The following is a 53838-nucleotide window of genomic DNA, read 5'->3' on the forward strand; positions in this document are numbered from 1 at the left end:
CGCTTTTGCCATGATCTCTGGTTTTAACTCCCCAGTGACAATGTTGCGATCGCCCAGTCGCACTGTTTCCTTTTCTTTAGCAACAATGCTAAAAGCCGGTAGTTTGGGGTCAATCTTGACCACTACCATGTGCAGAGAATTGGTTCCCATGTCAATGGCAGCAATAATCCGGTGTTGCTGAACTGGTTGAGTGCTGACGCTCTCCCAGCTAGATGAAACTAAATTCTGCATCTAGTCTTCTCTCTGTATTCAGGATGGATAGTAATGAATGGTGTGTCGGGGTAGTTGGCACTGATACACGTTGCAACACACTTATTTTCAGGTTGATCGTAGTCAGAACTACCTGATTTAAGTATATTCACCCTGCTACTTACAATTTTAGTGACTATTTTATTAAGTTTAGTTAAAGTTGCCACTGAAGATTGTGTTTTTACAAATATCAAATAACGCTATCCTATAGATGTGAAGATGTGTAAAGTCAAGATTGGCAGCTAAAAGCTCAATTATTTAGCTAATTCCTCACCCTTAATTACGAACTACGAATTAAATCCCCATGTTAGAAACTAAACAGGAACCAGTTTGGCTAACAATTGTCCGTCTTTTACGGTGGCATAAACCAGAAGGACGGTTAATTTTAATGATTCCTGCTCTTTGGGCTGTATTTTTAGCAGCTGCTGGTAAACCGCCTGTGCCTCTGGTGGGGGTAATTATCTTGGGTACTCTGGCTACCAGTGCGGCTGGATGTGTAGTCAATGATTTGTGGGATAGGGATATTGATCCAGAAGTGGAGAGAACCCGCGATCGCCCTTTAGCAGCTCGGACTCTTTCTATAAAAGTTGGTATTGGAGTCGGTATTGTAGCCTTATTATGTGCGGCAATTCTGGCATTTTACCTTAACCCCTTGAGTTTCTGGCTATCTGTGGCAGCCGTGCCTGTAATTTTACTGTATCCGGGTGCGAAGCGTGTGTTTCCTGTGCCGCAATTGGTGCTTTCCATCGCTTGGGGTTTTGCGGTGTTAATTAGCTGGAGTGCTGTAACACAAAACATTTCCCAACCGACTTGGTTACTGTGGGGTGCAACATTACTTTGGACATTGGGATTTGATACAGTTTATGCCATGAGCGATCGCGCAGATGATCGGCGCATTGGTGTTAATTCCAGTGCCTTATTTTTTGGTGATTACGCTTCTCTAGCTATTGGTATTTTCTTTTCAGGTACAGTTATTTGCCTAGTCTTGTTAGGTGTTTCTATCCATCTACATCTAGCATTCTGGATTACTTTAGGAATCGCCACTAGCGGTTGGATTTGGCAGGTTTTGCGCTTAAGACAACCAGAATTACCCAATCCTGTTTATGGTGAAATGTTCCGGCAAAATGTCTGGATTGGTTTTATTTTACTGACTGGGATGATATTTGGTGCTTTGTGATAAATCCCCATTTAAAATATAAACAAATCTTAAAGTTTTGTAGATTACATCACAGTTTACCCCTTAAGCGGTAACGGTTATGCTGATGGAAGCAACTAGGACGCAGCCGATACAAAGAGGTTAAGAGAAGGTGTTAAGAACACTTTTAGTGATTGCCATTGGTTTCTTACCGTCCATGTTCTCCTTGTGGGTCATCCGTAAAACCCAATCACGGACACACTCACGCCTCAGACAAGCAGCCACAAATGTTTATAGGGTGAGGTTACAACAAAATATTAGATCGGTAGAGAGCGATGCCCGACGGTCGGTCGGAGACCATCGCTATTATTTAGAAGGTGTGGGCTACTTAATTGGTGACATCAGTTGCAAATTCAACGCTCGCTCTGGCTATCTCCGTTGTGCTGTCAATCCCAGTGGCCCTTGTCAGGGTTGCCGTTATTATGAACCCACAGAACTAGTAAGTGGTGAAGCGAAGCAATAGGAGCAAGTAGCCTAGCAGGGAGCAGGGGGAGAAGAAAACTATTAGCAACTGAACGAATGACTATTGACTATTGACTATTGACCAATGACCAATCTTGGTAGAGTGAGAGTATAAGCACAATATAAACTCGCCAGATTTATACGGCAGAACATGGGTAGTATTTGGGAATTAGATTTTTACTCCCGTCCTATTTTGGACGAAAATCAGAAAAAAGTTTGGGAAGTTTTAATTTGTGAAAGTCCCTTAGATATTCGCACAAAGACAGATTCCTTGTTTCGCTATGCACAATATTGTCCTAGTACTGAAGTGAATTCAGTATGGTTAAAAACGGCGATTCAAGAGGCAATTAGCAAAGCGGGAGAAGCACCAATCAAAGTCCGCTTTTTTCGCCGCCAAATGAATAACATGATTATTAAAGCTTGCCAGGATGCAGGCATTCCTGCTTTGCCTAGCCGTCGCACTTTGATTCTCAATCAATGGCTCAAGCAGCGCATGGATGAAGTTTATCCCCAAGAACCAGGTTATCAAGGAGGGACAAATCCCTCAGTGCGTTTGGATAGTCCTCTACCCCAACGCTTACCTGATGCGTTGGAAGGACAAAAATGGGTATTTGTCTCTTTATCGGCTGCGGAATTAGCAGAAATGCCAGAGTGGGAAATTGGCTTTACTGAAGCATTTCCCTTAGATTTAGCACAGATATCGCCGGAAACCCGCATTCCTGGCGTTTTGATGTTCTCTCCCAGAGCCTTACCCATAGCAGGTTGGATGTCTGGTTTAGAGTTGGCATTTTTGAGAGTAGATACCAGTCAAGGAACAAGATTAGTTTTAGAAACTGGTGCTACGGAAAGTTGGATTTTAGCGAATATCAAAAATCCCACCACCTTAGGAGAAGCTAAAGGTTTTGAAGAAGCCAAACAAAAAGCCAATGGTGTACATTTTATCGGCGTGCAGTCTGACCCGCAAGCCGAATCTTTTGCTGGATTTTGGCTATTACAAGAGGTAGGTTTGCCTTAAATGGGGAGTGGGGACTGGGAGAAAGCAGGGGAGAAAAAACTTTCCTAATACCCAATCCCCAGTACCCAATGCTTATTAAATGCTGAGAAATACCAATGATTTGGGATAATTATCTGCGTCCGTCTGAAATATACGCGGATAATCACCAATGATTTGGGATAATGATCTGCGTCTACTGCCAGTTCAAAATCCAAAATCCACAATTCATCGAGGGTCATGGGTTCTGAAAATTTGTCACAAGATACACTAGCAGAACAGCTGCTGGAACTAGCGATTAAATCGGGAGCGGAAGCAGCCGAAGTGTATCAGTCGCGATCGCTTTCTCGTCCGATATTTTTCGAGGCTAACCGACTCAAGCAGCTAGAAACCAGCCAATCTGAAGGTACGGCACTGCGGCTATGGCGCAAGGGTCGCCCAGGACTCACGGTAGCTTATGGTTCAGTGGAACCAGGGGCAATGGTAGAACGCGCTCTGGCTTTGAGCGAACTTAACCAACCAGAATCAGTGGAATTGGTTAGTAACTTTAAGCCATCCTACCCAGACTTAGGCGAGGCTGTAGCTGTAGAAGTTTTAGTCGATTGGGGTAAAGAAGCGATCGCTCTTATCCGCGATAATTATCCAGATGTCCTCTGTAATAGTGACTGGGAATGTGATGTTGAAACTACTAGGCTTGTCAATACTCAAGGTTTAGATTGCTACTACAGTGATACGACACTCAGCTGCTATATGTCCGCCGAATGGGTTCGTGGTGATGATTTTTTAAGTGTTGCCGATGGTCAAACTCAGCGTAATTATTTAGACCCAGAAAAATTAGCTTATCAAATTTTACAAAGATTAGTTTGGGCTAAAGAAAATGTCCCACCCCCTAACGGTCGAGTTCCAGTTTTGTTTACTTCCAAAGCGGCGGATATGCTTTGGGGTACGGCACAAGCAGCATTGAACGGCAAACGTGTACTAGAAGTGGCTTCTCCTTGGGCAGAATGCCTGGATAAACAGGTAATCGCCTCCAGCCTTACTCTTTACCAAGACCCGCAAGCAGGGCCTTACAGTTGCCCTTTTGATGATGAAGGTACTCCGACTGAATCTTTGGTATTTATCGAAAAAGGGGTCTTACAAAATTATTATTGCGATCGCACCACCGGAAAACAACTAGGTAATGGCACAACTGGTAATGGTTTTCGCCCTGGTTTAGGCAGTTATCCCACCCCTGGCTTATTTAATTTCTTGATTAAACCCGGTTCTGCATCCCTAAAAAACCTAATTCAAAAAATGGATGATGGCTTGATTGTAGATCAAATGCTAGGTGGTGGTGGTGGGATCTCTGGTGACTTTTCTATCAATATCGAATTAGGGTATCGAGTGCAGAAAGGTCAAGTAATTGGTCGCGTCAAAGATACAATGGTCGCAGGCAATGTTTATACCGCCCTCAAGCAAGTTGAATTAGGCAGTGATGCTGATTGGAACGGTTCTTGTTATACTCCGTCTTTAATAGTTGAAGGACTATCGATAACTGGCAGAAATAATTAGGAGATGGAGGGCAGAGAGAAATTTGTTACCCAGTACTCCAATTAGGAATTATGTAGCTTGCTTTGCTACGCAGGTGTAAGCCTACCGCGTAGCAGTATTACGAATTACAAATTAATACTATGTACCTTCGCAGTTGGTTACAGCCTAGACGGGGTTTAGCGATCGCAGAAGCTTGTGTTATCGGAGTTTTAGCTGCCTTATCTGCGGTATTTCTCAAAGTCAGTTCAGGAGTTTTAGGGGCATGGCGAGTTCATAGTTCTCATGTTGTACCTGCATGGGTAGCCCTACCAATCATTGGTCTAAGTTTTGGGTATTTGGCTGGTTTTTTGGTGCAAAGATTAGCACCAGAGGCGGCAGGGAGTGGTATCCCCCAAGTCAAAGCCACCTTAGCAAATATACCGATGAAATTATCTTGGCGAGTAGCGGTAATTAAGCTACTGAGTGCCATTATTGCTTTAGGTTGTGGACTGACATTAGGAAGACAAGGGCCGACAGTTCAAGTAGGAGCTGGTTTAGCGGCGGGAATGAGTCGCTTGGTTCCCACCTCTCCTGACCATCGGCGACAAATGATTGCTGCGGGTGCGGGTGCAGGTTTGGCGGCGGCGTTTAATGCTCCCATTGCTGGTGTTTTGTTTATTATTGAGGAATTACTGCAAGATTTATCGGGACTAACCTTAGGAACTGCCATTATTGCCTCGTTTATTGGTGGTGTAGTCTCCCGGTTGTTGGGTGGTGGCAGTCTAAATTTAGACATACAATTACTTTCTTACTCTAGTCGTTTTTCTTTTCCAGAAATTCCCTTCTTTTTGCTTTTGGGTGTATTAGCAGGGTTGCTTGGTGCATTATTTAATCGCGGATTGATTTTCAGTATTCATCTGTACCGGAATCTGCACATTAGCTTACCTTTGCGGGTAGCCTTGGCTGGTTTAGTTTCCGGGATTATCGTCTCGTTGTTGCCAGATTCTTTTCGTGATAATGCTGGGTTAAGGGAATATGTGATTACTGGTAACTTAAAACCAACTTTTGCAGCGATCGCTTTTGTTGCTCAGTTTATCCTAACTTTGATAGCATTCGGTTCTGGCGCACCCGGAGGTTTATTTGCTCCTAGTCTAATCTTGGGTTCGGCCTTGGGGCATTTGGTAGGGGTTTTTGAGTATTCTGTAACAGGTGATGGTTCTCCTGTTACCTATGCTTTGGCGGGAATGGGAGGTTTTTTTAGTGCTGTTTCTAAAGTACCAATCACCGCAATTGTGATTGTCTTTGAAATGACCACAGATTTTAATTTGGTGCTGCCTTTAATGATAGTGGCTGTGACAGCTTACTTAGTAGCAGAAAAAGTAGTACCTGGCTCCCTGTATGAGAAGTTATTACTATTAAATGGCATTACCCTCAGCAAACAAGTGTCGGTAGAAGGGATATTAACCCAACTCACTGCTAAAGATGTCATGCAGCAAAGGGTAGAAACCCTAGACGCAGATATGACTATAGAAGAAGCCAAACAAGCTTTCGCCAGTTCCCATCATCGGGGATTTCCAATAGTAGAAGATAACAAATTAGTAGGGATTCTCACTCAATCAGATTTAACCAAAAGCATCAATGTCCATCTCGAAAATAGTCCTCTTCTCAGGGAAATCATGACCGCCAATCCCATGACGGTAACACCTATACATAGCCTGAGTAATGTATTATATTTACTAGATCGCTATCAAATCAGTCGCTTACCAGTTGTAGAAGGGCAAAAACTCATCGGGATTATCACCCGTGCAGACATTATCCGGGCAGAAGCAGACCGTCTCAACTGCGAAAATCCTACTCCGGGGCCACAACCAGAACCATCTTATGTAGTTTATCAAACGCGATCGCCCAGCATCGGCAGAGGTCGATTACTAGTACCAGTAGCCAACCCCGAAACCGCAGCTACTTTATTAAAAATGGCAGCCGCTATTGCCCGCGATCGCCATTATGAAATAGAGTGTGTGCAAGTAATGTTGGTATCCCGCCACAGTTCCCCATCGGAAACCACTGTCAGAACTGCCAAAAGTCGCCGTCTTCTCCGACAAGCAGAAGTATTAGCCAAAAAATGGCGCATCCCTCTACATACCCAAATTCGCGTCGCTCACGATTCTGCTCAAGCAATTTTAGAAACCATCAACGAACGACACATAGACTTAATTCTCATGGGTTGGAAAGGTAACACATCGACACCTGGGAGGATTTTCGGCAACGTTGTAGACACAATCATCCGCCAAGCCACCTGTGATGTAGTGCTGGTGAAGTTAGGTATTAATCAAGAGTCTATAGTCAACAGTTCTCCTCTCCCTCTGTCCCTACCCTCTACCCCCACTCCCCAATTCAATCGCTGGCTAGTCCCTATGGCTGGCGGCCCCAACGCTAGAATAGCGATTAAATTGCTACCTGCTTTAGTTACTTTGGGAGATGAGCCACAAATCCGCCTGACAAGGGTGTTTAAATCTTTAGAATTCAAACCAGATATGACAGTATTAGAACAAGCTATCCGTCAATTGATGCGTCGCCGTCAATTGTCTAGTACTGTCGTTGCTGCCCCAGTACAAGCTGATTCAGTAGTAGAAGGGGTGATTAAGCTTGTGAAAAATGAAGGGTATGATGTTGTGGTTTTAGGCGCTTCTCGTGAAGGCTTATTAGAACAAGTAATTCAAGGTAATATTCCAGAGGCTATCGCTTCTGGTGTCGATAGTACCGTGATTTTGGTAAGAGGAGCAATTGATAGTTAAATTAGTCAACAGCCAACGAAGAGGAAAAGGGGCAGGGGGTGGGGAGACAAGGGGAGGTTCTTTCCCTCTGCTCCCTGCTCCCCTTCCCAGAACCCCCTGCTCCCCTGGCTTCTACCTAATTACCCATACGCCAAATTTTCAGGGTGTTATCTTCACTACCACTGATTAAGTTTTCGCCGTCAGGAGTAAAAGCTAAGGATGTCACAGTATTTTCATGCCCTTCTAGGGTGAGAATTTCTGTACCTGTTTCTAAATTCCACAATTTGATTGTTTGGTCACGGCTAGCACTGGCGAGAGTGTTACCACCTGGGCTAAAGGCAATTGATGTTACTGTTTCGGTACTACCTCTTAATGTGCGAACTCTTGTACCTGCGGCTACATTCCAAAGTTTGATGGTGCGATCGCGGCTGGCACTAGCTAGAGTGTTACCATCTGGACTAAAGGCAATAGATGTCACCGTTTCACCATGTCCCGCTAGTGTGTGAGTCAAAGATTGATTTTCTAAATTCCAAATCTTAATTGTTTTATCAAAACTACCACTGGCAATATTGACACCATCTGGACTAATAGCGACGGAACGCACCCAAAAGGTATGCCCTGTCAGTGTACTTGTAAGCCTTCCCGTAGTTAAATTCCAGACTTTGACGGTGTTATCATCACTACCACTCACTAAAGTTTTTCCATTGGGACTAATGGCTAGGGTATGAACTGCATCCCTATGTCCTTCTATAGTGCGAATTGCTTTACCAGTTTTCAGATTCCAGACTTTGATAGTGTTATCATCGCTACCACTCACTAGGGTTTTACCATCTGGGCTAAAAGCTACAGCATTGACTTTTCGAGAATGTCCATTCAGGGTGGAGATGTCTTCACCTGTAGCTAACTGCCAAATTTTAATGGTGCGATCGCTACCACAACTAGCTATGATTTGACCATTAGGACTAACAGCGAGGGAAACAACCGAGTTTTCATGACTTGGGAGAATATGAGCTAAGGAAATAGTTCTCAATGTTGGCTTTTGCGGCTGTACTAAAACCACTTCACCAGATTTAGGTTGAATTAATCTTGAGGATAAACTGCTGTAAATCCGCCGATACTGGCTGAACCAAGATTCGCTAAAACCAAACAACAGAATAAAAGCACTAACCAAGACTATGCTTTTCAGTAGGGAATATTTTCGGGGTAACTTAGATAAATATGGTGTCTGAGTTACGGGGATTTTTCCAGAGGTTTGACCTGCGGCTGGTAAGGCGAGTTGCTGTTTAGGCGTAATATCTTTGATAACTTCGTCAGCCGATGTGTAGCGATGCTTGAGGTCTTTTTGTAACAGCTTATCCAGTACAAAATCCAATTCAGGCGTTAATGGACTACGTAAATATTGCCGCCAATTAGACACCCAGCTATAACCATGTTCCATCCATAATTGGAAGGGTGAAACGCTAGTTACCAGGTGAAAACAAGTAGCCCCCAAGGCGAACAAATCACTAGCAGCATAAGCCTTACCATCCCGAATTTGTTCTAGTGGGGAGTAACCATGTGAACCAATGGATGTGCCAAAATTCTGTACCTTGGCAGTTAATTGTTTAGATGAACCAAAATCGATGAGATTTAATCGCCCATCAGTGCGACACCGGATAATATTTTCTGGTTTAATATCCCGATGAATCACACCGCGATCGTGGATAAACTTAAGTACAGGTAGTAAATCCAGCAAAATTGCTTGAATTTCCCCTGGTCGATAATTCTTACGCTGCTGCAACTCTTTTAAGAGATTTTGCCCATTAATAAACTGTTGCACCAAATACAGGCAATTATCTTGCTCAAAGTAAGCTATCAAAGTCGGAATTTGCGGATGCTCTCCGAGTTCTTGTAAGCGCTTGGCTTCTTCAGCAAACAACTCCACTGCTTTTTTTTGCGACCAAGTACCTTGAAATTTCGGTGCTAGTTGCTTAACAACACAGGGTTCATTTAATTTATCTTTATCTTCTGATAGATAAGTCCTGCCGAATCCTCCTTCATCAGAAAGCACTCGGATAACACGAAAGCGATTTCTTAAAAGCGTTACTAAGGTAGTACCACAAGTTTGACACGACTTTTTTCCATCAGCATTTAATGGATTTGGACAATCTGGATTTAAGCAGCAGATCATGTTCTGACAGGCGCGGCTGCATGAAAATGTATATGAACTTTGTCCCGAAATTCCCTTGATGAATAGTGGCTCTCACGTACTCTTGGTAGAAAACACTGGCGTGGGAATTTAGGGAGCAGTGATATCGTCAATCCTGGTAAATGCTAAACAGTTTTGCTCAGTGCAGCAAAACCTAGAGAGCCAGATAATTAATTATTCTCCAAATTATAGAATATTCCGAAATAAACTGAGGATTGGGGAGTGCTGAGTAGAGAATGCTGAGTAAATAAGGGAACACCAAAAAATAAATTATTCCAAATTGACGGTCAGTAGGGTGCGTCAGTATGAATAATTTCTTGGTATGGCTAGGTTTTCTCGCACTGACGCACCCAACCTAATTGGATATTTTTTTATCTGGAAGTCCCTAACACTAGCCTCTAACCTCTCAATTTGATACCCCAGAGTAGTCAGGTTTTAACTGGCGTTTTGGCTGTTTTTGCTTAAGTTTGGCTTTCCATTCTCGAATAGCGATCGCAGTTCTGGCTACAGATGGGGTATATTTTTCAGAAGTTTCTACTTTTGTGGGAAATTTGTTACTTAATGGTTTGGTAGTTAAACAATCACTCAAGTTGGGCAAATCAGTTTCTACATTTAAAGCTCTAATGACATCTTGGGGTTTTTGGAAACGCTCATCTAAAGAAATCTTCACCATTTTGCTTAATATTTTGGCAAAATTGTCACTGACATTTGCGTATTTACGCCAGCATATTTCTCCAGTCTGACTGTCATTTTCTAATTCTAAAGGCGCTTTGCCAGTTAACAAATAAATACAAGTCATACCCAAGGCATAAATATCACTGGCATAAACTGGACGTAAGGAAAACTGTTCTGGTGGTGCAAATCCCATTGTCCCCACAAAATTGGTGTGAGCATTTTGATTGAGTGAATTTATCCCAACATCAGTTAATTTTTCTTTAACTGCACCAAAATCTATTAATACTATCCGGCGATCGTCTGCACAGCGTACTAAGTTTTGTGGCTTAATATCTCGATGAATTACTTGATTTTGATAAAGATATTGCAAAATCGGCAGTAATTCCCGCAAAAATTGCTTAATTTCAGCTTCCTGTTTTGTCCCATCGCGTCTGACTTCTCGCGCCAAAGTACAGCCCCGCACGTATTCTTGTACTAAATAAAGTTCCCCATCGCCTTCAAAATAGTTGAGCAGCATGGGAATTTGCGAGTGGCTACCGAGTTTAGCTAAGGTTTTGGCTTCTTTTTCAAAGCGCTGACAAGCATTTTGCCAACTTTTAGGACTAGCGACTTTAGGACAAAGCTGTTTAATCACACATAAAGGATTTCCGGGTAACACAGCATCCTGCGCTAAAAATGTGATCCCAAAGCCGCCTCTACCTAATATTCGCAATATTTCATAGCGATCGCAAAATAGCTGTTTGGAGCCACACATTTGCGCAAGCTGATTCTGCTGCAAATTGTACTGGTGTAAATTTGTAATGTTTCCCGAAAAGCGATTCATAGCCCAACGCTAGCTATTTTATAGTGTTATTAATCTAACTACAAAAATTCATCTATGCCAGTAGCATTACGGCAACTTTACAAAATAAATATTTTTTCGGAAGTTATGAGTGGTGAGTCAGAAGTAAAAAAAGTAAACATCATTAATTCCTCTTCTCCCCCACTCCCGCACACGCAAGTAAGCATGGCTACGTCTCCCGTGAGGGATACAAAAATCAAAGCGGATTACTATAGAACAGTAAAAATTAATATAATGCTCCTACTATGAGCATCTACCAACTCTCCCAAAAATCTTACAGAAAAAACCGTTGGCTCAACAATGACTGGCGGCTATTTTCGCGTTTAGTTCCTTACGCCCGGCGCAATAGCAAACTGCTGATTCTGGCAATGATACTACTATTGCCGATCGCCTTAGCTAGTGCGGTACAACCTTTATTGATAGGACAGGCTGTATCTCTAATTCGTAATGAACCTAGTGCATACGAGTTTCTCAAGAATCGTCCCTTGTCACAAGGGTTACATATAATCCAAGGATTATTACTGTTGACGATAATTGTTCGTCTGACACTGACGGGTTTTCAAGGCTACTTGTTACAGAAATTAGGGCAAAAAATCACAGCCGCTATCCGCCAAGATTTATTTCATCATGTAACATCTTTGGCAGTACGTTTTTTTGACCGTACACCAGTTGGTAAATTGATTACTCGGCTCACCAGCGATGTCGAAGTACTAGGAGACGTATTTTCCACTGGTGCTATTGGTATCGTCTCCGATGTGTTTTTGATGGTGGTAATTTCTGGTTTAATGTTTTCTGTCCAGTGGCAACTTGCTTCCTTGCTGCTGGTGATGTTGTTACCAGTTACTTTCTTAATTATTTACTTCCAGCAACAGTACCGCAAAGCTAATTACAAAGCCAGGGAAGAACTTTCTTTATTAAATTCCCAACTACAAGAAAATGTTGTGGGGATTAATGTAGTCCAGTTATTCCGAAGGGAAAATTTCAATGCTGAGTTATTCCGCAACGCAAACCAACGTTACACCCAGCAGGTAGATCAAACTATATTTTATGATTCAGCTGTTTCAGCAACTCTGGAATGGATTGGTTTACTGGCGATCGCTGGTGTATTGTGGATGGGTGGTTGGTTACTTTCAGGCAATAGACTGGATTTTGGGACTTTATCGACATTTATTTTATATGCCCAGCGTTTATTCGACCCTTTACGAGATTTCGCGGAAAAATTTACTGTTATTCAATCTGGATTTACAGCAATTGAACGAGTTAGTGATATTTTAGATGAACCAATAGAAATAGGCGATCGCGCCAATTCTCGCTTTTCTATCTTTGATGCTAAATTCGGTTACATCGATGAAATCGTCGCTGATTTAGAGTCTCAACATCTCAGTGATACACCAAACTTGGGAGAAATCCGTTTTGAACACGTTTGGTTTGCCTATAAAGATGATGATTACGTCATCAAAGATTTAGATTTTGTCATTCATCCCGGTGAAAAAGTTGCATTAGTAGGGCCTACTGGCGCAGGTAAAAGCTCCATCATCCGTCTTTTATGCCGTCTCTACGAACCTACCCAAGGACGCATATTAGTAGATGGAATAGATATCCGCGATTTACCGCAAGCAGAATTACGCCGATATATGGCAGTGATTTTACAAGAAGGTTTTTTGTTTGCTGGTAATGTCAAAAGTAATATTACATTGGGAGATTACTATACTTTTGAAGAGATTCAAGCAGCCACACAACAAACTAATATTGCTGAATTTATTGAACAGTTACCCTTAGGTTATGATACTAAATTGCGAGAACGGGGTACTAATCTTTCTAGTGGACAGAAGCAACTTTTAGCCTTTGCTCGCGCTGCTATTCGCAATCCCCAAATTTTAGTGTTAGATGAAGCCACTGCTAGTTTAGATGTGGGTACAGAAGCGTTAGTGCAGGAGGCATTAGACGAACTGTTAATAGGACGCACTGCCATCATTATTGCTCACCGCTTGTCTACTATTCGCAATGTCGATCGAATCTTTGTGTTGAAGCGTGGTGAGTTAGTAGAACAAGGTAGTCATGATGAATTGTTAAATTCAGGGGGACTTTATTCTACCTTACACAACTTGCAAATGCTGGGAACATGAGTAGACAAATAAGAGGTTAAGTTTTGAAAAAATTTATCATGACCTCAAACAGCAACAAAATTAGGAGAGAAAAAGGCGATCGCTTTTCCCTCTCCTAAAATCTATATATCACGCTGCTTTTGCGCCTGGTTGTCCGTTTTCGACAACAAAAGAAGCAAGAGTGCTAATAGAAGCATTCTGATCAATGATGCTGGAAACAACACGGAAATCGCTTTGCCAAAGTTCTCTAGTTAGTTGGCAACGAACATAACCACGGAAAGCTGCATCGAAGAATTTTGTATGGGGATTGTCGCTCAGTGCAGCTCTAACCGGAGCAATGGAACCGGTAGGAAAGTTAGAAGTAATAGAAGTACCAACAAACTCAGTACCAACTGTTGCTGAAAGTGGGTTATTGAAGTCAGCCTTTAAATCATGTACCCAACTGGAATGGATATCCCCAGTAATCACTACTGGGTTAGAGGGTTTGCGCTGTTCTAAAAAGCTCAAGAGCCGATTACGAGCAGCAACATAACCATCCCATTGATCAACATTGAATACTTCCGAACCTGGACGAGCATCAAAATCAAATTGAGCCAGTATGGTTTGTTGAGCAATCACGTTCCAGCGTGCTTGTGATTGGTCTAATCCCCTGAGTAACCAACCCTCCTGTCTTGCGCCTGTCATTGTCGCTTTGGGGTCTAACGCTGCATCACAAAGTGGTTTGAGTCCATCACCACAAGGTTGGTCTGTACGGTATTGGCGTGTATCTAGAACATTGAACTCAACTAAGTCACCGAAGGTCAACCGCCGATATAACAACATACTAGCTTTCTTCGGTAGAGAAGATAGGCGCAACGGCATATGTTCATAGTAGGCTTGGTAAGCATTAGCTCGTCGCTGCTCAAATGCCTGCCGACTCTGGTTATCTTCTGGTATTAAGTTGGCATAATTGTTATCTACTTCATGGTCATCCCAAGTAAATGTCCAAGGGAAGTTAGCATGAACAGCTTGTAAATTAACATCAGTTTTATACAAAGCATGACGATTGCGGTAGTCTGCTATGGTAATGATTTCTGGGCCAATATGCTGACGTGGCGCACCAGAACGAGGCCCATATTCATAAATGTAGTCACCTAAATGCACAACTAAGTCGAGGTCTTCTTCAGCCATGTGTTTATAGGCTGTGTAAAAGCCGTTCTGCCAATCTTGGCAAGAGGCAAAAGCGAAGTTAAATTTTTGAATGGAGCTATAAGGCGCTGCGGCTGTACGTGTACGTCCTACAGGACTGACTTCGTTACCTACTTTAAATTGATACCAGTACCAACGATCAGACTCTAGTCCACGCACATCAACGTGTACCGAGTGTGCTAATTCTGGTGTTGCTAAAACTGTTCCTTTCTGGACAACCTGTGTCATGTTTTCATCCCGGGCAATTTGCCATTGCACAGGAACATTGACTGGTGACATCCCACCACCATTTAGAGGATCTGGTGCTAGTCTTGTCCATAACACCACGCTATCTGGTAAGGGGTCTCCAGACGCAACACCCAAGCTGAATGGGTAGCCAGAAAATCTTGTTTGCGCGATCACAGGATGCAATTGACTGGTTATGGCTAACCCTGTGAACAATCCCGCACCCAGTAAGAAATTTCGTCGTTTGCAATGGGTTCTGAGGAAGTTGCTATTCATGAATTCCATATTCGTCCCTACTAAGATTTCCAGGTGTTGGTAAACTGCTGGATTTTTCCAACCAAGCAGAAAAAACTTATCAATTGATCATCAAGTAGGGTTTAAGAAGATGTTAAATTAATAGTCCATAGTCAATAGTCATTGGTTTAAACCCTTTGTTGACTGTTGACTATTAACTTTTACGCAAATAGCCATCTTCCATGTGGATAATGCGATCGGCAATATCTAAAATACGGTTATCATGAGTCACTAGCAGAATTGTACAACCTTGTTCTTTGGCTAATTGCTGCATTAAATTGACTATATCTCGTCCAGATTTACTGTCTAGCGCAGCTGTTGGTTCATCGGCTAATACTAGTTTAGGATGATGTACTAAAGCACGAGCGATGCCTGCGGCGGGCTACGCCTACGCTACTCTTTGTTTTTGTCCACCGGAGAGATCATTAGGATAATAATTCAGTCTTTCTCTTAAACCTACAGTGGTTAACATATCTGCTGCTTTGGCTGCTGCTGTGCCAAAGGGAATATGATCATTCATTTCCAAAGGCATCTGCACATTCTGCTGGGCTGTGAGAAAACCTAGAAGATTATGTGCTTGAAATATATAACCAATGTTACGCCGTACTGCCACCATCTCATTTTTGGTAGCACCATATATTTCTTTACCTAACACTTTTAAGCTACCGGATTGCACAGAGCGCAAACTACCGATGAGTGTTAGTAAAGTAGTTTTTCCTGAACCAGAAGGGCCAGTCATGATGACGATTTCTCCTGGTTGTATTTCCAGATTAATATCAAAAAGAATCTGCTTTTTCAGTGAACCTTCACCATATATGAGTTTCAAATCTAGAAACAATCTGACCAAATTCTTTACGGGAACCTTGATCAAATAAGACTGTATCCGGTTCTCTTAATTTAGTTAAATTCTCTTGTACACCAGCTAAGTTCAGTACTTTTTCTTCTGGATTAAAAGCAATCACAAAAATATTCCAAGTTTCTTGGTTATCAGGGTTTTTCCAAGGAATGGGATCGACATAGATAGGACTGACTGATTGCACGCCAGTAAAACCCATTGCTTGGTATAGTCTGCGTTGTGAAAAACGCTGCTGTGAAAATAAGGATTTGTAGCGACTACTCACCAGCACAATCTCACCTTCTAAGCTGTTATGTAGTTGTACAGCACCATCAAATAAAGCTTCACGAATACCAAGTTGTAAAAACATCAGCACATCTGCAAAGGCAATACCAGCGATCGCTACTAACATCCGTGCCTTTTCCCGCGATAATTGCAACCATGCTAAAGGAATTTTTCTTTTCATAGTTATTAGTCAATAATCAATAGTTAATAGTTAATAGTCATTGGTCATCGGTCAAAAGTTAACAGTTCCCTACTCCTCACTCAAAGCGATCGCTACTTTGACTTTTGAATTAGTTAAACCTGTGACTCGCTTACTGGATTCGGGATTGAGGCGGATTTTTACTTCTACTACTCGTGCATCAATGTCGGCGGCTGGATCGGTGTTGAGTACGTCTTTTTTGGCAATTAGTAAGCCAATTTCCTCGACGGTTCCTGTCAATTGTCCAGGTAAGTTGAGTTGGGTTATGGTTGCACTTTGTCCGATTTTGACGCGATTGATATCAACTTCATAGACTTCGGCGACTGCATACATTTGATTAGTCTGTCCGATTTCGACAATGCCTTTATCACTGACTACTTCCCCAGCTAAGGTATGAATTTTCAAGATTTGACCAGCTTGAGGTGATTTGACATAAGCCAAGTTTAAATTAGCTTGGGCTTCTTGTACTGCGGCTTTGGCGCTGACTACTTGTGCTTGTGCTGCTTGCACATCGGTAGGACGCACTTCGGCAATTTGGTTTAAGGTAGCTTTTACTTGTCTGAGTCTTTCTTTAAGGGTTTCTGATGTTTGGCTACGGTTAGCTAAGGCTTCTTGTAAACTCTCTTTGGCTGTTTCTAGAGTCAACTTTTTACTATCTCTCATAGATGCAGAAACCGCACCCGCTTCTTGTAAAGATTGATAGCGCTGATATTCAATTTCAGCATTTCTGACTTCCGCTTCTAAACGCCTCACTGTCGCCACTCTGGCTGCAACTTCTTGGCGTAATTCTGCCTCTAGCTCGGCAATTATGGCTTGTTGCGCGGCAATTTCTCCCTGTTTTGCTCCGGCTTTGACCTGTGCTAATTGCGATTGTGCAACTACGACTTGCTGTTTGGCTCTATTTACAGTCGCCCGTCGAGTATCACGATTATCCAGAATAGCAATTATTTGTCCCTGTTTGACGCGATCGCCTTGTTTCACTAATAGTTCTGCTACGCGGTTACTACCAGCCGTCTGCGAAACTGACACCTGTATGACTTCGCCTTGGGGTTCTATCCTCCCCAAAGCAGTAATGGCTTTAATGACAGGAGGGTTACCAATCTCCACTGGAGTAACTTCTTTCCCCGGATTTCCCATACCAGAGAGCCAATATAACGAACCAGCAGTACTTGCCAAGCTGAGAGCAATTACACCAATAATGAGCGATCTATTAGGATACTTGAAATTCCTGAATCGGTCTGGATGGAGGTTTTGCATGAGTCACCGCCTGAATTTTGGCGACTAAATTTACTGTATACAAAAAATTACACTAAAAAGTTTTTATTCAACTTGTTGTATACAAGTTCTAGTGTACACTTAAAGAAATATCTGTCAAGTCGTTCCTTATGGGTTTATCGCAAGCAATCCTCTCCTGTTTAATTGATGCTCCCCACAGTGGTTATGATCTTTCCAAAGTCTTCAGTGAGTCTGTAGGCTATTTTTGGCAAGCGTCCCAGCAGCAAATTTATAGAGAATTAGGCAAACTAGAATCTGCGGGTTTAATTGTGTCCGAGATTATTCCTCGTGAAGGAAGGCTAGATAAGAAAATATACTCAATCACAGAACCAGGAAAGCAGCACCTGATTGACTGGATGGACAAACCCAGTGAACCCGATGTAATCAGAGAAGATTTGTTCATCAAAATTTTTTCTGGCGGTTTAGTTCCGATGAGTATCCTGATAGAAGATATCGCACGTCATCGCAGAATCCATTTAGAGAAATTATTTACCTATCAAGAGATTGAAAAAGAGAAATGTCCTTACCAAAAAGAATTAAATAAGGAAGAAAAACTGAGAAATTTAGTTTTAAAAGCAGGTATTAAATATGAGCAATCTTGGATAGAGTGGTGTGATGAGGCACTAGAAATTTTAAAAAATCTACCACAAGATTGAGGATAATTTTAATTAATGCTTCAAATGTAAGATATAATGCCAAACATTTGATTAAAAAAAATAAAACCCCAGAAATAAAACTTTCTAGGGTTGTCCTCGTGAACCACTAATTTATTTTTAAACTAAAATTTTCAGAAAATTAAATTGAATTTAGACATAATTTTCTGAATTATGTCTGAGTATCTAGGATAAATAAAATACATTTCTTATAGCGTTTATCTTTTTATAAAAGTAGATTTCGTTGAGGTTAGAGGCTAGAGTGTACTGTGACTAATGTAATTTAAAACTCATGTAATTCCTAGATACAATTTCAGGAATTATGTCTAAAAACTTAGTGGAAGATACTTGATTTATATCAGTTATTAATCAAAAATGAAATCAGCCTCTAGAAAATAGTAGGCCATCTTGGTAATAACCTAACCTTATCCAATGTCCGTAGTCCGCGCAAGCGGACTTTATTTATATAAGTCCTTATGTCCGATTTTTCTATTGCTTTACTTGATTTATTAAATTAAATAATAAATAATAAAAACGCCATTTAACATAAGTATTGATTCATAAAATTACATTGATCAGTGTAGTATATCCGACCAAGCAAAATTTATTAGTAAGAATAAAGTTAATTGGTTTTTGAAAAATGTTTTTTAGTCACAAAGAGATGATGCTTCTTCATAAGCAATCTTATTAATTACCTCGATTCATCAGTATATTCTAGCTGTAATAACTAGGTACTATTAATACCAATTCAAAAAAGGTCATATATTGAACAAATTTAGACATAGCTTTGTTTGCCAATGTCTATATATTTAATAATAGTTTAGTCCATCTCCTGTTCCTTCAACATTCCCATCAATTTGCGTTTACGGGCGTGGATATCAATTAATTTTTCCCGATACTTTGACCAGTCTGCCTCTCTACCAGATTTTATATAAGCAGTACGTACTTTTTTCAGCCACTCGACTGCTTCACCATAGTATTCTGCCTTACCCTGATCCATAATTTTTTCAGCACGGCGACGGGCATTAGTAATTACCCAGTCTGGGTTGTTAGGGATCGCTGCTAGCATGACTTTGTGGATTAAGGCTGAATTATAGGAACTGAGTTCACTGATTGTAGAAATGGCATCTTCAATCAGTCCCTCATGTAAAAATATATCCACCTTGGCTGATTCTATTCCCCAACTTTTACAGGTGCGGACAATTTTTAACAAGTCTGTTTTGACACTTTCCCAGTTTTCCCCCGCCAATTCTGCCATTTTCTGGTAATCCACAAAGCAGGGTTTAACTTGAAAAGCCGCCTTGAGTGCGAGTAAAGAAATCTCTGGATTACCTACAGCTTCGGCTAAATCACTTGTCCAGATGCCTAATTCATACTGACAATTCCCCGGTAACTTGAAGCCCACTTGGGCTATATCTAGTGCTTCGGGTAATGAACCTTGTTCGGCTAAGGTTTTAGCGAGGGCGAAAGCATCTTCTATGGAGTTCATCTGAATTTGTGCCGCCGCCATTGCTTCCTCTACCCTGCCCAAGCGCCCCAACATGGTTAAATATTCTTGGGTTTGTCCTTCTGCTTGGGCTAAATATAAATATTCTTGGTAACGTTCCTGACGTTCGAGAATTTTGAGGCGAATTTGTGCTAAATCATCAGCATAGTTAGGGATTTCTCGCTCCCATACACCCATTTCACTGATATCACCTTGGAGAACTCTTAGCAAATGTGGGTAATCCCAGCCTTGACGCAAAGCATCTAAACTCATGCTGAAATCCGCATTCCATTCATCTTGCCAAACTTCCAAACTCACTTGGACATCAACTTTTTCTTCTGATGTCAGTTCAGCCATAAGAATGACTTCACACCAAGCCAGATTTAATTCCCAGGCAATTTCATCATTGTCAGCGCCGTATTCTGATACCTCATTCCAATTTTCCGCACAGGTAGAGGTAATGGCTTCGAGAATAGCGATCGCATTATTACTTTCGCCTTGTTGGGAAAATTCTAAAGCAGTTTGCACCAAACTAAACAAATCTTCGGTAATCGGGTCTTCCTCATACCCTTCCTCAAAATAACGGACTGCATCCCGCAGAATTTGCTTGACTTGTCCGCGAAAGGAAGCCAGATTCACACTAACTTGTCGTCCGGGTTTTGTAGATATCGGTTTGGGTACAGGATTAGTCATCCAACTAACGTGTTGATCAATCACATCAATTAGTTGGGGTTGTTCTGCGACTAATTCTTGTAAAAGCCTTTGGCTCTGGACATGATCCAGGCGATCTAATAATTGTTCTAAAGTAGGACGCTGCTCAATAATTTCTGGTTGTCTTGTGGATACCAGTATCGTAGCGACAATATGCTTACACCAACCATCCAAGTTGTAAGCACAAGTACACTTTGCCGAAGTTATACCCTGATCATCAAAATTTAGAGATATACGATAGGGTAAGCGTTCATTGCCTTCTACTTCTGCCTGTATCTGGTGACCACGTTGAGTAATTGTAGTCACAGCACCCGCTTCAAAGTAAGCCTCTCCACGTTGGAAAGATTTGGCGTTAGCATAGCGACGGACGGTAAATTCACTGATATTGGGGAAAGACATTGAGCGATCGCCTGCAAAAATCCTGTGCGTAGATAAATCTTAGGCTTTCCTCTCATTGATTGCAATTAGGAGATTGGTCATTAGTCAATAGTTCTCTTCTCCGCCTGCTTCTATTCTCCACTCCCCAAATTACATTTAGTAACTTCCACACCTCAAAAGACTTGCATGGATGGCTGGACGGGTCGAGAATAGATAGGCGAAGCACACGGGGAAACTAACGTGAGTCATGAATTTGATTACGATTTAGTCATAATAGGCGCTGGTGTAGGGGGACATGGCGCAGCCCTACACGCTGTCAGTTGTGGTCTGAAGACGGCGATTATCGAAGCAGCCGATATGGGGGGAACCTGTGTCAACCGAGGCTGTATTCCATCGAAGGCGCTGTTGGCTGCCTCTGGACGTGTGCGGGAATTACGCGATGCCCATCACCTGAAGTCTTTGGGGATTCAAATTGGTAACGTGGAATTTGATCGCCAAGCGATCGCCAATCATGCCAATAATCTCGTCTCCAAAATTCAAGGTGATTTGACCAACAGCCTCAAACGTCTAGGAGTAGACATTATTAGAGGTTGGGGCAGAATTGCGGGGACACAAAAAGTCACCGTGACAGGAGATGGTGGTGAAAAAACCATCACCGCCAAGGATATTATCCTTTCTCCTGGTTCTGTTCCCTTTGTACCTCCGGGTATTGAAGTAGACGGCAAAACCGTTTTCACCAGCGATCAAGGCGTGAAGTTAGAAACATTACCTGAATGGATTGCCATTATTGGTAGTGGTTACATTGGTTTAGAGTTCTCGGATATTTACTCAGCTTTGGGCTGTGAAATCACCTTGATTGAAGCCCTCGACCAATTAATGCCAGGATTTGACCGCGATATTGCCAAACTCGCGGAACGGGTGCTAATTACGCCCCGCGATATTGAAACCAAAGTGGGAATATACGCCAAAAAAGTTATCCCTGGTTCACCAGTGGTAATTGAATTGGCAGATTTCAAAACTAAGGAAGTTGTCGATGTCATCGAGGTAGATGCTTGCCTAGTAGCGACAGGACGCATCCCAGCTACCAAAAATCTCGGTTTAGAATCTATTGGTGTAGAACTTGACCGCCGCAACTTTATTCCTGTTGACGATCGCATGGCAGTGTTATCAGCAGGGGAAGTAGTACCCCACCTCTGGGCAATTGGTGATGCCAATGGGAAGATGATGCTGGCACACGCGGCTTCAGCACAGGGCATTGTCGCCGTCGAAAATATCATCGGACGGGAAAGAACAGTAGACTATCGCAGCATTCCCGCCGCCGCATTTACCCATCCAGAAGTTAGCTACGTCGGTCTAACGGAAACAGGCGCTAAAGAGTTAGGACAAACTGAAGGTTTTGAAATTGCCACCAGCAGAAGTTACTTCAAAGGAAATTCCAAAGCCTTAGCCGAAAACGAAGCCGATGGTATAGCTAAAGTTATCTACCGCAAAGACACCGGGGAAGTTTTAGGCGTGCATATTTTTGGTTTACACGCCTCCGACCTCATCCACGAAGCATCCGCCGCCGTCGCCAACCGTCAAACCGTCCAAACCCTAGCCCATCTAGTCCACGCCCACCCAACATTATCAGAAGTGTTGGATGAAGCGTATAAACGAGCTATTGTCTAGGGAGTAGGGAATAGGGAGTAGGAAGTAATGATTAACACGTCCTATTCCTCATTCCCCAATCCCATTGACGACTGACAACTGACAACTGACAACTGACAACCCCATGCAAATCCGTCGCCGGCAACCAAACCCTGCTATAAATGTATCGATATTGCGCTATCAAGTTGCTGTACCAGATGCCCAACCAAAACACATTTTGGAGGAAATCGTCTGGCATAAGGAAGTAGAAGTGGAGCAAATGCGTGAAAGGTTGCCTTTGCTGGAATTGCAAAAGCAAGCACGTATTGCACCCCCCACCCGCGATTTTGTCGCTGCTTTAAAACAGGGCAGAACCACACCTGCATTAATTGCCGAAGTAAAAAAAGCTTCACCAAGTAAAGGCGTATTTCGTGAAGATTTTGACCCCGTAGCGATCGCCTTATCCTACCAACAAGGTGGCGCTAGCTGTATTTCGGTATTAACGGATGCTAAGTTTTTTCAAGGTAGCTTTGAAAACTTAGCTAAAATCCGCGCTACCGTAGATTTACCATTACTTTGCAAGGATTTTGTGATCTATCCTTACCAAATGTATCTGGCACGGATTCAAGGTGCAGATGCTGTTTTATTAATTGCAGCTATATTGAGCGACCAAGATTTACAATACTTTATCAAAATTGCCAAGGCTCTGAATATGACAGCTTTGGTTGAAGTCCACAACTTAGAAGAACTTGACCGTGTCTTGGCCTTGGATGGTGTATCTTTAGTCGGTATCAACAATCGTAATTTAGAAGATTTTTCTGTAGACTTGCAAACCACTTGCCAACTTTTAGCTGCCAGAGGTAGCCAGTTACAAGAACGAGATATCCTAGTTGTGAGTGAATCAGGATTACATAACCCAGAGGATTTGAGTTTAGTATCTCAATCTGGTGCAGTTGCTGTGTTGATTGGAGAATCTTTAGTCAAACAACCAGATCCAGAATTAGCGATCGCCCACCTATTCTCTAGGTCTGTTTAAAAGTTATTCTTAATATAGGATATATTTTAAACTCGCAACGCAGTTGGGTTAAGCACGGCGCCACCCAACAAAGCAACGCAAACGTAGCCAATCATGAAACTTAAAAATATTCCCCAGAGTATTCTAAGTACTTGTTGATTTTCTGTCATATCAAAAATTATAGTTAATATCTATTTATTGTGTAAAAATTGACTAAATAACATATAGCAACTAAGCATTACAAAATCCCCAATTTAAAATCACCCATCGACTACATGGAGCAACTTCCCCTACCTTCACCAATCCATTACGAACTCATACTGCAACTATTAGAAAGACAAACTATGTCAGCAGTCAGCCAAAACCCTGAATTGCGACATCAAGTAAATCAATTAATTATTACTCTCAGAAAAGCCGCATCTCAGCAAAAGTACTTAGAAAAAGTTTGTCAAAGTTCTTCTCTGTTGGTAGAACATCGTTGGTCAATTAACCATCATGGAGAGCAAGTTGCAACTCCTGATTAATTCGTAATACCCTACCAGTATTACGAATTACGAATTACGAATTACAAATTATGTTAATGATGCCTGGCCCGACACCAGTACCAGAGACTACCTTATTAGCGTTAGCCAAACACCCAATCGGACATCGTACCCAAGAATTTAGCAACATTTTGGCAGAGGTGACAGCAAACCTGAAATGGCTGCACCAAACTGAAAATAATGTACTGATACTGAATGTCAGTGGTACAGGTGCAGTGGAAGCGGGAATAATTAATTTTCTCTCAGCAGGCGATCGCATTTTAGTTGGTGCTAATGGTAAATTTGGACAACGCTGGGTAGAAGTCAGCCAAGCCTACGGATTGAATGTAGAGACAATTACGGCTGAATGGGGTAAACCTCTAGACCCGTCTCTATTTGCTGAAAAACTCCAAGCAGATACCCAAAAGCAAATTAAAGCTGTGGTTATTACCCATAGTGAAACTTCAACTGGTGTGTTGAATGATTTGGAAACCATCAATCGCCATGTAAAAAAACACGGTACAGCTTTAATAATTGTTGATGCTATTACTAGCTTGGGTGTGGTAAACGTGCCGGTGGATGCTTGGGGGTTAGATGTCGTTGTTTCTAGTTCCCAAAAAGCTTACATGACCCCACCAGGAATAGGATTTGTCTGTGTCAGTCCAAAAGCTTGGAAAGCCTATCAAACAGCAAAGCTACCAAAATATTACTTAGATTTGGGCAAATATCGCCAAGCTGCCACGAAAGATACTACTCCTTTTAGTCCACCTGTAAACTTAATTGTGGCATTACAAACCACTTTAAGGATGCTGAAAGAAGAAGGCTTAGAATCAATATTTGCTCGACACGAAAGATTGAAGAATGCCACCCGTGCAGCAATTAAAGGGTTAAATTTACCTTTATTAGTAGAAGATAGTTTTGCTAGTCCAGCATTGACGGCTGTAGTACCACAGGGAATAGAAGCAGATAAAATTCGCTCATTCTTAAAACAGCGCTTTGATTTAGAACTAGCAGGTGGTCAAGACCATCTGAAAAACAAAATTTTTCGGATAGGTCACTTGGGATTTGTAAGCGATCGCGATATCCTTAGCTGTATAGCATCCCTAGAAGTCGTCCTTGCTGAACTTGGTTACAAAGGGGCTGTTCCAGGTGCTGGTGTAGCAGCAGCACAATTCAAAATGATGGAAACCATTTATAGTTAACATTCTGGCTTTCAATATACATAAATTAAAAAATTAAAAGCGCAATGAAAGTCTTGACTAAATTTAAAAAGCGAGTTGAATAATGAACTCGCTCTTTTCGTTTGTTTATATTTAAATGAATAGAACAGATGAGAGTCAATTCTCTCCATCTCAGTTTTGGCACAAGACAGAGTTGTTGTGACATACTTTGATTCTCCTAGATGAGAAATTTATATCTTACGCTGTTTCTAGCCAATCATAAATTTGTTCTAACTGTTCTAAACTAATTAAACCGTACTGCCAAAGAATCATCGGCAATGGCCCTGGGTCTTGCTCTCGATGGCGTAGGGCCACTGCTAAAGATGCGGCAGAAATTGATAAATCTTCCTGTAGAAAATGAATTAGCCTTGAATAAGTTGATGGTGACATCTGTAACTCACCTCCTTGTTTAGTCTGAATTGTCATTTAGTGTTTTCCTGTGTCTTTGTCGTTGGCAACTATTACTTCACCCGTGAATATACGATTACCGGATACTCACTTAAGTAAATTTTTTAAAATTCTTCAAACAAAGCTATTTTTTAGTTAAAACCGGAGGATTATTGCTAATCCTAACTGCAATCCCGTCTAGATGCTTTATTTTCCAGCTACTAGTTGTTCTGGTCACATAAGCTTTATCTTTTTTTACTTTAGTGCTTGACTTATATACACTTTTAGTAAAAAAGATTCCATAGCTAATACTGCCTTATGAACAACTAATTACACTTATGCCAAAAGGAAGATTTTTGGCATCAAAATTCTACAGGCTGAAATTTTACCTGAGAATGTGTAGATTTTGCTGTATCTGACATCATATTAAATATTAACCGCAGAATTTGCTTTTTACGTATACTTGATATTTTTTTTACGTAAACCTTATGAACTAAGAATCAATTTTTTCTTTAACTGCAAGCGATTCAGTAAGTGATAGTAGTCAATTACTGATATTTGAAAACTCAATCTTGATACTATCCCCTGGCTGCAAATTTAACTCAGATGCTCTTCCTGAGCGTAATTCAATCACTGTATCGATGGGGACGTTAGGGCCATAGGTTGGACAAGGCTCTTTAGCGCAAGGAGGTGCAGCCGCCTCAATATACTTCACTACACCGTTTTCCAAAAAAACCATATCCAAAGCAACAGGTACATTCTTCATCCAAAAGCTGACTGGTTGCGGAGAGGAAAAGGGAAACATCATTCCTCGGTTATCTGGTAAAGCTGGCCGATACATCAGTCCCATTTGTTGCTGTTCCTGTGTTCGTGCTACTTCTAATTCAATGGTTGTACCATTAGGAATAATTGCCCTAGCAGAAATTGGTAGTGTCTGTCCAGTGTTTGCCAGTACCGCAGGCTGAGAACTAGCTGTATCCGTAGGCGATTTGGCAGTGCTTTCCGAAGAGCAACCTATCAGGAAAATACTCAATAGCATGGAAATTAAAGTTAACCGACGCATCATACAATCTTTAATTTTGTGATTTAGACTTCGATTTTACAAAAATTAACCGAAAAAGCCCACAGCTTTTGGTTGTATTTTTTGCAACTTTGTAAGATTGGTTCTCAATCCATTCAAAATATCCTACGGGTAGGCTTACGCCTTTGAAGGAAAGCACGATACAAGATTCCAAAACTCTCCAGACGGAGGATCAGGATGGAGTTGTTGAATAAAACTCGTTATCAACAAATATCCCACTCGTTGGAGAGTGGGAGTGTTTAAATATACAGTAAAATTTGCATTATTGTGGTTGTGAGTTTTTACGATTCCCTGAGAACATAACCAACGCCACGCACCGTTTGAATCAGGCGCTTTTGACCTTCATCTTCAATTTTTAAGCGTAAGTAGCGAATATAGACTTCAATGACATTAGATTCACCCATAAAATCATAACCCCAGACATTTTCTAGAATTTGTTCGCGGGTTAATACTTCACGGGGATGTTCCATTAAATACTTTAAGAGTTCAAATTCTTTCATTGTTAAGTCAATATTTCGTCCACTGTAAACAGCGCGGCGATTGGCTATATCTAAAACCAAATCACCAAAGCGTAACTGTTCTGTGGTATCAACATCAGGTTTTAAATAAAGGCGAATCAGTCTTAAAAAGTCTTCTGGACGATAAGGTTTAAGAATATAATCATCGGCTCCGGCTTCTAGACAAGCAACCCGATCATCAACTGTGTCCCTAGCCATTAGAACCAGTACTGGCGATCGCATTCCGGTATTTCGCATATTTTTGCACAACGAAAGTCCTGATTCACCCGCCAGCATTCGGTCTAACACCACTAACGCAGGCTGGCGATCGCGACAGTATTGCAAACCAGTAGTCGCATCATTGGCCAAAATAGGATCATAGCCAGCTTCTTGTAAATCAAAAGACAGTTGATTTGCCAGGCTATCATCAGTTTCGATCACCAAAACACAGGGACTATGAGCAGCGATCATAAGATTTGGGAATATTGGATGTTTAATTGTATAGGCAATAAGTGATGAGTGGGGAGTAGAAGCAGGGGCAATACGGTTCGGATAAGCAGGGGGTGCAGGGGAGGCAGGGGAGGGAAGAGAGTTATTATTAAGCAATTTCTCTTCCCCTGCTTCTATTCTCCCCCTGCACAAGAACAGCTCGCCTCAACAGATAACTCTGTTAACCGAACCGTATTGGAAGCAGGGGAGCCACTGCGGTCTTCTCTACGTTCCCTGCGGGACGCTCCGCAGGGAACGTAGAGAAGGGGGTTCCCCAAGTGCAGCAAGTGGCGTAGCAGGGGAAAAAGACAACTATTGACTATTGATTAATGACTAAGGCAATTCTACCGAAGTTGGTTTGGCGATATGCGGTAGACCCCAACCGAGTTTTTCTCGTAAAATACGGAAAAATTCTGGTGGTTGTAGGCGAATGAAGCGGACATTGTAGGGCGATCGCTCTAAATACACTCGATCCTCTGGAAAAATATAACATCCGCCATTGCCATCTACTACCATCACCAATCGGGGGATGTTCACCGGATAAATATTTACTGGTTCCGTATCAGGAAACACTAAAGCCCTAGAAGCTAAAGAATGAGGACAAATGGGAACTAGCTGTAATGCTGGTACGCCAGGGGTGACGACTGGGCCACCCGCACTTAAGGAATAAGCTGTGGAACCAGTAGGTGTAGAAACAATTACTCCATCGGCGGCAATATCTACTGGTGCATGGCGACCTACAGCAATTTCAAAATGGCACATTGAAGTTAATGGTTCACGATGTAAAACCATTTCGTTCAAACATAGAGCTTCCCAAAGTACTGACTCTCCTCGCAGTACTTTGACCGTGAGCATGGCTCGTTCTTCAATTTCATACTCACCTGCGATCGCCTGTTCTATGGCTTGGGGTAATTGATTCAGGTAGATTTCCGTTAGAAACCCCATGTGTCCAGTATTCACTGCCAAAATCGGAATACCGCAAGGCGCTACCTGACGCGATGCAGCTAAAACAGTACCATCACCTCCTAGAACTATGGCGAATTTCATCTCTGGATCAAAACCAGGAGGTGTCAAACCATCAATTGGCGTGTGGCATACAGGGCTTTCAGGATTAGAATAGCCCAATATGCCACCGATACTAGATGTGATAGCTACATCCCAACCGACTGCGGTTAGCTTGTCTTTTAGCTCGATAGCAACACGACCGGCTATCGGTTTAATGTCGTTGTATATAATGCCTACTTTCGGCACACCCAAATATCCAATTTTAAGCGACGCTTTGTTTTATGTAATCGTTACACATTTTGGATCAGTAGTCATTAGTTTAGAGTCAAAAGTCTACAGTCTATAGTCTAAATCTACAACTAATGACTAATGACTATTGACTATTGACTTTCTTAAATGGAGTTTTTTTATTTTTCTGCTTTTTAGTTTTAGTTTTCTGGTAATCTAGCTCTTTGAGCTTCTTCAGAATTCTACTGAAATATTCTTGTAGATAACTTTCTAAAGTAGTAGTTTGTTCTTTTTCTAACCCAAATACTTGATATACATCATCCATTGGCGCATTTAAAGGTCTACCACTTGCCAACACTTCGGTAAATGCCAACCTGTCAGCTACATTCCATCCCCATTGAAAGAATCTGGCAATACCACGCACAGCTCGTAGTAGGTTGATTGGCATTCGTCTGACTTTAGCTTCTTTGCCAGATAAGCGCTCACATAAATTAATGATTTCCTCGGCACTCCATGCACGAGTACCTACTAAAGGGAAAGCTTGTTTTTCTGTTTCTGGTACACTCAACGCCCGCACAGCAAACTTAGCAATGTCTAAGGTATCCATGTAGGCGACTGGGGAAGAGGCACCTGTTACCCAAACAGGTTGTCCTTCTAAAATGGGGATACCATACTGACCGATTAACCCTTGCATGAAGCCAGCCAAGCGCAAAACAGTGTAATTTATGCCTGATTCAGCTAAAAATAATTCTGTACACCGTTTAATTTCCATCAGAGGTACTTCTGGATATTTATCGGCATCAATAATAGAAAAGAATATAAAACGCTCTACACCCGCAGCTTTTGCCGCCTGGATTAAGGCTAGCTGACCTTCCCAGTCTACCTGCTTAATAGTCAGTGAATCTGTAGCACGAGAGGTGGCAGCATCAATTACTGCTGTTACACCTTCTAGCGCTGCTGCAAGGGTTTGGGGTTGACACAAATCTCCTCTTACCAATTCGGCTCCCCATTCTTTTAAAAAAGCTGCTCTTTTAGCACTCCGTACAAGACAGCGCACCTTATATCCCTCATCGATCGCACGACGAGCCACTTGTCTTCCTAAGGTGCCAGTGGCACCGACTATTAATAATGTCATGAGGGTTGTAACAAATTTTAAACTTTTATGAAAAGAATCTTAACAGAATTATATCTGTAAATAAAAGTTACTGGGTTTTTACGAAACAGAATTGATACTGAAAAAACTCCTAAAATAGCGTTGTCCGGTGAGTGCAGCTACAGATGCGGCTTTGCCGGACAAGCTATTTTTCCAGTGAGATCAAGGCTTCTCATCTGTTGAAAACAGGCGATTAGAGGTCAATTATTCTTCTGCGCCCTGAATTTTCAGTAATAAAGCACCCAACGCCCAACCTACGAAAATTAACCCGAAGGACAACAAAGCTGCATTCAAAAGTTCGCCGCTCATTGATGTGATTCTCCTTTACCAACAGATTTTTGCTTTTTGGTCTAATCCAGGTATATGAGTAATTGTTGCTGAGTAAGATTTTTTCCTCTGCGCTCTTGCCCTTTTTCTTGGGATTAGACCTGTGTAAATAATTTTAAACTAGTTTGATAGTCAATCCCTACTATTGGGAGATGAAATCAACCAATAAACTCTTCTCCAAATTAATTATATGTACCAATTCAATCAAGACCAGACAGTAAATATACTTCAAAAACATCGCCCGCGTTTAGCGTTGACAATAGGAGATCCAGCAGGAATCGGACTAGAGGTAATTTTGAAAGCTTTAGCTGATTCAGAAGTTAGTCGAAACTATGACCTAACTGTACTAGGTAATAGAAATTTATTGCTAGAGACTCATAAACAACTAAGTTCGACTGAAAATTTAGCGTCCTTGGCTAATCCTGCCTTATTAAAACTTATTGATGTACCTGTTAACAGAGAAATTACCGACCAAATTATTTTAGGAACTGGTAACGCGGCTAGTGGTGCGGCGAGTTTTGCTTATATGGAATATGCGATCGCTCAAACTCTCGCGGGTGCATTTGATGGAATTGTTACTGCTCCCATAGCTAAATCTGCGTGGAAATCCGCAGGGTATAATTACCCAGGGCAAACGGAATTATTGGCTGAAAAGTCTGGTGTTGAACGCTTTGGGATGTTATTTGTGGGGCGATCGCCTTACACTGGTTGGACACTCAGGACTTTATTAGCTACTACCCATATACCTTTACGTCAAGTAGCAGATACGCTAACACCAGAGTTGTTGGCAAGAAAATTAGATTTGTTAGTGGAGTGTTTAGACAAAGATTTTGGCATCACAAGTGGGAGAATAGCGATCGCTGGTTTAAATCCCCACAGTGGCGAACAAGGACAACTGGGAACTGAAGAACTGGATTGGTTAATTCCCTGGTTAGAAGCAGAACGACAAAAACGCCCCAATTTTCAACTAGATGGGCCTATTCCCCCCGATACAATGTGGGTCAAACCTAGTCAGGCTTGGTATGGCAATGCTGTTGTGAAAAACCCTGCTGATGCTTACTTGGCACTTTACCACGACCAAGGCTTAATTCCCGTCAAACTGATGGCTTTTGACCGTGCTGTTAATACTTCCATTGGTTTACCGTTTGTTCGGACTTCCCCCGACCACGGAACAGCCTTTGATATTGCAGGTAAGGGTATTGCTGATGCAACCAGTATGAAGGAGGCGATCGTTTTAGCGGCTGAGTTGGTTAATCAAAGGTTGGGTGTTAAACAATAAGACCTAGAAGTAAAAGCTATCATGAAACACTCATTGCAGACCTCAAAGATCAATTAGAAGCAGCATTATATATTTGACAAAAGATCATTATTTACTGCAAGTATCAACAAATAAGATGTAAATCGGTAGTCTATTTATAAATAGCCACACCCTGATAGTAGTGTGTGAGTTAACTTTTGGATAATCTAAATAGTTGTCGGTTCGGGTATTTCAAACTTGTAACCGTAACCACGAACAGTCTTAATAAACTCAGGTACACTCGTATCAGCTTCTAACTTTTTACGTAGCTGACCGATATGTACGTCCACTACTCGTCCATCTCCCACATAGTCACAACCCCAGATTTTTTGGATTAACTGAGGACGGCTCCAAGCTTGACCCGGATGACTTGCTAAAAAATGTAAAATATTAAACTCTAGGGCTGTGAGATTAAGAGGTTTATCGTTAAGTGTCACCTCTCGTCCTTCTGGGTTAATTGCTAACTGCTTGAATATCAAGCGTTGTGAAGGAGAAGGTTTCACAGAGCGTATCCGTCTCAAAAGAGCTTGGACTCGAACTTCAATTTCAGCCAGACTAAATGGCTTAGTAATAAAGTCATCAGCACCAGCCGCCAGGATTCTAATTTTGTCAGCTTCCTCGGTTCTTCCAGTCAAAATCATTACTAAGACATTATTGCGACTCTGCATTTCTTGGCAAAGATTGTAACCACTAGTATCTGGGAGATTCCAATCAAGAATTACTAAAGCTGGGTTAAATTGTTCAAACAATGACAAAGCTGTTTTACCATCTGGGGCAGACTCTATTTGATATTTGCGGCTTAAAAAGCGATATATGAGGTTACGGACTCCAAAATCGTCGTCTACAACAAGAATTTTGGGGTTTGTAGCGGAAAGCATCACCATATTGTTTTAGCGATTGTTATAGCCTATTGTTTATCTAGCGTTTTGTTGTTGAGAATGCGCCTACACAAGATATAGCCGTTAAGGTAACTGTGCTATGGGCGCTGTTAGTAGGGAGCGTTCGTTTGTGTCTACCTCCGATGAGTACGTAGACTGATATTAGCTGACAGCTATACATTATCGTTGTATTACTTAGCTACATTTAATTTTCCATTAAATTTATGAAAAGTTCAGCTATGATTATGCAAACAAAATGTATGACTTTTGTATAACCTTGGTATGTTTTTCGGTTGATGTGCTAAAATCATAAATCTTCAAAGTTGAGAGAAGTTGATATTTGTAAGTGTGTTTCCCAGTCTGTACAACTTCTCTAAATAAATCTGGCTGGCTTTACAAAAAAGCCACAAAGCAATTCCAGTCAATACAAACGTAATATACCGTACTCTGATCTAACCTATGGAAAAACTACCTACAGGAAGATACGAGTATGTTTCTGGAGTGTGTCTACGTGCAGCTACCAAAAGATTAGTAATTAAGAACACATTATAGCTGAGAGTATGACCAGTCAAGGACTGAGAGCCTCACCTGAAGGTATTAGAGCTGCAAAAACAGCCTTAACCGACAAAACATTGACTCAACAAAAACTAGCAGCAGCGTTGGGGATAACACGTCAACCAGTATCTAAGTTTTTCGCGGGTGAGCCAGTATCTCGCAGTTGTTTTGTGCAAATTTGCCAACAACTAGGACTATCTTGGCAAAAAGTTGTCGGGTTATCGGAAGATATAGCGTGGGGGGATAAATTACAACCCAACGGAGTAGATATTGATCTGTTGGTGCGGGAAATGCGCCAAAAGCGTCAAGATAAAATTCAAGACCAGTGCAGTACTTTGCAAATGTTAGATGTTGCACAGGCTATTCAATTAGTGGAAATTTATACTCCTGTCAGTGTTTTGGAAGAGATAAAAAGTCAACAATGGCGAGAAATTTCTGATCTAATGAAAGACTGTTGCTTTGAGTCTAGCTTTCAGGGGTTTGGACAAGGACAACATCAAAGAGCATTACCAGGGTTAGAAGCCATATCACGCTATTCAAAGTTGATGTTGTTGGGTAAACCTGGATCTGGTAAGACAACATTTTTACAGTACCTAGCAATTGAATGTAATTCTGGTAAATTGCTACCGAATCAAGTACCTATTTTTATCAAGTTGAAAGAATTTGCTGAAGATACTCAAAATGAAAGTAAATTAAATCTCTTAAAATACATCATTAAAGACTGTTGTTGTGCAGGAATTGAAGAAGAATCAATTTTAGCAATACTGACTGGAGGTAAGGCTTTTATTCTATTTGATGGTTTAGATGAAGTGCCATTAAATAATGTCGATCAAGTTATCAGGGAAATTCGCCAACTTATACAAACATTTTACAAAAATCAAGTTGTTATTACGTGTCGAGTTGCTGCCCAAAAATATAGATTTCCCGGATTCAGTGAGGTTGAAATTGCAGATTTTCAAAAACAACAAGTAGAATTTTTTGTGAAAAAATGGTTTGTTGCGGTTGCTCATCTGTCGAGCAGCGAAGGAGAGGCTGCTTGTAATTTATTTATCCAACAATTGGACTTACCGGATAATCAGCAAATTCGAGAATTGGCTACTACACCAATCTTTTTGCATCTCTTATGTCTAGTATTTAGAGTTAAGAGGAAATTCCCATACAAACCAGCGAATTTGTATGAGCAAGCATTGAACATTTTATTAGCTAGATGGGATGAAATTAGAGGTATTAAACGAGATGAATTTTATACTAACCTAACTTTAGGGAATAAAAAAAAGTTACTCTCTCATCTTGCTTTTAATACTTTTCTACAAGGGCATTATTTTTTTGAGCAAGAAAAAATCCAAGAATTGATATCTGAGTACTTGTCTAGACAATCAAATATAATTCAAGTGCAGCAAAATAGTACAGCACTGTTGAAAGGAATTGAAACTCAAGATGGTTTATTAGTAGAACAAGCAAGGGGAATTGATTCTTTTTCCCATTTGGCATTTCAAGAATATCTCACAGCAAAATATATTGTTGATACTTTTCAAGATGATTTGTGGCAGTTATTAATAACCAATCTTGGTGACCATCGTTGGCATAAAATATTGCTATTAACCGTCAGTATGCTAGAAAAACCTGATGAGATGCTGCGGTTAATGAAAATTAAAATTGATGAGTTTGTCGCTGCTGAAAAAAAAATTCAAAGTTATCTAATTTGGCTGCATCAAAAAACTCGTGAAATTTCTCAGGTACATAAAACAGCTAATGTTCGTGCTTTTTATATAGTTTGTAACTACAATTTTGCTCATAGTCCTAACTACGTTATGGAATGGGACTTCTTAGTTAATCTATCTTTTAATCCTGAATTAACTCTTGATCAGTTGCTTTTTACGAATTTGACCTGTGCTAGTGAGCTAGAACTTGCTTTTGAGCATAATATTAATGATGGTTATACATTCAATCATGTACACGCTCTAAATATTAATTTTGATGAAGCTATTGACATAGTTGAGAATGCTGAATTTAGAGAAGATTTACGAAAACTAAAAAATAAATTACCTAGTACGGAAAGTAGCATTGAAAAATTAAGACATTGGTGGCAATATCATGGAAAAATATGGAATTTACAATTGAGAGATATTCTAATTAAATATCGTAATATTGGACATGATTGGCAATTTAATCAGCAAGAAAATAAATTATTGCAGCAATACTTTCAAGCTAATAAATTACTGATAGATTGCTTGAAGTATGCTGTAGATAGTAGAGTAAAACGAAAAATTGAGGATGAATTGTTTCTAGCGATAAATAAAATTAATCAGGAATAAAAATAAAGAGTAATTCAAAAGCAAGGCGCTGATACTTTTTTGATAAATTGCAAATTATAGTCTATGGTCTACCGAAAGAAATAAATTGCATATATTCATACCATAGCCAGAGAAAATAGATTGATAAAGTTAGTTAAATTACTGTTAATGCAATTAGTAGTTAATAGTTAGGTTATGGCTAACAATCCATTAGGTGGAATTATTCCTCAACAACCACCCATTCAATCACAGTCAGATGTTCATGCACTCAAGTCTCGTTTAGAGTGGGGCGAACCAGCTTTTACCATACTGGATGTACGCGATCGCCCTACCTATAATGATGGTCATATCATGGGTGCGATGGCAATGCCAATCGATGACTTAGTAGATAGAGCCGCATCATCGTTAGAAAAAAGCCGGGATATTTATATTTACGGTACAAATGATGAACAAACTGCCCAAGCAGTAAATCTCCTGCGTTCGGCTGGCTTTGAACACGTCTCTGAACTCAAGGGTGGTTTAGCTGCATGGAAAGCGATCGGCGGCCCAACAGAAGGAATTGTAGAATCCAGAACTCCCGCAGGCGCAGATGACTACAATGTTGTCTCTCGAATGCAAAATCATTTAGAGAATCAGAAGAAAGAAGTTTGATAGTCATTGGTCATTAGTCATTGGTCATGGTCATTAGTTCTAGCTTTGGACTATTGACTATTGACTATTGACTGTGAAATATTGACTAAATTAATGTTCAAATAAATCTTTGAATTGTAATAAATCCAAAGAGACAATTGTGGGTAGAACTTGAAAACATTCTTGAGCTAGTTCCCAACGTTCTTCGCGTTTGAGCATTTCAACTAACTTTTGTTGAGCGCTAAGTAAATAGCGGACATCATTGGCGGCGTAACTGAGTTGAGCTTCAGTTAAATTAGCAGCATTACCCCAATCGGAACTTTGAGAACTCTTATCTAGTTCTACTTGTTCTAACTCATGCACTAAGTCCTTGAGTCCGTGACGATTGGTGTAAGTCCGGGCTAACTTACTAGCAATTTTAGTGCAGAAAATTGGTTGGACATGAATACCCAAATGGTGACGCAAAGTAGCAACATCAAAACGGGCGAAGTGAAAAACCTTCAGGACATTTGTTGCTTCTAGCAGTTTTTTAAGATTGGGGGCTTGGGTTTGTCCTTTGGCTATGCGAATTGCAGTGACTTTACCTTCTGGATTGCATAGCTGAATTAGACAGAGGCGATCGCGCTGTGGTAGTAATCCCATAGTTTCTGTATCGACAGCGATAGCGTTTTGCCCACCGGAGGTGATCGCCTCGGATTGTAAATATTCGGCAAGAACCGCGTCACTAAGATCGCGATCGCCTACCTGAAAGTCTTGTATTGTCATGGGTCACTCAATAATATATGTAGTCTCTGCCGACGAATCACCGACACTACAATATTATTGTCTAAAAAACAGACAATTCCATCTATCTAGTACGCAAGAAAATTTGTGTCAGGTAGACTTCCCCTTGGCCATTAGTAGCAACGCCAATACCAGTTAAGTTGTAATTGCCTTTGATATTGTTTAAATGACCAGGGCTATCTATCCAACCAATCACAGCTTGGTTAGCTGGGTCATCATATCCCCGATTAAAAGCAAGATTTTCCGCAGCACTGTTGTAGCGAAGAGGAATAGCATTAACTCGTTGCTCAAATCCTTGATGGCTAAACGGAACTCTACCTCTAGCCATGTTTTGACTGTGAACTCTTGCTTGTTGAGTTATCCTAGCGTTTAAGGTCAACTTTGGTAGTCTTCTAGCCACCCGATACCGATTAATTTGCTCAAATACTGATTTTTCTAAAGCAGTAGTTTGAAAGGTTGTATTATTTGTAGCAACCTGATGAGAAAAAATCGACAATGGTGAATTACCAGTAGTGCTTTTTGTAGAAGTGTGACCTGGTATAAGAGGAGCCATTAATCCTCCGGCAAGGACAAGCATACTTAAAGCGATGCCAAAAGCAGGTTGTCGGGACATGAAGAATTACTTTGTGTACATACTTATAAGACCTATACTCTAACTTCTAGTTTCTAAGTTATATAACAGGATACTTTTAGAGTTTAATTATCATCGTAATTTTGGCAAATTAGTAAAACTACATAGGTGGTTAACAATCTAGGGATTTTGTTTGTTATTTCTAACATAAAAAACTATATTTTCGGCAAATTTTTCTAAAAAAATGTAGTATTCATAATATTTGGTAATGAATACTACATTAGTGATTCAAGCATATGTAGAGACATTGTGTTGTAACATCTCTAAGAAAGAATGAAAATCTGAGTGAGGTAGACTACCCCTTGGGCGTTGACTGCAACACCAATCCCAGTCTCGTTGAAATTGCCTTTAATATTGGCTAGGTGTCCTGAGCTTTGGAGCCAACTTTGCACCGCGCGTGTCGCAGAGTCTCTATCTTGGTTGTAAGCAACGTTTTCACTTGCAGATTTGTAAGGCATATTCAACGCTTTTGTGCGCTGATCAAATCCCTGATGGCTAAAGGGAACTTTACCACTAGCCATGTTTTGGCTGTGAATCCTAGCTTGCTCGTCAATACTAGCGTTCCGGGTTAGTGGTTTTAAGTTTTGAGACTGTCTGTATTGATTAATCTGCTGAAAAACTGACTGTTCTATAGAAGCTGTGTTGCCATTACTTTGCCCACCTGATGGACTTTGAGGGTTGTTTTGCCCAGTTGGGGGATTTTGAGGGTTGTTTTGCCCAGTTGAGGGACTTTGAGGATTGTTTTGCCCAGTTGAGGGATTTTGAGGGTTGTTTTGCCCAGTTGAGGGATTTTGAGGGTTGTTTTGCCCAGTTGAGGGATTTTGAGGGTTATTTTGCCCAGTTGAGGGATTATATGGTCTTTGAGGATAAGATTGTCTGGGAACTTGGATAGGACGACGATTGTATCGTCTGGGAAAACTATATTGCGCGAGAAGATTATCGCTGGAGATGAATGAAGACTTGGGCGCAGGAGCCTGATTTTGTAGAGAAACTGCACTCGCTCCACTGGTGAGAGCGAAAGTTCCTAACGCAACAGCGTAAATTGTTGTTTTAAGCATTTTCAAGGCCAGACTAGTTGCTGAAAGTAAACTTCCAGTTCATCTAAACAAACCGCCTTAAATTGAACAAATTTGCTGTGGCTTTGTATATCTTTGGTTCTACCCCTATCCCTTTGAATATTCTCTGATAACTTTTAAATCCATAGATTTTCATGAATGAGAGGGCGATCGCTCGAATCGCCCTCTACCATTAGTCTGGTTTTTCGCTAAATTTTCCAGAAAATCGCCTGAAAACTGCCCGCGTAAATCTATTACTCTTCAGCAAAATATCTGTCTTTAGATAGATTTATTGTGGAATTAAAAACTTAGCTACAGTTTGCACATCCTTGTCACCACGTCCAGAGCAGTTAATAACAATGCGGGGACTACCGTCAAGTTGGGGACAGAGGGTTTCGAGGTAGGCGATCGCATGGGCTGTTTCTAGCGCGGGAATAATTCCTTCCAACCGAGACAATCTCTGGAATGCTGCCAACGCTTCCTCATCAGTCACACTATAATATTCAGCCCGATTAACATCTTTCAAGTAGCTATGTTCTGGTCCCACGCCAGGGTAATCTAACCCTGCACTAATCGAGTGTGCCTCAATTACCTGTCCATCCTCATCTTGCAGTAGATAGCTCATAGCTCCATGCAATACACCAACCCGTCCTTTTGTCAAGGTAGCGGCGTGTTTTTCTGTATTCACACCTTCTCCGGCTGCTTCTACCCCAATTAACCTAATAGATGGCTCATTGACAAACTCATAAAATAATCCCATCGCGTTGGAACCACCACCCACACAAGCCAACAGAATATCGGGTAAACCACCCCATTTTTCCAAAGCCTGAGTGCGAGTTTCTTGTCCAATTACCGCATGGAAATCTCGTACCATCATGGGGTAAGGATGAGGTCCCGCTACCGAACCCAAAATATAATGTGTGGTTTCTACATTCGTCACCCAATCCCGAATTGCCTCAGATGTAGCATCCTTGAGTGTTCCTGTTCCAGCCGCTACCGGACGAACTTCAGCCCCCATCAACCGCATTCTAAACACATTCAAGGCTTGGCGTTCCATATCGTGAACGCCCATATAAATCACGCATTCCAGCCCAAAGCGAGCGCAAACTGTAGCTGTTGCCACACCATGCTGTCCAGCGCCAGTTTCAGCGATAATGCGCTGTTTACCCATGCGCTTGGCTAACAATACCTGACCAAGAGCGTTATTAATTTTGTGAGCACCTGTATGATTTAAGTCTTCTCGTTTTAAGTAAATTTGCGCCCCTGTGCCATCTGGTCGAGCATAATTAGCTGTCAAGCGTTCAGCAAAATATAATGGTGTCGCACGCCCTACGTAATCTCGCAGCAGTTGTTGTAGTTCGGCTTGAAAATTTGGTTCATTACGGTATTGCTGATAAGCTGATTCTAATTCAGCCAAAGCCGGCATCAAGGTTTCCGGCACATACTTACCGCCAAAGCGTCCAAAGCGTCCTTGGGTATCGGGAACCTGAGAAGTTGCGGGAAAATTTGGAGAAAGGGGAGTTGTAGTCACGGAATGATTTTTGATGATGGGATAGACTTAATTATTATAGGAAAGTCTGAAGCACATAGGATACGATGTCTTAACTGACAAAATGCCTTAATTTTAATTTTTCTAAAACAGAGATTTTATGTCTTCTTCCAATTCCAAATCTTCTGACAAGCACTTTGTCTACCGCGAATTTGGCAACGGTATCTCCCCAGCCACAGAAAGACCGACACCAGAATTACCACCACAACAACAAAACGTCAGAGTACAGGCTACCCGCGCCGGACGCAAAGGTAAAACTGTCACCGTGATTACTGGGTTTCAAACTAAACCAGAAATATTGGCAGATTTAGTCAAACAGTTAAAAACTCAGTGCGGTACAGGTGGCACAGTTAAAGATAATGAGATTGAAATTCAAGGCGAACACAAACAAAAAATTTTAGACATTTTGATTAAGCTAGGCTACAAAGCCAAAATTAGTGGCGGTTAATTAAAAGGAGACAGAAATGGATTTAATTCGGATTTTATGTGCGATTTTCTTACCACCTTTGGGAGTATTTTTACAAGTCGGTATAGGTAAGGATTTTTGGATTAATATACTTTTGACGTTTTTAGGTTATATTCCTGGAATTGTTCATGCAGTGTGGGTAATTGCGAGAAAATAATTCATAATTTGTAATTAAAGGCTCTTTTATCTAGAGATTCAATTACAGATGTATTTGGCTTTCTGTAGGCTATGAAAAAGCCCGAACTAATCAAAAATTAAATTCAGATAAAAAGCCCCACTCAAATTAAAATTTGAGTGGGGCTTTATTTTTACCAAATTAATTTCTGTCTGGTAATTTTGGCTATCAAAATCCTACAAGTCAGGAGGCAAGATTACTGTATCAATCGCATGGATTACGCCATTAGAGGCTTTGATATCTGCCTGTACTACCTTAGCATCGTTGACGCTGACACCTTGATTATCAACTTTGATATTAATTGCGCCACCCTCGGCACTTTTAACTTCACCAGATTTCAAATCAGTGGATAACACACTACCAGGAACAACATGATAAGTAAGTACCTTGAGTAATACTTCTTTATTTGCTGGTTGCAACAATGCTTGTAAAGCATCTGGTGGTAATTTAGCAAACGCAGCATCAGTAGGTGCAAAAACTGTTAGGTTATCTTGTCCTTGTAAAGTTTCTGTTAATCCAGCTGCTTTTAATGCTTTGTTTAGCGTTGTGAAGGAGTTATTTGATTCCACCAATGCTAATAAGTTTTGACCTTGAGTGTCGGTTGTTCCTGCTGCTGGTGGAGTTGTACCTGGTGTTTCAGTGGTGGGTTGTGTTGCTGGAGGAGTAGTCTGAGTGGGTGTGGTGCGACTACCACGGTTGTAAGGAGGCTCATTAAAAATACTTGGTCTAGTGTTCTGTGCTATCTGTTTTTTATTATTGGCATTTGCCTCTATACGTAGACTCTGATTATCGGGAGCTTGGTGGAAATTAGTAGGATTGGGATTTAATGCTTCTCTGGCTCCAGATGGTAAGGTAATGAAGAGGCTTACGCCTGCTAAACTCACTACACTTGCCAAATTTGTCAGGAGTTTGCTATGATTCACCCTCATAATTTCTCTTTGTTTTGAATTTGAATTAGATTACATAAAGATTTATAACATTTTACAACAAACAAAATCTAACCACAGAAGTAATATTTTTATTTAAAAATATGCGGGGTAAGTAGGTAAGATTCTATAATTCTATAACTAAGTTATGTAGGACTGGTATTTGATTTTTGAAATACACATAGGTTAAGTTAGTCAATGCTAACCATATTCGGGTTTTTGAGAGTATTGCTCACCCACCATATACTTAGACATCAATTCTACTAGAATTTTTAAAAATTCCCTAAATAATATATATAGAAATCCAATTTTATTTCTGCATTTACTCGCTTAGGTAGGCAATGAACAATAAAAAACAAACCTCTTTGCAAGGTACACTCTACGGGTATTTCAAAAATAAAATAGGATGTTATGACTTGAATAAAATTTATTTGTCAATTTCTGAATAGACTATTCTGGGAAATTTTGGAATTGTCTAGAATTAATAAGAGGTTATTTATAAAGTAAAAATAAAATTAATTTAGGGTATGGTAGAACCATAGTTCTACAGCACTTCCCGGTGTTATGAGGTACAATAACAGCAATTAGTCAATCAGTTTTTTATTAGTTTAAAATTCTCCCAGCATTTGCAATCACTTTAATATTTTACCTTGATTTTATGTGTGGTGACTCCATTAATCAATTGAAGAATTAAGATATCAGGAAAATGCAGATATAGTCAAAAATTCTTCCCAAAAATAGACTTTATTTTGCCAAGAAATCCGAGAATAAATTAATTATTTAATCAGAAAATTTACTAGAAGTGAAGTTACAATTAGAATGTTGATAAAATACTCAGTAATCAGGTATACATCATGTTGGAATTATACCAATGGGAACTATCTCAATACTCAGAAAAAGTGCGGCTAATTCTAGATTACAAAGGTTTAGAATACCGCAAAATTGAAGTGACACCAGGAGTTGGACAAGTAGAATTATTCCGGTTGACTGGACAAAAACAAGTACCAGTATTGAAAGATGGGAATAGATATATTCCAGATTCTACAGCGATCACCAAGTATTTAGACTTACAATATCCAGACCGTCCCTTGATACCACAAGATCCCAAACAAAGGGGTTTAACTTTATTAATAGAAGAATGGGCTGATGAATCAATCGGCATCAAAGGTAGAAAAGCACTATTTTCTGCTATCAGTCAAGACCAAAATTTCCGCAAATCTTTGTTACCTACCTCAACACCAGACGTTCTGAAAACCTTAGTTGAAGGCGTACCCAGTGATTTTCTTAGGGTCTTAGGGTTTGGAGTCGGTTATAGTCCAGACGTAATTAAGTCAGCGATCGCAGATTTAAAACAAGACCTAGAAGCGCTTACACTAATATTAGCAGATAGTCCTTATTTAACTGGGGATGAACCTACCTTGGCTGATTTAGCTGTAGCAAGTTTATCAATATTGTTAAAATTCCCTGAAGGCCCCTATCTAGACTTACCCGCAAGTATTAGAGGTAAAGGCGTGCCATCATTAGCCGATAACCCTGATTATGCTCCCTTTTTCGCCTGGCGCGATCGCCTCTACACCCAATTCCGCAAACCATTAATTGGTCCATCCCCCACAGGTGGCGCACCAACATCTATTCAGATTGAGTAAATGATGGGAGTGGGGAGTAAGGGAGTAGGGGGAGAAGAGAATTAATAGACCATTGACTAATGACTAATGACTAATGACCAATGACAACTTACTACAACCATTAGGTTCAGTAATCCAAGGTTCTCTCACTGGGGGTTTAGAAGTGCGCTTACACCCGGATATTTCCGTTGAAGATATGCGGGTGGGTAAGTTTTTGGTAGTCCAAGGGATGCGATCGCGGTTTTTCTGTATGCTGACAGATGTAGCCTTAGGAACTGCTAATGCACGCATTATTGCTAGTCCACCCAGTTGGGAGGACACTTTTTTACGGGACGTTTTAGCCGGGAGTGGGACTTATGGAACAATTAACCTCTCACCGATGCTGATGTTCACCCCTGAATCCGATGAGTCTTTGACAACAACAGATGGTAAATCAGTAAATCCTTTTGTTCCATCTTCTACAGGTTTGGCTTCTTTTCAACCCCAAACCAGTACCACGATGGAATTACTCCCAGTCAAAACCATCCCCAGTCACTTCAGTCAAGTTTACGAAGCCAGCGTTGACGATTTTCGCCGGGTGTTTGGTTGGGAAGATGACATCAACAGAAAAAACTTTTCCATCGGTAAACCCTTGGATATGGATGTCCCTGTTTGTATTGACTTAAACCGCTTTGTCGAACGCAGTAACGGCGTATTTGGTAAATCTGGTACTGGTAAATCTTTCCTCACGCGCTTACTTTTAGCTGGTGTGATTCGCAAGAATGCGGCGGTTAACTTGATTTTTGATATGCACTCTGAATATGGTTGGGAAGCAGTAGCGGAAGGAAAGAACGTCAACACCGTTAAGGGACTCAAGCAACTGTTTCCGGGTAGAGTCGAAGTGTATACCCTTGACCCTGAATCAAGCAAGCGCCGGGGTGTAAGGGATTCTCAAGAACTCTATCTGAGTTATGAGCAAATCGAAGTCGAAGACGTTAAATTATGTAGTCGAGATTTAGGCTTATCGGAAGCTGCTTTAGATAATGCCAATATCTTATATAGTGAGTTCGGCAAATCTTGGATTGTCCAGTTGCTGAATATGACTAATGAAGAAATTGAAATGTTCTGTGAGGAGAAACGGGGACACAAAGGTTCAATTATGGCGTTACAGCGAAAGCTGTTGCGTTTAGATGGACTTAAATATATGCGGGCAGTTTGCCCACAGAATTATATTAGTAAAATATTGCAGTCCTTAGAAGCTGGGAAAAATGTAGTTATAGAATTTGGTTCCCAATCAAATATGCTCTCCTATATGTTAGTGACTAACATGATCACCAGACGGATTCACGAGCATTACGTCAAGAAAGCCGATAAGTTCTTGCAAAGCAAAAATCCCAGCGATCGCCCCACGCCATTAATGATTACAATAGAAGAAGCCCATCGCTTCCTCGACCCAGCAATAGTCCAAAGCACTATCTTTGGGACAATCGCCCGTGAACTGCGTAAATATTTCGTAACACTACTAGTGGTTGATCAAAGACCCTCAGGGATAGATAATGAAGTTATGTCCCAAATTGGGACACGCATCACCGCCCTGCTCAATGATGACAAAGACATTGATGCAATCTTCACCGGCGTATCGGGGGCTGGTGGTTTAAGGTCTGTATTAGCCAAACTAGACTCCAAGCAACAAGCATTGATTTTAGGTCACGCTGTACCTATGCCCGTAGTAGTACGAACCCGTCCCTATGACTCTAGCTTCTACTCTGAAATTGGTGACGCAGCTTGGGAAGAAAAACCAGACGCAGAAGTATTCGCAGCTGCTGAACTAGCCAAAGCCGATTTGGGATTCTAAAAAAAAGCAGGGGGAGCAGGGGGAGCAGGGGAAGTAAAGAAGAATGACAACTAACAACTGACAACTAACAACTAACTACGTAAGTAGTAAAGTCTGATCTCATAGAGTTCGGTTATCTCCCTACTGGCAGGCAACAGAAGAGGAGGTTTTCGCGTCACTATAGGTATAGTTAGCTTTTATAAGGAATTGAAAAAGTTTTTTTATAAAAAAGGCAATTTTACATTATAATCTATATCCTTCTTTGGACTACTTTACTATCTACCTGATTTGTCTTAATATAAAACTAAGTGGAACTCATACTGACTTCGGATTGAACAGTTGCTGCCAGTAACTGAAAGAGAGAATTCTGGAAAATCGACCACTGTGCTTGTAAGACATTAAACAATTGTCGGATGGTAGGGGAACCTATCTCAAGGAAGCGCCTTCTAAAAAACGGATACATGAAATTGTTTAAGTTTGGTAGCGCCTTGAGTTCTGTGATATACGGTTTAAGTTTCCCAGTTAGATTTGTTACTCAAGATTAATTGTGTTTACGGAGTAGAGGACAACGCACCAATGCCTACTGTTAACACCCACACAGAAGACACAAATACCAAATTCACGGCTGATATGGTGCGAACCTATCTGCGAGAAATTGGTCGTGTACCCCTGCTCACCCGTGAGCAAGAGATTGTTTACGGGAAGCAGGTGCAGCAAATGATGTCGTTAATAGATGCGAAAGAGGCTTTAACCAAAACATTGCAGCGCGAACCCAGTTTACCAGAGTGGGCTGACCACGTTCAAAAGTCTGAAACAGAAGTGAAACAGACTGTAACTCAGGGTAAGCGAGCCAAGCAAAAGATGATTGAAGCGAACCTGCGTTTGGTAGTGGCGATCGCCAAAAAATACCAAAAGCGGAACATGGAGTTTCTGGATTTGATCCAAGAAGGAACTCTAGGACTAGAAAGAGGCGTAGAGAAATTTGACCCGATGAGGGGTTACAAATTCTCAACCTACGCTTACTGGTGGATTCGTCAAGCAATTACCCGTGCGATCGCTCAACAAGGTCGTACTATCAGGCTACCTATCCATATTACCGAGAAACTGAACAAAATCAAAAAAGTTCAGCGTGAACTAGCTCAAACTTTGGGACGTTCTCCTTCACCTGCGGAAATTGCCAAAGAATTAGAACTAGAACCAGCTCAGATTCGTGAGTATCTGAACATGGCGCGTCAACCAGTTTCCCTAGATGTGAAAGTTGGTGACAACCAAGATACAGAACTGCAAGAAATGCTCGAAGATGACGGTCCTTCCCCTGAGTATTACACCACTCAAGAATTCTTGCGCCAAGACCTAAACACCCTGTTGGCAGAACTTACACCCCAACAGAGAGAAGTCGTAGCTTTGCGCTTCGGTTTACTAGATGGTAACGAAATGTCCTTGGCGAAAGTCGGCGAACGATTGAATCTCAGTCGTGAACGCGTCCGCCAATTAGAACATCAAGCACTTGCTCATCTGCGTCGCCGTCGAGCCAATGTTAAAGAATACGTCGCCAGCTAATCTTACAGACGTAGCAGCGCTACGTCTCATAATCAGACTTTCAGCCTCCTAAATTCAGGGGGCAATTTTTTATATAAATTAAGGATATGAGGACTTTAAGCAAGCCAATAACCCACGTGCAAATTCTCTAAAATTCAGCAACAAATACAAACTTCCATGAAGAGTTACGTAGTTTTCTTGGCTACGCAGGATAAGTCTAGCCGTAGGAGTACTACGAATTACAAATTGATAATTACGGTTGCGCTACTTGCTACTACCTGATAAATGTCACCCTATTGTTTTGGAACATTTATTTTATTGGAAAAAATATTTTTACTTTTCCGAAATAGAAATACTTGCTGTTGTATATCTCTATGTGCTGACAAAAATCTCTTTAAATTAAGAAATTTAACAGCAACATATCAAAATGTGTGAATGATTAGATTGCTAGTTTACATCATCCTATAGATTGAATCTGTTAGGTGAAGCAGAATTTTCTTAATCGCTGATAATTTAGAATTACCTGCTGAAAATCTAAAAAACCGTCGTTTTTCCAAAGTATTCTTTCTAGAGAGTATAAATCAGACCTTTGACCGAGCCTTAAACGTTACAAATTTAATTATGGTTTAAGACAAGTTGGAGAGGCAGTCGTTAAGTTTGTCACAGGAGGAGTCGGGTGCTTAACAATATTTCTAAATTTTTACCCTTACGTCAGTTGAGAATTCCCGCCATTGGTCTACTTTTCACCCTTGGTATGGTGGGTGAACAAATTAAGCCAGTGCTGAGTAGGGAAGTTGTAGTAATGTCTACCTCTACAACGTTATCGACTAATGGTGTGCAAGATAGTTCCCAAACTCCTCTTTTAGTTAGCTTAAGCGAAGTTCGTGAAGATAGGGAAACCAGTTCAGCGCAGAATGTTAAAACAACAGCGCTAAGAAGTAATCAAAAAGCTGAAAAAAAACCAGCGATCGCGCCAAAATTTAGTTTGCCAAAAAAAGATGGCATTTATCTTTATGGTCAATCACCACAACCAGACCAAATAGGGCAAGGGTACATTCTGTTCCAAAAACGCCAAGGTAGGTTATTAGGCGCATTGTATATGCCTAACTCTGAGTTTAGCTGTTTTCAAGGCGCAATCAACCAGTCAGGCAATTTAGCGATGACTGTTACTGGTACACCAGATGCAAGTGCGTCACTTGAGGTATCAGCAGCCAGTACATTACCCAGATTTTCAGATGATCAGCCAACTAGTTACGCTTATTCTCTAGCACTGCAAGACTATCATCAAATTAATACCATTAGTGCTAATGATCGCCGCATTCTGCAAATGTGCAGTCAATAGTCAGTGATTAATATTCAATCCCTGGTTGCGCCTTGACGTTTTGGTCACGAAAAGGATGTTTAATTAGAGTCATTTCTGTAACTAAATCTGCGCGTTCGATGAGGGCGGCTGGTGCGCCTCTACCTGTGAGGATTACGTGTTTACTGGGGGGTTTGTCAGCTAAACCGGCTAGTACCTCATCTACACTCAAATAGCCCATTTTGAGGGCAATATTAATTTCATCGAGTAGCACTAACTGGAAATTGGGGTCGCGGATGAATTCTAATGATTTTTCCCACGCGGATTGGGCTTTGTCAATATCGCGATCGCGGTCTTGGGTGTCCCAGGTAAAGCCTTCTCCCATTGCGTGAAACTCTATCTGGTCTTCCCAATAGCTAAATACTTTTTTTTCTGAAGGTTCCCAAGCACCCTTGATGAATTGGACGATCGCTACTTTATACCCATGACCGAGCGATCGTAATACCATACCCAATGCTGCTGTAGTTTTGCCTTTACCGTTACCAGTGTTAACAATAATTAACCCTTTCTCTGGCACAGCTTGTGATATGCGCTGCTCCTGTACTTCCTTGCGGCGCTGCATTTTTGTGCGGTATTGTTCATCAGAAAGGTTTTGGGTTGATGCCATTATTTCATCAATGAGACGCTCAATTTCCTTATCTGATTCTAATGCTTCTGGTGTATCGCTTGTCATCAAATTCATCAGGAAATACAGAAAATAAATGTTGCAACTAACAAAACCAAGAAAATTTTGTGATGGGATTAATTAGCACTTGAGGCGAATCAGGCAGAGAAACAAGAAAAATTTACGAATAAAAAATGCAGCTAATTGTTGTGTAACGGATCTAGAACTATGAGATTTAGCTGATATTTCTACAATACAGAAATTATTGACTAGCCACGTTCGTAAAGAACGTTTTTGTATTTGACATTTAGCACAAATGATAGAAATGCAAAAAACCTTACCCTGTAAGGATAAGGTTGTAGATTGATATTGATGGCTAGAATCCTCAATCATTCAGTCCAACACAGTTATTATTTCTCCAATGGTTATAGTATTGGGCTAATTTATCTCAAAGGTAATGAAGTAACTCCACGTTGTCAGTTATACCGGCAATATTTCTCGGAAAAGTTAGGCTTGATGAACTGAATTTTAAGTGTTGTACATTCTTAAAGCCGAATTTTTTTGGTGATTTCTGATGATTGTGAACCAAATCCTCCGCCTCCAGGGGTTTCTATCACAAAAACATCCCCAGGCTTCATTTCTACTGTAGCTGTACTATCTAAGTTTTCTTTGGTTCCATTGTGACGTTGTATCCAGTTGCGTCCCACTTTTCCTGCTTCTCCACCATTCAAGCCAAAGGGAGGAACCAGCCGATGATTAGAGAGAATATTAGCTGTCATGGGTTCTAAAAAACGGATACGCCGCACTACTCCATCACCGCCTGAATATTCTCCTTTGCCACCACTATGGGAACGCAGACTAAAGCTTTCTACAAGTACAGGGTAGCGGGTTTCTAATACTTCTGGATCAGTCAGGAGGGAGTTAGTCATGTGGGTGTGAACTGCATCCGTACCATCAAAGTTAGCTCCTGCGCCAGAACCACCGCAGATAGTTTCATAATATTGATAGCGATCGCTCCCAAAAGTAAAATTATTCATTGTTCCTTGAGAAGCAGCCATTACACCCAACGCACCATATAAAGCATCAACAATGGTTTGGGAAGTTTCCACATTACCTGCTACTACTGCTCCTGGATAGGTTGGGTTCAACATACAGCCTTCAGGAATGATAATTTCTAAAGGTTTCAAACACCCAGCATTTAGAGGAATATTATCATCAACTAGAGTTCGGAAGACATATAAAACTGCTGCTTGTGTTACGGCTTTAGGAGCGTTAAAATTACTATTCAACTGTCGAGATGTGCCAGTAAAATCAATCTTAGCCCGGCGATGTTTCCGGTCTATTTTCACTTGGACTTGAATTTTAGCTCCACTATCCATCTCATAAGAAAACGAGCCATCGTTGAGTACATCAATTACCCGTCTCACTGATTCTTCAGCATTATCTTGGACAAATTTCATATATGCTAGGACTGTTTCTAGTCCATATTGAGCAACCATTTTATGAAGTTCTTTAACTCCCCTTTCATTAGCAGCAATCTGTGCTTTGAAATCAGCTACATTCTGATCAGGATTACGTGCAGGATAAAGATGATTGGCTAAGAAATTTTTGACTAGATTTTCTTGAAAATTTCCCTGTTTAACTAAGAGAAAATTATCAAAAAGAATACCTTCTTCTTCCACTGTAGTACTGTGGGGAGGCATAGAACCTGGAGTAATACCACCGATATCTGCTTGGTGTCCGCGAGAAGCAACGAAAAAGAGGGGGGTGGCGGTGAGAGTAGTTTCGCTAGTTTCTGGGAATACGGGAGTAATAGCTGTGACATCAGGGAGGTGGGTTCCGCCGTTATAGGGATTATTAGATAGATAGACATTTCCTGACTTGATTGTGTCGCTTTTATCATGAATGAGACTACGAACACTTTCACTCATTGACCCCAAATGTACAGGAATATGAGGGGCATTCGCGACTAATAATCCTGATGAATCGAAAATCGCACAGGAGAAATCTAGCCTTTCTTTAATATTGACTGATGCGGCGGTGTTTTGCAGAACAATTCCCATTTGTTCGGCAATAAATTGATAGAGATTTTTAAATATTTCTAAACGGACGGGATCTGGTTGAGATATTGTGTACATTTTTGCATCCTATGTGTTGGAAACCCATATTTTGCCTGAGTCGATATGCTTGAAATCATGCCCTCCACAGGTTGTTTTATCAAAATCATCATTGTTAGGATTTTTTCTGAGCCAGGAGAATCAAAAACCAAGGTTTAGTGGATAGTTTTTCATAGGCTTGAGGATAGTGTTGTTGACACTCTTCTGTAGGACGTGGCTCAACAATCTTTTGCATGACAAACCCTGCACTAGTAAGAGCAGAAGTCATTGCACTTAAGGGACGGCGATAAAAGCGTACACGAACAGATGTACTTCCATAGTTTTGCCAAGAGTCTTCTAAAAAATCCGTGGCGAAATAATCAACTTTTTCAAAAAGTTGAAAATCCATAAAAGGATGATGAGTCGAAAATAAAAGCAAGCCTTCAGGCGATAAAATGCGGTAAAACTCTTTTAAAACAGCTTCCCAATCTCTTAAATAATGTAGAGTTAAAGAGCTTAGTACTAGATCAAACGAATTATCCTTTAAAAAGGTTAAGGGTTTACTCAGGTCAGCTTGGTAAACTTGAACCCTGTTTTCTAGTCTTCGCTTTGTCAGTTGCACCATTTTTTCACTGATGTCAATAGCTACAACATCAGCACTACGATTGACTAACCATTCAGAATAGATTCCGCCTGCACAACCAGCATCCAATACTCGCTTAAATTTGATATCAGACAAAATTGAGAACATAGCTGGTCTTTCGTAGTAAGCATTGTGGGAACTTGACTCTGTAAGCTTTACATAAGCTTCTGCAAATGCTTCATAGTCATTAAAAGCTATATACTCTTCCTTCTTATCTAAACTCATATTCAAATTTGAGTTGCTGTGTCATTCTCTGGACGCTATCCATTGTAATATCGGGGGTGACAAAAATAGGAGCAGATGTGGCGGCGATCGCAATTTATAAATGTTGTAAAATTAAATGATTTCTTTCAGTTAATCTTGCTTGCCATTCAGGTTCAACTACAATCGTGCTGATTTTTTCGATGATGATAGCTGGGCCGCTAATAATATCTTCTAGTTGTAAACTTTCCCGATGATAAACAGGTGCATCATGCCATTTTTCTGCTGTAAACATTCGTACTATTTCAACAGATTTAGGTGATTCATTAATAGAAATATTACGAGTAATTAATGGTTCTTCCAGAGTAGTCATTTTTTGAATTATTTCTACCGAAATAGATTCAACAATTATTTTTTTTGCTGACTGAGTAAAACCATAACGAGATTTATGCTCTACCTCAAATTCTTGTTTCATTACTGTTATATCTGAGAAGAAATTAACTGTTAAGGTAGAGTTAGTACCTTCATATTTTAAATTAACTTTTTGGATTACTTCTTCGACACTGATTTGACCATCTGTTAATTCACCTCTAGCTTGAGTTTCTAACAATTCTATTAACTGCATCAGTTGAGGAATTAATTCTTCACTTAGAGGTTGTTCTACGCCTCCGACTCTGGTAGCTCTAACATCAGCTAATCCCATACCATACGCTGAAAGAACCCCAGAATAAGGGTGAATAAATATCTTTTTCATGCCTAATGTATCAGCAATTAAACAAGCAACTTGTGCGCCCGCGCCACCAAAACAACATAGAACATAATCAGTGACATCATAACCCCGTTGCAAACTAATTTTTTTAATCGCATTTGCCATATTTTCTACTGCAATCGCCATAAAACCAGCTGCTACTTGTTCTGGTGTACGATGAGTTCCTGTGACATTGCTAATATCGTGGGCTAATTGGTTAAATTTTTTAATGACAATATCTTTATCTAGAGGTAAATTGCCATCATTCCCAAAAACCGAAGGAAAATATTGGGGATGAATTTTACCTAACATCACATTGGCATCTGTGACAGCTAAAAGTCCACCACGCCGATAGCAAGCAGGCCCTGGATTTGAACCTGCTGATTCTGGCCCGACACGATAACTAGAACCATCAAAAAATAAAATTGAACCGCCGCCAGCAGCAATAGTATTAATTGCTAATACGGGAACTCGCATCCTCGCTCCAGCAATTTCGGAATCTAATTGGCGTTCATATTCTCCTTTAAAATGGGCAACATCTGTACTTGTACCGCCCATGTCAAAGGTAATTACTAACTCAAAACCTGCTCTTTTACTAGTTTGAACTGCACCGACGATACCACCAGCCGGCCCACTTAAGATGCTATCTTTTCCCTGAAATCTATCAGCATCAGTTAAACCGCCATCAGACTTCATAAACATTAATTTAACATCAGGTAACTGCTTGGCTATTTGATTAACATAACGCCGCAAAATCGGAGTTAAATAAGCATCTACAACAGTTGTATCTCCCCGGCTCACTAACTTCATTAAGGGACTAACTTGATGGGATATGGAAATTTGAGTAAAGCCAATTTCTTGAGCAATTTGGGCTACTTGTTGTTCGTGGGTGGGATAGCGATCGCTGTGCATGAAAACAACTGCACAACTACGAATTCCGGTGTGATAAACTGCTTGTAAGTCTTTTTTGACTTGTTCAAGATTGACAGGTTTTAATTCATTTCCTATGGCATCATAGCGTTCGTCTACTTCAATTACCTGTTCATACAGCATTGTGGGTAAGATAATTTGCCGGGCAAAAATATTTGGGCGATTTTGATAGCCAATTCGCAACGCATCTTTAAATCCTTTGGTAATGAGTAGGACAACCCTATCTCCTTTTCTTTCTAACAGTGCGTTTGTAGCTACTGTTGTCCCCATTTTGATTACTTCTATAGTGTTATGGGGAATGGGTTCATTATTGGAAATTCCTATGATATCTCGAATACCTTGGATAACTGCATCTTGATATTGTTCAGGATTCTCAGAAAGTAATTTATATACTATTATCCATTCTTGGTTAGAAAGAGGAACAATCAGAAAACGTTCTCTATACCTTGAAAGCCTATCTACAATTGTCTGATTATTCGTAACAGCGACAATATCTGTAAATGTACCACCCCGATCAGCAAATACTTTTAACATTTCTTTATATATAGCAGAGGACAAATTATGGGGAACAGGTGACAGTATTAAAAGTCTCTTGGTTCTGTTTTTAACCAAATTTGGGGGTTTAAGTCCCCTGTTTCTAGCTAATCTTGTTGGGAATACACACGATCTCACTGTTAAAAGAAGCAGGGGAGCAGGGAGCAAAGGAGAAGACTAAGACGGAGCTTGTACTCCCGCCCCAGTTCAAGCGCCCTAGAAGGGCGGGGCTTTGTACCCCTGCTCCGCTTGCTCCGCCCAGAGGGGAAGGGCTTATTCCCTGACTTTTCACGGGATCTGGAAAACCCCTCTCCAAACCTCTCCCCTACAAGGCTACGGTGTACACACAAGTTTGCCCAGAGCGAGTTTCCAGCCAAAAAAAGTGGATTCAAATTGCTCAAGACCGCGAACCAAAGTAGTAATACCAGGAGGTTTTTGA

At 40.8% G+C, this 53838-nt stretch carries 43 protein-coding genes and 2 pseudogenes (1 of these 45 running past the window's edge); 21 read left to right on the plus strand and 24 right to left on the minus strand.

Translation table 11 applies throughout. The features are described 5' to 3' along the window. A protein-coding gene (locus H6G18_RS03935) for a Ppx/GppA phosphatase family protein (RefSeq protein ID WP_190405777.1) crosses the window boundary here: on the minus strand, positions 1–231 show its 5' portion. Its footprint begins 1422 nt before the window's first position; only the first 231 of its 1653 coding nucleotides appear in the window; its start codon is at positions 229–231; the stop codon falls past the left edge of the window. Between the two features lie 322 nt (positions 232–553). On the opposite strand from H6G18_RS03935, the gene H6G18_RS03940 reads away from it, so the two are divergent. The 5 genes from H6G18_RS03940 to H6G18_RS03960 all read left to right on the plus strand — a co-directional run bounded on the left by H6G18_RS03940 (position 554) and on the right by H6G18_RS03960 (position 7201). After that, positions 554–1426, plus strand: a complete 873-nt coding sequence (locus H6G18_RS03940; protein ID WP_190405778.1) for a 4-hydroxybenzoate solanesyltransferase — start codon at positions 554–556, stop codon at positions 1424–1426. 130 nt (positions 1427–1556) lie between these two features. Beyond that, entirely contained in the window at positions 1557–1907 is a 351-nt protein-coding gene (locus H6G18_RS03945; protein ID WP_190405779.1) for a DUF6464 family protein, read from the plus strand. Positions 1908–2057: 150 nt separating this feature from the next. Beyond that, positions 2058–2921, plus strand: a complete 864-nt coding sequence (locus tag H6G18_RS03950; RefSeq protein WP_190405780.1) for a Tab2/Atab2 family RNA-binding protein — start codon at positions 2058–2060, stop codon at positions 2919–2921. Between the two features lie 216 nt (positions 2922–3137). Then, on the plus strand, positions 3138–4448 hold the full coding sequence (locus H6G18_RS03955; RefSeq protein WP_190405781.1) for a TldD/PmbA family protein: 1311 nt from the start codon (positions 3138–3140) through the stop codon (positions 4446–4448). 119 nt (positions 4449–4567) lie between these two features. Further along, positions 4568–7201, plus strand: a complete 2634-nt coding sequence (locus H6G18_RS03960) for a chloride channel protein (RefSeq protein ID WP_190405782.1) — start codon at positions 4568–4570, stop codon at positions 7199–7201. 115 nt (positions 7202–7316) lie between these two features. On the opposite strand, the gene H6G18_RS03965 is transcribed toward H6G18_RS03960, so the two are convergent. Both H6G18_RS03965 and H6G18_RS03970 read right to left on the minus strand, forming a co-directional pair. Beyond that, positions 7317–9350 carry a serine/threonine-protein kinase gene (locus tag H6G18_RS03965; protein WP_190405783.1) on the minus strand — a complete coding sequence of 678 codons (2034 nt, stop codon included), beginning with the start codon at positions 9348–9350 and terminating at the stop codon, positions 7317–7319. Positions 9351–9774: 424 nt separating this feature from the next. Next, complete coding sequence (locus tag H6G18_RS03970; protein WP_190405784.1) at positions 9775–10866, minus strand: serine/threonine-protein kinase; 1092 nt, start codon at positions 10864–10866, stop codon at positions 9775–9777. Positions 10867–11129: 263 nt separating this feature from the next. Between H6G18_RS03970 and H6G18_RS03975 the strand changes: the two genes are divergently transcribed. Continuing rightward, complete coding sequence (locus tag H6G18_RS03975; RefSeq protein WP_190405785.1) at positions 11130–13010, plus strand: ABC transporter ATP-binding protein; 1881 nt, start codon at positions 11130–11132, stop codon at positions 13008–13010. 108 nt (positions 13011–13118) lie between these two features. On the opposite strand, the gene H6G18_RS03980 is transcribed toward H6G18_RS03975, so the two are convergent. From H6G18_RS03980 to H6G18_RS03995, 4 genes and pseudogenes are all read right to left on the minus strand, one after another. Continuing rightward, positions 13119–14687 (minus strand): alkaline phosphatase D family protein, encoded by a 1569-nt coding sequence (locus H6G18_RS03980; RefSeq protein WP_190405786.1) that lies wholly within the window; start codon positions 14685–14687, stop codon positions 13119–13121. Positions 14688–14850: 163 nt separating this feature from the next. Beyond that, a pseudogene (locus H6G18_RS03985) lies at positions 14851–15543 on the minus strand (DevA family ABC transporter ATP-binding protein). Beyond that, positions 15503–15997 (minus strand): hypothetical protein, encoded by a 495-nt coding sequence (locus tag H6G18_RS03990; protein ID WP_242040179.1) that lies wholly within the window; start codon positions 15995–15997, stop codon positions 15503–15505. The pseudogene H6G18_RS03985 and the gene H6G18_RS03990 overlap by 41 nt, the downstream one beginning before the upstream one ends. A gap of 69 nt (positions 15998–16066) precedes the next feature. Further along, entirely contained in the window at positions 16067–17272 is a 1206-nt protein-coding gene (locus H6G18_RS03995; RefSeq protein WP_190405787.1) for an ABC exporter membrane fusion protein, read from the minus strand. Between the two features lie 128 nt (positions 17273–17400). Here H6G18_RS03995 and H6G18_RS04000 point away from each other — a divergent pair, with 128 nt between their 5' ends. Continuing rightward, a complete protein-coding gene (locus H6G18_RS04000) occupies positions 17401–17946 on the plus strand; it encodes a PadR family transcriptional regulator (RefSeq protein ID WP_190405788.1) in 546 nt (181 codons plus the stop codon). An 817-nt stretch (positions 17947–18763) separates the two neighbouring features. On the opposite strand, the gene H6G18_RS04005 is transcribed toward H6G18_RS04000, so the two are convergent. After that, positions 18764–20539 (minus strand): SWIM zinc finger family protein, encoded by a 1776-nt coding sequence (locus H6G18_RS04005; protein WP_190405789.1) that lies wholly within the window; start codon positions 20537–20539, stop codon positions 18764–18766. Positions 20540–20758: 219 nt separating this feature from the next. On the opposite strand from H6G18_RS04005, the gene lpdA reads away from it, so the two are divergent. From lpdA to H6G18_RS04025, 4 genes are all read left to right on the plus strand, one after another. Continuing rightward, positions 20759–22186 (plus strand): dihydrolipoyl dehydrogenase, encoded by a 1428-nt coding sequence (gene lpdA, locus H6G18_RS04010; RefSeq protein WP_190405790.1) that lies wholly within the window; start codon positions 20759–20761, stop codon positions 22184–22186. 103 nt (positions 22187–22289) lie between these two features. Continuing rightward, on the plus strand, positions 22290–23180 hold the full coding sequence (gene trpC / locus H6G18_RS04015) for an indole-3-glycerol phosphate synthase TrpC (RefSeq protein ID WP_190405791.1): 891 nt from the start codon (positions 22290–22292) through the stop codon (positions 23178–23180). Between the two features lie 254 nt (positions 23181–23434). Continuing rightward, positions 23435–23683: a DUF5340 domain-containing protein gene (locus tag H6G18_RS04020; protein ID WP_190405792.1), complete on the plus strand. Its 249-nt coding sequence runs from the start codon at positions 23435–23437 to the stop codon at positions 23681–23683. A 56-nt stretch (positions 23684–23739) separates the two neighbouring features. After that, positions 23740–24882 (plus strand): pyridoxal-phosphate-dependent aminotransferase family protein, encoded by a 1143-nt coding sequence (locus tag H6G18_RS04025; protein ID WP_190405825.1) that lies wholly within the window; start codon positions 23740–23742, stop codon positions 24880–24882. A gap of 216 nt (positions 24883–25098) precedes the next feature. Here the strand turns inward: H6G18_RS04025 and H6G18_RS04030 are convergent, their stop codons facing one another. From H6G18_RS04030 to petM, 6 genes are all read right to left on the minus strand, one after another. After that, positions 25099–25326 carry a DUF2949 domain-containing protein gene (locus H6G18_RS04030; protein WP_190405793.1) on the minus strand — a complete coding sequence of 76 codons (228 nt, stop codon included), beginning with the start codon at positions 25324–25326 and terminating at the stop codon, positions 25099–25101. A gap of 505 nt (positions 25327–25831) precedes the next feature. After that, entirely contained in the window at positions 25832–26353 is a 522-nt protein-coding gene (locus tag H6G18_RS04035; RefSeq protein ID WP_190405794.1) for a DUF192 domain-containing protein, read from the minus strand. A gap of 296 nt (positions 26354–26649) precedes the next feature. Beyond that, positions 26650–27336 carry a response regulator transcription factor NblR gene (nblR, locus tag H6G18_RS04040; RefSeq protein ID WP_190405826.1) on the minus strand — a complete coding sequence of 229 codons (687 nt, stop codon included), beginning with the start codon at positions 27334–27336 and terminating at the stop codon, positions 26650–26652. A gap of 351 nt (positions 27337–27687) precedes the next feature. After that, positions 27688–28605, minus strand: a complete 918-nt coding sequence (locus H6G18_RS04045; protein ID WP_190405795.1) for an NAD(+) kinase — start codon at positions 28603–28605, stop codon at positions 27688–27690. A gap of 127 nt (positions 28606–28732) precedes the next feature. Continuing rightward, positions 28733–29722: an SDR family oxidoreductase gene (locus H6G18_RS04050; RefSeq protein WP_190405796.1), complete on the minus strand. Its 990-nt coding sequence runs from the start codon at positions 29720–29722 to the stop codon at positions 28733–28735. Between the two features lie 222 nt (positions 29723–29944). After that, positions 29945–30049, minus strand: a complete 105-nt coding sequence (gene petM / locus H6G18_RS04055) for a cytochrome b6-f complex subunit PetM (protein ID WP_010998885.1) — start codon at positions 30047–30049, stop codon at positions 29945–29947. Positions 30050–30257: 208 nt separating this feature from the next. Here petM and pdxA point away from each other — a divergent pair, with 208 nt between their 5' ends. Beyond that, positions 30258–31346, plus strand: a complete 1089-nt coding sequence (gene pdxA / locus H6G18_RS04060; protein WP_190405797.1) for a 4-hydroxythreonine-4-phosphate dehydrogenase PdxA — start codon at positions 30258–30260, stop codon at positions 31344–31346. A gap of 185 nt (positions 31347–31531) precedes the next feature. Here pdxA and H6G18_RS04065 read toward each other — a convergent pair whose 3' ends face one another. Next, positions 31532–32248 (minus strand): response regulator transcription factor, encoded by a 717-nt coding sequence (locus tag H6G18_RS04065; protein ID WP_190405798.1) that lies wholly within the window; start codon positions 32246–32248, stop codon positions 31532–31534. A 554-nt stretch (positions 32249–32802) separates the two neighbouring features. On the opposite strand from H6G18_RS04065, the gene H6G18_RS04070 reads away from it, so the two are divergent. Then, positions 32803–35112: an NACHT domain-containing protein gene (locus tag H6G18_RS04070; protein ID WP_190405799.1), complete on the plus strand. Its 2310-nt coding sequence runs from the start codon at positions 32803–32805 to the stop codon at positions 35110–35112. A 174-nt stretch (positions 35113–35286) separates the two neighbouring features. Then, entirely contained in the window at positions 35287–35742 is a 456-nt protein-coding gene (locus H6G18_RS04075; RefSeq protein WP_190405800.1) for a rhodanese-like domain-containing protein, read from the plus strand. A 90-nt stretch (positions 35743–35832) separates the two neighbouring features. Here H6G18_RS04075 and H6G18_RS04080 read toward each other — a convergent pair whose 3' ends face one another. The 4 genes from H6G18_RS04080 to trpB form a co-directional block, all read right to left on the minus strand. Next, a complete protein-coding gene (locus H6G18_RS04080; RefSeq protein ID WP_190405801.1) occupies positions 35833–36486 on the minus strand; it encodes a ribonuclease H-like domain-containing protein in 654 nt (217 codons plus the stop codon). Positions 36487–36568: 82 nt separating this feature from the next. Next, the gene (locus H6G18_RS04085; protein ID WP_190405802.1) at positions 36569–37117 is read right to left on the minus strand and encodes a CAP domain-containing protein; all 549 of its coding nucleotides are present in this window, start codon (positions 37115–37117) and stop codon (positions 36569–36571) included. 281 nt (positions 37118–37398) lie between these two features. Then, positions 37399–38193: a CAP domain-containing protein gene (locus H6G18_RS25165; RefSeq protein ID WP_190405803.1), complete on the minus strand. Its 795-nt coding sequence runs from the start codon at positions 38191–38193 to the stop codon at positions 37399–37401. Between the two features lie 286 nt (positions 38194–38479). Further along, a complete protein-coding gene (gene trpB / locus H6G18_RS04095) occupies positions 38480–39721 on the minus strand; it encodes a tryptophan synthase subunit beta (protein ID WP_190405804.1) in 1242 nt (413 codons plus the stop codon). Between the two features lie 118 nt (positions 39722–39839). On the opposite strand from trpB, the gene H6G18_RS04100 reads away from it, so the two are divergent. Both H6G18_RS04100 and H6G18_RS04105 read left to right on the plus strand, forming a co-directional pair. After that, on the plus strand, positions 39840–40187 hold the full coding sequence (locus H6G18_RS04100; protein ID WP_190405805.1) for a translation initiation factor: 348 nt from the start codon (positions 39840–39842) through the stop codon (positions 40185–40187). A 16-nt stretch (positions 40188–40203) separates the two neighbouring features. Beyond that, positions 40204–40362 carry a YqaE/Pmp3 family membrane protein gene (locus H6G18_RS04105; RefSeq protein ID WP_190405806.1) on the plus strand — a complete coding sequence of 53 codons (159 nt, stop codon included), beginning with the start codon at positions 40204–40206 and terminating at the stop codon, positions 40360–40362. Positions 40363–40556: 194 nt separating this feature from the next. Here H6G18_RS04105 and H6G18_RS04110 read toward each other — a convergent pair whose 3' ends face one another. Further along, on the minus strand, positions 40557–41309 hold the full coding sequence (locus tag H6G18_RS04110) for a fasciclin domain-containing protein (protein WP_190405807.1): 753 nt from the start codon (positions 41307–41309) through the stop codon (positions 40557–40559). A gap of 851 nt (positions 41310–42160) precedes the next feature. Here H6G18_RS04110 and H6G18_RS04115 point away from each other — a divergent pair. From H6G18_RS04115 to H6G18_RS04130, 4 genes are all read left to right on the plus strand, one after another. Then, on the plus strand, positions 42161–42952 hold the full coding sequence (locus H6G18_RS04115) for a glutathione S-transferase family protein (RefSeq protein WP_190405808.1): 792 nt from the start codon (positions 42161–42163) through the stop codon (positions 42950–42952). A 73-nt stretch (positions 42953–43025) separates the two neighbouring features. After that, on the plus strand, positions 43026–44765 hold the full coding sequence (locus H6G18_RS04120; protein ID WP_190405809.1) for a helicase HerA domain-containing protein: 1740 nt from the start codon (positions 43026–43028) through the stop codon (positions 44763–44765). Between the two features lie 555 nt (positions 44766–45320). Next, positions 45321–46304, plus strand: a complete 984-nt coding sequence (locus H6G18_RS04125) for an RNA polymerase sigma factor, RpoD/SigA family (protein ID WP_190405810.1) — start codon at positions 45321–45323, stop codon at positions 46302–46304. A 655-nt stretch (positions 46305–46959) separates the two neighbouring features. Further along, entirely contained in the window at positions 46960–47625 is a 666-nt protein-coding gene (locus H6G18_RS04130) for a hypothetical protein (protein WP_190405811.1), read from the plus strand. A gap of 7 nt (positions 47626–47632) precedes the next feature. On the opposite strand, the gene cobO is transcribed toward H6G18_RS04130, so the two are convergent. Continuing rightward, on the minus strand, positions 47633–48316 hold the full coding sequence (gene cobO, locus H6G18_RS04135) for a cob(I)yrinic acid a,c-diamide adenosyltransferase (RefSeq protein WP_190405812.1): 684 nt from the start codon (positions 48314–48316) through the stop codon (positions 47633–47635). A 172-nt stretch (positions 48317–48488) separates the two neighbouring features. On the opposite strand from cobO, the pseudogene H6G18_RS24950 reads away from it, so the two are divergent. Then, positions 48489–48551 (plus strand): annotated as a pseudogene (locus tag H6G18_RS24950) (DUF6508 domain-containing protein); the annotation flags it as partial. A gap of 241 nt (positions 48552–48792) precedes the next feature. Here H6G18_RS24950 and H6G18_RS04145 read toward each other — a convergent pair. The 3 genes from H6G18_RS04145 to H6G18_RS04155 form a co-directional block, all read right to left on the minus strand. After that, positions 48793–50385 (minus strand): hydantoinase B/oxoprolinase family protein, encoded by a 1593-nt coding sequence (locus H6G18_RS04145; RefSeq protein ID WP_190405814.1) that lies wholly within the window; start codon positions 50383–50385, stop codon positions 48793–48795. Between the two features lie 94 nt (positions 50386–50479). Continuing rightward, positions 50480–51211, minus strand: a complete 732-nt coding sequence (locus tag H6G18_RS04150) for a class I SAM-dependent methyltransferase (RefSeq protein ID WP_190405815.1) — start codon at positions 51209–51211, stop codon at positions 50480–50482. Between the two features lie 94 nt (positions 51212–51305). Then, positions 51306–53399 carry a hydantoinase/oxoprolinase family protein gene (locus H6G18_RS04155; RefSeq protein WP_190405816.1) on the minus strand — a complete coding sequence of 698 codons (2094 nt, stop codon included), beginning with the start codon at positions 53397–53399 and terminating at the stop codon, positions 51306–51308. Positions 53400–53838 lie beyond the last annotated feature (439 nt).

Origin of the sequence: Anabaena subtropica FACHB-260, from assembly GCF_014697105.1 — a bacterium.
GTDB lineage: Bacteria > Cyanobacteriota > Cyanobacteriia > Cyanobacteriales > Nostocaceae > Trichormus > Trichormus subtropicus.

Bases quoted from the DNA above. Each gene is read 5' to 3' on its own strand.
- H6G18_RS03940 (WP_190405778.1), top strand. From the start codon at position 554: ATGTTAGAAACTAAACAGGAACCAGTTTGGCTAACAATTGTCCGTCTT.
- H6G18_RS03950 (WP_190405780.1), top strand. From the start codon at position 2,058: ATGGGTAGTATTTGGGAATTAGATTTTTACTCCCGTCCTATTTTGGAC.
- H6G18_RS03955 (WP_190405781.1), top strand. From the start codon at position 3,138: ATGGGTTCTGAAAATTTGTCACAAGATACACTAGCAGAACAGCTGCTG.
- H6G18_RS03960 (WP_190405782.1), top strand. From the start codon at position 4,568: ATGTACCTTCGCAGTTGGTTACAGCCTAGACGGGGTTTAGCGATCGCA.
- H6G18_RS03965 (WP_190405783.1), bottom strand. From the start codon at position 9,350: ATGATCTGCTGCTTAAATCCAGATTGTCCAAATCCATTAAATGCTGAT.
- H6G18_RS03970 (WP_190405784.1), bottom strand. From the start codon at position 10,866: ATGAATCGCTTTTCGGGAAACATTACAAATTTACACCAGTACAATTTG.
- H6G18_RS03975 (WP_190405785.1), top strand. From the start codon at position 11,130: ATGAGCATCTACCAACTCTCCCAAAAATCTTACAGAAAAAACCGTTGG.
- H6G18_RS03980 (WP_190405786.1), bottom strand. From the start codon at position 14,687: ATGGAATTCATGAATAGCAACTTCCTCAGAACCCATTGCAAACGACGA.
- H6G18_RS03990 (WP_242040179.1), bottom strand. From the start codon at position 15,997: ATGAAAAGAAAAATTCCTTTAGCATGGTTGCAATTATCGCGGGAAAAG.
- H6G18_RS03995 (WP_190405787.1), bottom strand. From the start codon at position 17,272: ATGCAAAACCTCCATCCAGACCGATTCAGGAATTTCAAGTATCCTAAT.
- H6G18_RS04000 (WP_190405788.1), top strand. From the start codon at position 17,401: ATGGGTTTATCGCAAGCAATCCTCTCCTGTTTAATTGATGCTCCCCAC.
- H6G18_RS04005 (WP_190405789.1), bottom strand. From the start codon at position 20,539: ATGTCTTTCCCCAATATCAGTGAATTTACCGTCCGTCGCTATGCTAAC.
- trpC (WP_190405791.1), top strand. From the start codon at position 22,290: ATGCAAATCCGTCGCCGGCAACCAAACCCTGCTATAAATGTATCGATA.
- H6G18_RS04020 (WP_190405792.1), top strand. From the start codon at position 23,435: ATGGAGCAACTTCCCCTACCTTCACCAATCCATTACGAACTCATACTG.
- H6G18_RS04025 (WP_190405825.1), top strand. From the start codon at position 23,740: ATGATGCCTGGCCCGACACCAGTACCAGAGACTACCTTATTAGCGTTA.
- H6G18_RS04030 (WP_190405793.1), bottom strand. From the start codon at position 25,326: ATGACAATTCAGACTAAACAAGGAGGTGAGTTACAGATGTCACCATCA.
- H6G18_RS04035 (WP_190405794.1), bottom strand. From the start codon at position 26,353: ATGATGCGTCGGTTAACTTTAATTTCCATGCTATTGAGTATTTTCCTG.
- nblR (WP_190405826.1), bottom strand. From the start codon at position 27,336: ATGATCGCTGCTCATAGTCCCTGTGTTTTGGTGATCGAAACTGATGAT.
- H6G18_RS04050 (WP_190405796.1), bottom strand. From the start codon at position 29,722: ATGACATTATTAATAGTCGGTGCCACTGGCACCTTAGGAAGACAAGTG.
- petM (WP_010998885.1), bottom strand. From the start codon at position 30,049: ATGAGCGGCGAACTTTTGAATGCAGCTTTGTTGTCCTTCGGGTTAATT.
- pdxA (WP_190405797.1), top strand. From the start codon at position 30,258: ATGTACCAATTCAATCAAGACCAGACAGTAAATATACTTCAAAAACAT.
- H6G18_RS04065 (WP_190405798.1), bottom strand. From the start codon at position 32,248: ATGGTGATGCTTTCCGCTACAAACCCCAAAATTCTTGTTGTAGACGAC.
- H6G18_RS04070 (WP_190405799.1), top strand. From the start codon at position 32,803: ATGACCAGTCAAGGACTGAGAGCCTCACCTGAAGGTATTAGAGCTGCA.
- H6G18_RS04075 (WP_190405800.1), top strand. From the start codon at position 35,287: ATGGCTAACAATCCATTAGGTGGAATTATTCCTCAACAACCACCCATT.
- H6G18_RS04080 (WP_190405801.1), bottom strand. From the start codon at position 36,486: ATGACAATACAAGACTTTCAGGTAGGCGATCGCGATCTTAGTGACGCG.
- H6G18_RS04085 (WP_190405802.1), bottom strand. From the start codon at position 37,117: ATGTCCCGACAACCTGCTTTTGGCATCGCTTTAAGTATGCTTGTCCTT.
- H6G18_RS25165 (WP_190405803.1), bottom strand. From the start codon at position 38,193: ATGCTTAAAACAACAATTTACGCTGTTGCGTTAGGAACTTTCGCTCTC.
- H6G18_RS04100 (WP_190405805.1), top strand. From the start codon at position 39,840: ATGTCTTCTTCCAATTCCAAATCTTCTGACAAGCACTTTGTCTACCGC.
- H6G18_RS04105 (WP_190405806.1), top strand. From the start codon at position 40,204: ATGGATTTAATTCGGATTTTATGTGCGATTTTCTTACCACCTTTGGGA.
- H6G18_RS04110 (WP_190405807.1), bottom strand. From the start codon at position 41,309: ATGAGGGTGAATCATAGCAAACTCCTGACAAATTTGGCAAGTGTAGTG.
- H6G18_RS04115 (WP_190405808.1), top strand. From the start codon at position 42,161: ATGTTGGAATTATACCAATGGGAACTATCTCAATACTCAGAAAAAGTG.
- H6G18_RS04120 (WP_190405809.1), top strand. From the start codon at position 43,026: ATGACCAATGACAACTTACTACAACCATTAGGTTCAGTAATCCAAGGT.
- H6G18_RS04125 (WP_190405810.1), top strand. From the start codon at position 45,321: ATGCCTACTGTTAACACCCACACAGAAGACACAAATACCAAATTCACG.
- cobO (WP_190405812.1), bottom strand. From the start codon at position 48,316: ATGACAAGCGATACACCAGAAGCATTAGAATCAGATAAGGAAATTGAG.
- H6G18_RS04145 (WP_190405814.1), bottom strand. From the start codon at position 50,385: ATGTACACAATATCTCAACCAGATCCCGTCCGTTTAGAAATATTTAAA.
- H6G18_RS04150 (WP_190405815.1), bottom strand. From the start codon at position 51,211: ATGAGTTTAGATAAGAAGGAAGAGTATATAGCTTTTAATGACTATGAA.
- H6G18_RS04155 (WP_190405816.1), bottom strand. From the start codon at position 53,399: ATGTTAAAAGTATTTGCTGATCGGGGTGGTACATTTACAGATATTGTC.